The sequence below is a fragment of the Bradyrhizobium sp. CCGUVB14 genome, from assembly GCF_024199935.1.
In the GTDB taxonomy this organism is placed as follows: Bacteria; Pseudomonadota; Alphaproteobacteria; order Rhizobiales; family Xanthobacteraceae; genus Bradyrhizobium.
Genome location: NZ_JANADS010000001.1, coordinates 6,733,797 through 6,789,231 on the forward strand (window position 1 = coordinate 6,733,797; position 55,435 = coordinate 6,789,231).

Annotated in this window: 55 protein-coding genes (2 of these 55 only partly in view); 25 read left to right on the forward strand and 30 right to left on the reverse strand. The window is 64.7% G+C overall.

Features of this window, described 5'->3' with window-relative positions:
- Positions 1-1,219, forward strand: the 3' portion of a protein-coding gene (locus tag NLM32_RS31650) for a caspase family protein (protein ID WP_254132650.1). 590 nt of this gene lie to the left of the window's left edge; only the last 1,219 of its 1,809 coding nucleotides appear in the window; its start codon lies beyond the left edge, outside the window; the stop codon is at positions 1,217-1,219.
- Positions 1,220-1,286: 67 nt separating this feature from the next.
- Here the strand turns inward: NLM32_RS31650 and NLM32_RS31655 are convergent, their stop codons facing one another.
- From NLM32_RS31655 to NLM32_RS31670, 4 genes are all read right to left on the reverse strand, one after another.
- Positions 1,287-2,270 (reverse strand): threonine/serine dehydratase, encoded by a 984-nt coding sequence (locus NLM32_RS31655; protein WP_254132651.1) that lies wholly within the window; start codon positions 2,268-2,270, stop codon positions 1,287-1,289.
- Positions 2,271-2,333: 63 nt separating this feature from the next.
- A complete protein-coding gene (locus NLM32_RS31660; RefSeq protein WP_254132652.1) occupies positions 2,334-3,377 on the reverse strand; it encodes a glycosyltransferase family 1 protein in 1,044 nt (347 codons plus the stop codon).
- Positions 3,377-4,189, reverse strand: a complete 813-nt coding sequence (locus NLM32_RS31665) for a UDP-2,3-diacylglucosamine diphosphatase (RefSeq protein WP_254132653.1) — start codon at positions 4,187-4,189, stop codon at positions 3,377-3,379. The genes NLM32_RS31660 and NLM32_RS31665 overlap by 1 nt, the downstream gene beginning before the upstream one ends.
- Positions 4,190-4,399: 210 nt before the next feature.
- A complete protein-coding gene (locus NLM32_RS31670; RefSeq protein WP_254132654.1) occupies positions 4,400-4,972 on the reverse strand; it encodes a TetR/AcrR family transcriptional regulator in 573 nt (190 codons plus the stop codon).
- Positions 4,973-5,089: 117 nt separating this feature from the next.
- Here NLM32_RS31670 and NLM32_RS31675 point away from each other — a divergent pair, with 117 nt between their 5' ends.
- Entirely contained in the window at positions 5,090-5,470 is a 381-nt protein-coding gene (locus NLM32_RS31675) for a DUF4267 domain-containing protein (protein WP_254135463.1), read from the forward strand.
- A gap of 1 nt (position 5,471) precedes the next feature.
- A complete protein-coding gene (locus NLM32_RS31680) occupies positions 5,472-5,792 on the forward strand; it encodes a DoxX family protein (RefSeq protein WP_254132655.1) in 321 nt (106 codons plus the stop codon).
- A gap of 36 nt (positions 5,793-5,828) precedes the next feature.
- Here NLM32_RS31680 and thiD read toward each other — a convergent pair whose 3' ends face one another.
- The gene (thiD, locus tag NLM32_RS31685) at positions 5,829-6,629 is read right to left on the reverse strand and encodes a bifunctional hydroxymethylpyrimidine kinase/phosphomethylpyrimidine kinase (protein WP_254132656.1); all 801 of its coding nucleotides are present in this window, start codon (positions 6,627-6,629) and stop codon (positions 5,829-5,831) included.
- Between the two features lie 259 nt (positions 6,630-6,888).
- Here thiD and NLM32_RS31690 point away from each other — a divergent pair, with 259 nt between their 5' ends.
- The 5 genes from NLM32_RS31690 to NLM32_RS31710 all read left to right on the forward strand — a co-directional run bounded on the left by NLM32_RS31690 (position 6,889) and on the right by NLM32_RS31710 (position 11,432).
- Positions 6,889-8,868: a PAS domain-containing sensor histidine kinase gene (locus tag NLM32_RS31690; protein WP_254132657.1), complete on the forward strand. Its 1,980-nt coding sequence runs from the start codon at positions 6,889-6,891 to the stop codon at positions 8,866-8,868.
- A gap of 96 nt (positions 8,869-8,964) precedes the next feature.
- A complete protein-coding gene (locus NLM32_RS31695; protein WP_045008738.1) occupies positions 8,965-9,210 on the forward strand; it encodes an Lrp/AsnC ligand binding domain-containing protein in 246 nt (81 codons plus the stop codon).
- Positions 9,211-9,299: 89 nt separating this feature from the next.
- A complete protein-coding gene (locus tag NLM32_RS31700) occupies positions 9,300-9,746 on the forward strand; it encodes a PqqD family protein (RefSeq protein ID WP_254132658.1) in 447 nt (148 codons plus the stop codon).
- Entirely contained in the window at positions 9,747-10,739 is a 993-nt protein-coding gene (locus NLM32_RS31705) for a hypothetical protein (protein WP_254132659.1), read from the forward strand.
- A 12-nt stretch (positions 10,740-10,751) separates the two neighbouring features.
- On the forward strand, positions 10,752-11,432 hold the full coding sequence (locus NLM32_RS31710) for a glycosyltransferase family A protein (RefSeq protein ID WP_254132660.1): 681 nt from the start codon (positions 10,752-10,754) through the stop codon (positions 11,430-11,432).
- Here the strand turns inward: NLM32_RS31710 and NLM32_RS31715 are convergent.
- Entirely contained in the window at positions 11,407-12,996 is a 1,590-nt protein-coding gene (locus NLM32_RS31715; protein ID WP_254132661.1) for a nucleotidyltransferase family protein, read from the reverse strand. The genes NLM32_RS31710 and NLM32_RS31715 overlap by 26 nt on opposite strands.
- Before the next feature lie 180 nt (positions 12,997-13,176).
- The gene (locus NLM32_RS31720; RefSeq protein ID WP_254132662.1) at positions 13,177-14,103 is read right to left on the reverse strand and encodes a cytochrome c; all 927 of its coding nucleotides are present in this window, start codon (positions 14,101-14,103) and stop codon (positions 13,177-13,179) included.
- Between the two features lie 153 nt (positions 14,104-14,256).
- On the opposite strand from NLM32_RS31720, the gene NLM32_RS31725 reads away from it, so the two are divergent.
- Positions 14,257-14,676 carry a CHRD domain-containing protein gene (locus NLM32_RS31725; protein ID WP_254132663.1) on the forward strand — a complete coding sequence of 140 codons (420 nt, stop codon included), beginning with the start codon at positions 14,257-14,259 and terminating at the stop codon, positions 14,674-14,676.
- Positions 14,677-14,750: 74 nt separating this feature from the next.
- Here NLM32_RS31725 and NLM32_RS31730 read toward each other — a convergent pair whose 3' ends face one another.
- A complete protein-coding gene (locus NLM32_RS31730) occupies positions 14,751-15,374 on the reverse strand; it encodes a class I SAM-dependent methyltransferase (RefSeq protein ID WP_254132664.1) in 624 nt (207 codons plus the stop codon).
- Positions 15,375-15,413: 39 nt separating this feature from the next.
- Here NLM32_RS31730 and NLM32_RS31735 point away from each other — a divergent pair, with 39 nt between their 5' ends.
- Positions 15,414-15,854, forward strand: coding sequence for a VF_A0006 family four-cysteine protein (locus tag NLM32_RS31735; RefSeq protein ID WP_254132665.1), 441 nt, complete (start codon positions 15,414-15,416; stop codon positions 15,852-15,854).
- A 7-nt stretch (positions 15,855-15,861) separates the two neighbouring features.
- On the opposite strand, the gene NLM32_RS31740 is transcribed toward NLM32_RS31735, so the two are convergent.
- On the reverse strand, positions 15,862-17,145 hold the full coding sequence (locus NLM32_RS31740) for a cystathionine gamma-synthase family protein (RefSeq protein ID WP_254132666.1): 1,284 nt from the start codon (positions 17,143-17,145) through the stop codon (positions 15,862-15,864).
- A 165-nt stretch (positions 17,146-17,310) separates the two neighbouring features.
- Entirely contained in the window at positions 17,311-17,736 is a 426-nt protein-coding gene (locus NLM32_RS31745; RefSeq protein ID WP_375143585.1) for a DoxX family protein, read from the reverse strand.
- A 317-nt stretch (positions 17,737-18,053) separates the two neighbouring features.
- Here NLM32_RS31745 and NLM32_RS31750 point away from each other — a divergent pair, with 317 nt between their 5' ends.
- The gene (locus NLM32_RS31750; RefSeq protein ID WP_254132668.1) at positions 18,054-18,341 is read left to right on the forward strand and encodes a hypothetical protein; all 288 of its coding nucleotides are present in this window, start codon (positions 18,054-18,056) and stop codon (positions 18,339-18,341) included.
- Between the two features lie 57 nt (positions 18,342-18,398).
- Here the strand turns inward: NLM32_RS31750 and NLM32_RS31755 are convergent, their stop codons facing one another.
- Together NLM32_RS31755 and NLM32_RS31760 are read right to left on the reverse strand one after the other, a co-directional pair.
- The gene (locus NLM32_RS31755; RefSeq protein ID WP_254132669.1) at positions 18,399-18,848 is read right to left on the reverse strand and encodes a cytochrome c; all 450 of its coding nucleotides are present in this window, start codon (positions 18,846-18,848) and stop codon (positions 18,399-18,401) included.
- A 96-nt stretch (positions 18,849-18,944) separates the two neighbouring features.
- Positions 18,945-21,254 carry a xanthine dehydrogenase family protein molybdopterin-binding subunit gene (locus NLM32_RS31760; RefSeq protein WP_254132670.1) on the reverse strand — a complete coding sequence of 770 codons (2,310 nt, stop codon included), beginning with the start codon at positions 21,252-21,254 and terminating at the stop codon, positions 18,945-18,947.
- A 265-nt stretch (positions 21,255-21,519) separates the two neighbouring features.
- Between NLM32_RS31760 and NLM32_RS31765 the strand changes: the two genes are divergently transcribed.
- A complete protein-coding gene (locus NLM32_RS31765; RefSeq protein ID WP_254132671.1) occupies positions 21,520-21,687 on the forward strand; it encodes a DUF2934 domain-containing protein in 168 nt (55 codons plus the stop codon).
- A 92-nt stretch (positions 21,688-21,779) separates the two neighbouring features.
- On the opposite strand, the gene NLM32_RS31770 is transcribed toward NLM32_RS31765, so the two are convergent.
- Entirely contained in the window at positions 21,780-22,178 is a 399-nt protein-coding gene (locus tag NLM32_RS31770) for a DUF1127 domain-containing protein (protein ID WP_254132672.1), read from the reverse strand.
- Between the two features lie 670 nt (positions 22,179-22,848).
- Here NLM32_RS31770 and NLM32_RS31775 point away from each other — a divergent pair.
- A complete protein-coding gene (locus NLM32_RS31775; RefSeq protein ID WP_254132673.1) occupies positions 22,849-23,946 on the forward strand; it encodes an acyltransferase in 1,098 nt (365 codons plus the stop codon).
- 8 nt (positions 23,947-23,954) lie between these two features.
- On the opposite strand, the gene murJ is transcribed toward NLM32_RS31775, so the two are convergent.
- From murJ to NLM32_RS31800, 5 genes are all read right to left on the reverse strand, one after another.
- The gene (gene murJ, locus NLM32_RS31780; RefSeq protein WP_254132674.1) at positions 23,955-25,481 is read right to left on the reverse strand and encodes a murein biosynthesis integral membrane protein MurJ; all 1,527 of its coding nucleotides are present in this window, start codon (positions 25,479-25,481) and stop codon (positions 23,955-23,957) included.
- 47 nt (positions 25,482-25,528) lie between these two features.
- Entirely contained in the window at positions 25,529-26,680 is a 1,152-nt protein-coding gene (locus NLM32_RS31785) for a DegT/DnrJ/EryC1/StrS aminotransferase family protein (protein ID WP_254135464.1), read from the reverse strand.
- A 64-nt stretch (positions 26,681-26,744) separates the two neighbouring features.
- Positions 26,745-27,749: a Gfo/Idh/MocA family protein gene (locus NLM32_RS31790; protein ID WP_254132675.1), complete on the reverse strand. Its 1,005-nt coding sequence runs from the start codon at positions 27,747-27,749 to the stop codon at positions 26,745-26,747.
- Positions 27,750-27,931: 182 nt separating this feature from the next.
- Complete coding sequence (locus NLM32_RS31795) at positions 27,932-29,344, reverse strand: mannose-1-phosphate guanylyltransferase/mannose-6-phosphate isomerase (RefSeq protein WP_254132676.1); 1,413 nt, start codon at positions 29,342-29,344, stop codon at positions 27,932-27,934.
- Positions 29,345-29,351: 7 nt separating this feature from the next.
- Entirely contained in the window at positions 29,352-30,341 is a 990-nt protein-coding gene (locus NLM32_RS31800) for an SDR family NAD(P)-dependent oxidoreductase (protein WP_254132677.1), read from the reverse strand.
- Between the two features lie 190 nt (positions 30,342-30,531).
- Here NLM32_RS31800 and NLM32_RS31805 point away from each other — a divergent pair, with 190 nt between their 5' ends.
- Complete coding sequence (locus NLM32_RS31805; RefSeq protein ID WP_254132678.1) at positions 30,532-31,491, forward strand: lysylphosphatidylglycerol synthase transmembrane domain-containing protein; 960 nt, start codon at positions 30,532-30,534, stop codon at positions 31,489-31,491.
- Between the two features lie 102 nt (positions 31,492-31,593).
- Complete coding sequence (locus NLM32_RS31810) at positions 31,594-32,367, forward strand: glycosyltransferase family 2 protein (protein ID WP_254132679.1); 774 nt, start codon at positions 31,594-31,596, stop codon at positions 32,365-32,367.
- Here NLM32_RS31810 and NLM32_RS31815 read toward each other — a convergent pair.
- The 4 genes from NLM32_RS31815 to rfaD form a co-directional block, all read right to left on the reverse strand.
- A complete protein-coding gene (locus NLM32_RS31815) occupies positions 32,345-34,267 on the reverse strand; it encodes an SDR family NAD(P)-dependent oxidoreductase (RefSeq protein WP_254132680.1) in 1,923 nt (640 codons plus the stop codon). The genes NLM32_RS31810 and NLM32_RS31815 overlap by 23 nt on opposite strands.
- An 83-nt stretch (positions 34,268-34,350) precedes the next feature.
- Positions 34,351-35,640 (reverse strand): O-antigen ligase, encoded by a 1,290-nt coding sequence (locus NLM32_RS31820; RefSeq protein WP_254132681.1) that lies wholly within the window; start codon positions 35,638-35,640, stop codon positions 34,351-34,353.
- Positions 35,637-37,121, reverse strand: coding sequence for a D-glycero-beta-D-manno-heptose-7-phosphate kinase (gene rfaE1 / locus NLM32_RS31825; RefSeq protein ID WP_254135465.1), 1,485 nt, complete (start codon positions 37,119-37,121; stop codon positions 35,637-35,639). The genes NLM32_RS31820 and rfaE1 overlap by 4 nt, the downstream gene beginning before the upstream one ends.
- A 28-nt stretch (positions 37,122-37,149) precedes the next feature.
- Positions 37,150-38,130 carry an ADP-glyceromanno-heptose 6-epimerase gene (gene rfaD, locus NLM32_RS31830; protein ID WP_254132682.1) on the reverse strand — a complete coding sequence of 327 codons (981 nt, stop codon included), beginning with the start codon at positions 38,128-38,130 and terminating at the stop codon, positions 37,150-37,152.
- Positions 38,131-38,303: 173 nt separating this feature from the next.
- Between rfaD and waaF the strand changes: the two genes are divergently transcribed.
- Positions 38,304-39,374: a lipopolysaccharide heptosyltransferase II gene (gene waaF, locus NLM32_RS31835; RefSeq protein WP_254132683.1), complete on the forward strand. Its 1,071-nt coding sequence runs from the start codon at positions 38,304-38,306 to the stop codon at positions 39,372-39,374.
- Complete coding sequence (locus tag NLM32_RS31840) at positions 39,367-39,921, forward strand: HAD-IIIA family hydrolase (protein WP_254132684.1); 555 nt, start codon at positions 39,367-39,369, stop codon at positions 39,919-39,921. The genes waaF and NLM32_RS31840 overlap by 8 nt, the downstream gene beginning before the upstream one ends.
- A gap of 48 nt (positions 39,922-39,969) precedes the next feature.
- Here NLM32_RS31840 and NLM32_RS31845 read toward each other — a convergent pair whose 3' ends face one another.
- The gene (locus NLM32_RS31845; protein WP_254132685.1) at positions 39,970-41,007 is read right to left on the reverse strand and encodes a glycosyltransferase family 4 protein; all 1,038 of its coding nucleotides are present in this window, start codon (positions 41,005-41,007) and stop codon (positions 39,970-39,972) included.
- 125 nt (positions 41,008-41,132) lie between these two features.
- Between NLM32_RS31845 and galE the strand changes: the two genes are divergently transcribed.
- The 3 genes from galE to NLM32_RS31860 all read left to right on the forward strand — a co-directional run bounded on the left by galE (position 41,133) and on the right by NLM32_RS31860 (position 44,806).
- Positions 41,133-42,146, forward strand: coding sequence for a UDP-glucose 4-epimerase GalE (galE, locus tag NLM32_RS31850; protein ID WP_254132686.1), 1,014 nt, complete (start codon positions 41,133-41,135; stop codon positions 42,144-42,146).
- A gap of 119 nt (positions 42,147-42,265) precedes the next feature.
- The gene (locus NLM32_RS31855; RefSeq protein WP_254132687.1) at positions 42,266-44,068 is read left to right on the forward strand and encodes an ABC transporter ATP-binding protein; all 1,803 of its coding nucleotides are present in this window, start codon (positions 42,266-42,268) and stop codon (positions 44,066-44,068) included.
- A 36-nt stretch (positions 44,069-44,104) separates the two neighbouring features.
- On the forward strand, positions 44,105-44,806 hold the full coding sequence (locus NLM32_RS31860; RefSeq protein WP_254132688.1) for a fumarylacetoacetate hydrolase family protein: 702 nt from the start codon (positions 44,105-44,107) through the stop codon (positions 44,804-44,806).
- A 75-nt stretch (positions 44,807-44,881) separates the two neighbouring features.
- On the opposite strand, the gene NLM32_RS31865 is transcribed toward NLM32_RS31860, so the two are convergent.
- Positions 44,882-45,340 (reverse strand): nuclear transport factor 2 family protein, encoded by a 459-nt coding sequence (locus NLM32_RS31865; RefSeq protein WP_254132689.1) that lies wholly within the window; start codon positions 45,338-45,340, stop codon positions 44,882-44,884.
- A gap of 134 nt (positions 45,341-45,474) precedes the next feature.
- Between NLM32_RS31865 and NLM32_RS31870 the strand changes: the two genes are divergently transcribed.
- Positions 45,475-46,287 carry a uridine kinase gene (locus tag NLM32_RS31870; RefSeq protein ID WP_254132690.1) on the forward strand — a complete coding sequence of 271 codons (813 nt, stop codon included), beginning with the start codon at positions 45,475-45,477 and terminating at the stop codon, positions 46,285-46,287.
- Between the two features lie 13 nt (positions 46,288-46,300).
- The gene (locus NLM32_RS31875) at positions 46,301-47,128 is read left to right on the forward strand and encodes a molybdenum storage protein subunit alpha (protein WP_254132691.1); all 828 of its coding nucleotides are present in this window, start codon (positions 46,301-46,303) and stop codon (positions 47,126-47,128) included.
- An 82-nt stretch (positions 47,129-47,210) separates the two neighbouring features.
- Here the strand turns inward: NLM32_RS31875 and NLM32_RS31880 are convergent, their stop codons facing one another.
- From NLM32_RS31880 to NLM32_RS31890, 3 genes are all read right to left on the reverse strand, one after another.
- Complete coding sequence (locus NLM32_RS31880) at positions 47,211-48,140, reverse strand: aspartyl/asparaginyl beta-hydroxylase domain-containing protein (RefSeq protein WP_254132692.1); 930 nt, start codon at positions 48,138-48,140, stop codon at positions 47,211-47,213.
- 144 nt (positions 48,141-48,284) lie between these two features.
- Complete coding sequence (locus NLM32_RS31885) at positions 48,285-48,440, reverse strand: hypothetical protein (RefSeq protein WP_014493894.1); 156 nt, start codon at positions 48,438-48,440, stop codon at positions 48,285-48,287.
- A gap of 147 nt (positions 48,441-48,587) precedes the next feature.
- Positions 48,588-49,511 carry a LysR family transcriptional regulator gene (locus NLM32_RS31890; RefSeq protein WP_254132693.1) on the reverse strand — a complete coding sequence of 308 codons (924 nt, stop codon included), beginning with the start codon at positions 49,509-49,511 and terminating at the stop codon, positions 48,588-48,590.
- 204 nt (positions 49,512-49,715) lie between these two features.
- Here NLM32_RS31890 and NLM32_RS31895 point away from each other — a divergent pair, with 204 nt between their 5' ends.
- Genes NLM32_RS31895 through NLM32_RS31905 form a run of 3 tightly spaced genes read left to right on the forward strand, consistent with a single transcriptional unit; the run spans position 49,716 to position 51,940 of the window.
- Positions 49,716-50,426, forward strand: a complete 711-nt coding sequence (locus NLM32_RS31895) for an SDR family NAD(P)-dependent oxidoreductase (protein ID WP_254132694.1) — start codon at positions 49,716-49,718, stop codon at positions 50,424-50,426.
- A gap of 15 nt (positions 50,427-50,441) precedes the next feature.
- Positions 50,442-50,678 (forward strand): 4-oxalocrotonate tautomerase family protein, encoded by a 237-nt coding sequence (locus NLM32_RS31900; RefSeq protein ID WP_254132695.1) that lies wholly within the window; start codon positions 50,442-50,444, stop codon positions 50,676-50,678.
- A gap of 32 nt (positions 50,679-50,710) precedes the next feature.
- The gene (locus NLM32_RS31905; RefSeq protein ID WP_254132696.1) at positions 50,711-51,940 is read left to right on the forward strand and encodes an MFS transporter; all 1,230 of its coding nucleotides are present in this window, start codon (positions 50,711-50,713) and stop codon (positions 51,938-51,940) included.
- 14 nt (positions 51,941-51,954) lie between these two features.
- Here the strand turns inward: NLM32_RS31905 and NLM32_RS31910 are convergent, their stop codons facing one another.
- From NLM32_RS31910 to metK, 3 genes are all read right to left on the reverse strand, one after another.
- Entirely contained in the window at positions 51,955-53,415 is a 1,461-nt protein-coding gene (locus NLM32_RS31910) for an NAD(P)/FAD-dependent oxidoreductase (protein ID WP_254132697.1), read from the reverse strand.
- A gap of 160 nt (positions 53,416-53,575) precedes the next feature.
- Complete coding sequence (ahcY, locus tag NLM32_RS31915) at positions 53,576-54,997, reverse strand: adenosylhomocysteinase (RefSeq protein WP_254132698.1); 1,422 nt, start codon at positions 54,995-54,997, stop codon at positions 53,576-53,578.
- Between the two features lie 116 nt (positions 54,998-55,113).
- Positions 55,114-55,435 carry the 3' end of a methionine adenosyltransferase gene (gene metK / locus NLM32_RS31920; protein WP_254132699.1) on the reverse strand. 875 nt of this gene lie beyond the right edge of the window, so 322 of the gene's 1,197 nt are visible here — the last part of the coding sequence; its start codon lies beyond the right edge, outside the window; the stop codon is at positions 55,114-55,116.

Below are 55,435 nucleotides of genomic sequence, written 5' to 3' on the forward strand. Positions count from 1 at the left end.
CATCGTCGGTTATTCGACCGCACCGGGTGCCGAGGCGCTCGACGGTAACAACGGCCACAGCCCCTACACGCAGGCCTTCCTGAACGTCGCGCGCGAGCCCAACGTGCCGATCGAGCAGCTGTTCAAGCGCGTGCGTCTCCAGGTGAACCAGACCACCAGCGGCGCGCAGATTCCGTGGGAGAGCTCCTCGCTCACCTCCGACTTCACCTTCTTTGGCGATACCGCCGTTGCCGCCAACCGCGCGCCGATGAATGCACCGGTGGTGCAGATGGCCTCGAACCTGCCGAGCCGTTCGACCCGCCAGGCCTATGACTACGTCGTGTCCGAGGGACGCCCGGAGTACTATCAGGAGTTCATCCAGATGTATCCGCACGACCCGCTGTGCGATCACATCCGCTGGCTGCTGTCGAACCTGCTGCTCTCGCAGGCCTGGCACCAGGCGGTGCTGGCGAACTCGCCGATCGGCTACCAGGCCTTCTACAACAACTACGGCAACAGCCCCTATGCGCAGATGGCGCACAAGCTCGAGGCACAACCGAAGCTGATCCCGCTGATGCAGGCGACGAAGTTTCTGGCTCCGCAGAACATTGCCCCGACGCTCAAGATCGGCAATCTCGGCCAGCCCAAATACATGCCGCTGATCCAGCAGGGCAACGGCGGCTCGCAGATCAACGCCAACCTTCCGGTCGTGCAGAAGCCGGTCGACAGCAACGTCATCGGCAAGCTCGGCAATGGCGGCCAGATCGTCAACCTGCCGGCCGGCAATTCGCAGAACGGCGCGCCGTCGCAGACCCCGGGCAAGATCGTCACCCTGCCCGCGCCGACCAACACGACGACGAACAACAACGGCATCGGCAAGATCACGACACTGCCGGTGACCACCACCAATCAGAACACCGGCAACAACAATGCCGGCACGGCCAACGGCAACCCCGGCAAGGTCGTGAGCATGCCGGTGACGATCGGCAAGGCCGGCTCGACCGTCGATGTGAAGACCACGGACGTGAAGACGACGAATGTTCAGACGCAGAACAACCCGATCCACATCAACAACGGCGTGAAGCTCAACAACAACCCGGTGAACAAGGTGCAAGTCCAGAACAACCACCAGAACAACCGGCCGCAGTTCAATGCGATGGGGAATGGCGGCGGCAACAATGTCCGTCAGTCGATGAACCAGTCAAACGGCGGCAACAACCACCGCAGCTTCATGCACTGATTGCGGCAACCGCACACGACAAAGGGGCAGAGCGGCAACGCTCTGCCCCTTTCGTCATGTCAAAAGCTCAGGCGACCAGCTCGGCAAACAGATCCGCATCGACATTGCCGCCGGAGAGCACGATCACCACGTTCTTGCCGGCGGCGTCGAGACGGCCCGCGAGCAACGCCGCAAGGCCCACCGCGCCGCCGGGCTCGACCACGAGCTTCAGCTCGCGATAGGCAAAGGCGACGGCCGCGCCGACTTCCTTGTCCGACGCGGTCACGCCGCGCGCCAGAAGCTTGCTGTTGATCGCAAAGGTCATCTCGCCGGGGATCAGCGCCATCAGCGCATCGCAGATGGTGCGGCCTGCCGGCGGGTGCGGCTCGCGATGGCCTGCGGTCAGCGACAGGCCGTGATCGTCGAACGCCTCGGGCTCGGCCACCACGATCTGGGCTTGCGGATAGCGCGCCTTCACGGCTGTGGCGACGCCCGCGATCAGGCCGCCGCCGGAGGCCGGCGCCACCACGATGTCGGGCGACAGGCCGAGCGTTGCCATGTCTTCCGCGATCTCGCGACCGGCGGTGCCCTGCCCCGCGATCACGAAGGGATCGTCATAGGGCCTGACCAGCGTCGCGCCGCGCTTCTCGGCAATGCCGCGCGAGATTGCCTCGCGGTCGTCGTTGTAGCGATCATACAATACGACCTCGGCGCCGTAGGATTTGGTGCGCTCGCGCTTCGACAGCGGCGCATCCGCCGGCATCACGATGGTCGCCTGCATGTCGAGGATTTTTGCCGCCGCCGCCACGCCCTGGGCGTGGTTCCCGGAGGAGAACGCGACGACGCCGCCGGCGCGCTTGTTCTGCGGAATCGAGAACACCTTGTTGAAGGCGCCCCGGAACTTGAAGGAGCCGGTGCGCTGGAGCATCTCCGGCTTCAGGAACACCTTTGCGCCGACGCGCTCGTTGAGCACGGGAAACGACAACAGCGGGGTGCGGACGGCGAAGGGCGCGAGCACGCGCGCTGCGGCGTCGATATCGGCGGGGCCGATCGGAAGGGGCTGTTCGGACATTAGGCGATGTTATCGCGGCGGACGCGGCGCGGGCAAGACACCTCCGCGCGAGGATTTTACCCTTTAAGCGACGAAGCGCGGCTGTTCCGCGCCCGCCCGGCCGGGCAGCACCGCACCGACCGCCCGGATGCTGTCCACAAAGGCCCGCGCCGAGGCTTCCCAGGTGTAGTTGGCGGCGAATTCGACGCAGGCCTGCCTGGAAACATCGAGCGCGGCGAAGCAGGCGTTACGCAGATCATGATCGAGCGCCCCGACCGGCGCATCGCCGATGACGTCGCGCGGCCCCTTCACGGGGAAGGCCGCGACCGGCAGGCCGCTCGCCAGCGCCTCGAGCAGGACCAGGCCGAACGTGTCGGTCTTGCTCGGAAACACGAAGACATCGGCCGCCGCATAGATGTCGGCCAGTTCCTCGCCGTGCTTCTCGCCTAAAAAGATCGCATCGGGATAGGCTTCTTCCAGCGCGTTGCGCGCCGGGCCGTCGCCGACGATCACCTTGGTGCCGGGCAGATCGAGGTCAAGGAACGCCTCGAGATTCTTCTCCACCGCAACGCGGCCGACCGACAGAAACACCGGAGCCGGCAGGCAGAGGTCGACGGCGCGCGGATGGAACAAATGGGTGTCGACGCCGCGCGGCCACAGCACGACATTGTCGAAACCGCGCTCGCCGAGCTCCCGGGCCAGCGCCGGCGTTGCCGCCATCACGGCCCGGCTCGGGCCGTGGAATCGGCGCAGCGCCCGCCAGATCAGGGATTCCGGAACCGGCATCCGGGCGCGGACATATTCGGGAAAGCGGGTGTGGAAGCTGGTCGTGAACGGCAACTTGCGCTGCCTGCAATAGCGGCGGACCATCAGGCCGATCGGCCCTTCCGTCGCGATATGGGTACTGTCGGGCCGCGCTTCCTCGATCAGCTTTGCGATGCGCGCCGGACGCGGCATCGCGAGCCGCACGTCGCGATAGCTCGGCATCGCAAAGGTGCGGAACGATTGCGGCGTCAGAAACGTGAACTCGACACCGAGCGTCTTCGCGGCGTCAGCGAGCTTGGTCAGCGTCCGAACCACACCGTTGACTTGCGGGTGCCAGGCGTCGGTCGCGACCAGGATGCGCATCAAGCGGCCCTTGCTGCCACCTGCGGTACGGCGGCAGGCTTCTGCGCGTGATCCGCCCAGGTGATGATCTCGAAACGGCCGTCATCGTGCTCGACCAGCGCCGTGCAGCTCTCGACCCAGTCGCCGCAATTCATGTAGCGGATGCCGTTCTCGTCGCGGATCACGGCGTAATGGATGTGGCCGCAGATCACGCCGTCGGCGTCATGACGCCGCGCTTCGGCAGACAGCGCCTGCTCGAACGCGCCGATATAGTTGACCGCGTTCTTGACCTTCTGCTTGGCCCATTGCGACAGCGACCAATACGGCACCTTGAACATGCGCCGGAAGAAGTTGACGAAGCGATTCATCTGGATCGCGAAGTCGTAGGCCTTGTCGCCGAGATGGGCGAGCCAGCGCGCGTTCTGCACCACGAGATCGAAGATGTCGCCGTGGATGACGAGATAGCGCTTGCCGTCCGCGCCGGTGTGGACGGTGTTCTCGACGACGTCGATGCCGCCGAAATGCGTGCCGTAATAGTTGCGCAGGAACTCGTCGTGATTGCCGGGCACGTAGATGATCTTGGCGCCCTTGCGCGCCTTGCGCAGCAGCTTCTGCACCAGATCGTTATGCGATTGCGGCCAGTGCCAGCTCGATTTCAGCGCCCAGCCGTCGACGATGTCCCCGACGAGATAGATGGTGTCGGCATCGTGGTAGCGCAGGAAGTCCAGCAAAAGGTCGGCTTGCGAGCCGCGGGCTCCGAGATGAACGTCGGAGATGAACAAGGTGCGAAAGCGCCTTTCAGGGCTCTCGTCACTCACATCGTAACTTCCCATGCGACAGCCTGTAACAATGTCCCGTGACAGGGGGATGACCAATTGAACCTTTGAGGCACCTCAGATACGAATCAAACCTCGCCTCGCCCTCCCCGCGAATATCAGTCGCATGCGACAATCAGGCGACATGGGGCGGCATTGGTTACCCGCAAAAGCCCGGACCGGAAGCGCGGCACACGCCAGAGACGACGCGAGCCACGGGCGGGCGCGCTATTTTCCGGAAACGACCATCGCCCGAACAATGAGTGCGATTCGTTCACTACGTGCGCCGAGCCTAATTCGGCCCGAGCGTTCGAGTTCAACGAGCCCGTGCAGGGCCGCCCAAAAACTCTCGGTCGCGATATCCACATCGACGCAGAACGGCGTCACCACGGCCGCGAGGGCCTCGAACCCGGCCCGTAGTTCCGGTCTGGTCCCGGCTTCGGCGAAGCGCAGATCCGTCGGAAGAGTGAACATGGCCTCATAGAGCGCGGGATTTCGGTGGGCAAAGGCGAGGTAGGCCGTCGCGACATTCTTGATGGCGTTTCGCCCGGTCGACCCACCTGCCGCCTCCCGAAGAGCCGCAGCGATGTCGCGGAAACCCTCGAGAGCTACTGCGGCAACGATCGCATCCCTGTTTTCGAAATGGGAATAGAGGACCGGCTGACTGTGTTCGATCTCATCGGCAAGCCGACGGATCGTCACGGCGTTCCATCCCTCGCGCTCTGCGATCACGCGCGCTGCCGCGACGATGCGGCGTTCGCGTTCAGCGCGTTGCCTGTCTTTCCGCTCGGCGATCCCCAACCTTCGATCTCCCAGGCCAAGATGGTCGACACTTATTATCGATGCTTGACGATCTAGCAACGCTAGAATATGTAATCTAGCAATGCTAGATTATCTTGGATCGATATAATGAATCTCATGCACTGGCTCCCACTTGGAACCGCGCTGCTCGTGGCTCTCGGGATTATCGCGATCGGCATCCAATATGTCGTCAGTCCGCGGACGGCGACACGCAGTTTCGGCCTGCCACTCCCTGAAGACGGTGCCAACACCGACTGGTGGCTTCGCCTCAAGGGCGTTCGCGACATCGCGTCGGGATTGACCGTGCTGGCATTCATGGCGTGGGGTGTCCCCCGCGGGGTCGGCATCATCCTGTTTGTCGAAGCCATCATCCCCTTCGGCGACATGCTGGTCGTGCTCGGCGGCCGAGGCTCTGCAAGACGCGCGTTCGGCATTCACGGCCTCACGGCGGCGATCATGATTCTGGCAGCCATCCCCATGATGATGGATGTGCCCTGAGATGACCCATATTGTTTCGGTTTGTCTGCTCGTTGCCGGGCTCTTTGGCGCAGGCCTCCATAACGCGATCGCCGGTTCCGCGACGCAAAGCAGCTTCGTTCGATGGGGTTACCCGCGCTGGTGGGGCAGCCTTACCGGCGGATTGGAGATCATGAGCGCCGTTCTGATTGCGCTCCCTGCAAGTCGCGTCGTTGGCCTGGTGCTGGGCGCAGCAATCATTTTGGCCGCTGTTCTGACCGTGGTGCGCCACCGCGAATTTTCGCACCTTGTACCGCTCGGTGTGTTTGCCACCTTGATGGCTCTCGCAGGAACGTTGTCTTGAGGGCCGAACTTGCCGGCCGGCTAGCCGCAGCCGGCGTCAGTAGAATTTGTGGAAATGATGGACCGGCCCGTGGCCGTGACCGACGCTGAAGTGGTCGGCAGCTTCGATCGCCGCGCTGATCCAGGCTTTGGCGTTGCGCACGGCCGTCTCGAGATCCTCGCCCCTGGCAAGGCCTGCTGCAACCGCCGAGGACAGCGAGCAGCCGGTGCCATGGGTGTTGCGCGTGGCGACGCGCGACGCGGCAAGCGCGATCGTCTTGTCGGCGCCGACGAGATAGTCGATGCTCTCGCGGCCCTCGCCGTGCCCGCCCTTGATCAGGACCGCGCGGCAGCCGAGTTCGAGAAGGCGGCGCCCCTGGCTTTCGATCTCGATCTCGCTTCGCGCGATCGGCTCGTCCAGCAGCGCGGCCGCCTCCGGCAGATTGGGCGTGATCACCGACGCCAGCCGCATCAGCTTCGTGCGCAACGCCTCGACGGCCTCCGCCGCCAGCAGGCGATCGCCGGAGGTCGCGACCATCACGGGATCGAGCACGATATGGCGCGGCTTCCAGCGCACCAGCGCAGAGGCGATCGCGTCGATGCTCTCGGCCTGCGCCACCATGCCGATCTTCACCGCGCCGACATCGAGATCGGAGAACACCGCATCGATCTGCGCCGTGACGAACGCGGCGGGCACCGCATGAATGCCGGTGACGCCTTTGGTGTTCTGCGCGGTCAGCGCCGTGATCGCGGACGCGCCATAGACGCCGAGCGCGGCAAAGGTCTTCAGGTCGGCCTGGATGCCGGCGCCGCCGCTCGAATCCGAGCCGGCGATGGTGAGCGCCACGGGCGTGGTCATCGCAGGATACGCTTGTTTGAGGAAAACTCGGCCATAGCCAGTCCTAGCGCGCCCCCGCAGCCCCAGCAAGCCGGCGAATCAGGCACAGCCGGTGCTGCGCGGCTGTCGCCCCGGAAGCGGGCATAACCTGAGAAAATAAGACCACGGCATCGTCCGGCCTTGGCGCCCATCCCTGCGAATGACACGTTAGCAGGTGGATTCGTCCAGCGACGCCTTGTTGCGGGCCGGCCTCGGCCCGCAATCCTTTCGGGAAGAAATCATGTGGGCCTATTTCGAACGTATCCTCGACTCCTCGATGTTTTCACCGCACGGCATCTGCCTGCTGTGGGAGCCCGAGCTGATCTGGCTCCATGTCGTTTCTGACGCCTGCATCGCAGCGGCCTATTTCTCGATCCCGTTTGCGCTCGCGATCCTCGTCACCAAACGGCGTGACCTCCAATTCGGCTGGGTCTTTTGGGCGTTCGCAGCCTTCATCATGGCCTGCGGCCTGACCCATGTGCTGTCGATCTACACGCTCTGGGTGCCGATCTATGGTATCGAGGGCCTGGTCAAGGCGATGACGGCCATCGCATCGATCTTCACCGCGGCCGCGCTCTGGCCGCTCCTGCCAAAGATCCTGGCGATCCCCTCCCCGTTCGAGCTTCAAAAGGTCCAGGCCGCGCTCCAGGAAGAAGAGATCAAGAGCCGGGACGCGACATTGTTGCTGAGACAGGTGGGAGAGGCCCAGCGCGCGATGCGCGAAAGCGTGACGCGTCTCACCGCCATCGTCGAGACCGCGGTCGACGGCGTCATCCTGTTCGACGCGCAGGCCCGCATTCTCCTGTTCAATCCCGCGTGCGAACGGCTGTTCGGCTATCGCGCCCAGGAGGTGATGAATCTCGACATCGGCATGCTGATGTCGAACGACGAGAGGCGCCCAACCACCGGTCATGCGCGGCGTTTCGCAACCGGAGAAGCCATCGGCCTGTGCAAGGACGGATCGAGCTTTCCGATGAATTTGTCGGTTGGCCAGGCGTGGCAGGACGGCGAGCTGATCTATGTTGGCATCATCCACGATCTGACCGCGCGCAAGCTGACCGAGCAGCAGCTCCAGCAGGCGCAAAAGATGGAGACGGTCGGCCAGCTCTCCGGCGGCATCGCGCATGACTTCAACAATCTCCTGACCGTGATCATCGGCAACGCCGAGCATCTCAGCGAGCAGCTGAAGGCGCGGCCCGATCTGCGGCAATTTGCCGACGATATCTGCGAGTCCGGCGAACGCGGCGCGGAGCTGACGCAGCGACTGCTGGCATTCAGCCGCCGCCAATTGCTGCAGCCAAAGACCATCGATTGCCGCGAGCTGCTGCAATCCATGCTCAAGCTGCTCAAGCGCACCTTGCGCGAAAACATCGAGATCAAGACGGCGTTCGGCCCTGGCACCATCCAGGCCTTTGCGGACCGTGCCCAGCTCGAATCCGCCGTGCTGAACCTGGCGCTCAACGCACAGGATGCGATGCCGTCCGGTGGACATCTGACGCTGAGCACCGAGCTCGCCGCAATCGACGAGGACTATCGCGCCCTGCACCCGGAAGTGACATCCGGCGCCTACGCGCTGATTTCCGTCACCGACGACGGCGAAGGCATGACGCCCGAAGTGATCGAGCACGCCTTCGAGCCGTTCTTCACCACCAAGGAGGTCGGCAAGGGTTCAGGGCTGGGACTGAGCATGGTCTACGGCTTCGCAAAGCAATCCGACGGTCATGTCTCGATCTATAGCGAACAGGGCCTGGGGACGACGGTCCGGATCTACCTGCCGCGCACCGGCGGCGGACAATCGCCGACCGACGTGCTGGACGGCGAGGACACAGCGCCGCGCGGCCACGAGACCATCCTGATTGCCGAGGACGATCCGTTCGTGCGCTCCTCGGTGATCCTCCGGGTGGAGGCGCTCGGCTATCGCGTCGTCGCCGCCGTCAACGGCCAGGAGGCCCTGCAGCGGCTGCGCGCCGATCCCGGCATCGACATGCTGTTCACCGATATCGTCATGCCCGGCGGGATGAGCGGCTGGGAGCTCGCCGATCAGGCCCGGCGGATTCGGCCGGGCCTGCCGGTGCTGTTCACCTCCGGCTATGCACTGGAGACCCTGGTCGAGCAGGGCCGCGCGCAGGCGGAGGCCGTGGTCCTGACCAAGCCCTATCGCAAGACCGAGCTCGCCCAGCGGCTCAGGGACGCCTTCGCCGCAGCGACGGCGGCTTCGTAAGGCATCGGACCGTCATCTGACGCCTGGAAGTCCGCTTGCTAAATCGGGCTGATTTTGGCCTATTAGCCGGCAAGATATGCCTTCGGAGTAACTGCAATGGTTCCCTTTTTCGTCCAGATCAAATGTAAGCTTGGCCAGTCCTATACGGTCGCCAATGCGCTTGCCGAAGCCGAGATCGCCTCCGAGATCTACTCCACGGCCGGCCATTACGATTTGCTGGTGAAGTTCTATGTCGACAACGACACCGACATCGGCCACTTCATCAACGAGAAGGTGCAGGTGCTGCCCGGCATCCAGGACACGCTCACCATCATCACCTTCAAGGCGTTCGGCGCCAGCTAGAAGGCGCAATTGGCGCAAGCGGCGATGTTGCGCAGCCGCGCGCCTGTGCTAGCGTCCGGGCCTTGGAATTGAAGTGAGTACTGCAAGCTATGGCCCTCACCACGACGGTGCCGCTGCTGATCAGCCAGCAATTCGATAGTGAAGTCGTGTTGGCCAACTATCAGAATGGCGTCTACTACAACCTCGACGGCAGCGCTGCGCAGATCTGGCTCGGCCTCAAGGTCAACCGAACGGTTGAGGAGATCGGACGCGCGCTGGCTGCCGCGACTGATGGAGATGTGACGTCAATCACGCAACAGGTGCAAGCCTTCGTCGACAGCATGCTGGCGGAAGGCCTCATCGCGAACGGTGCCGCCGATGCGCGCAGTGAGAGCCCCGTTGAGACGTCCATTAGCGCTTGGACACCCGTGCTGTCGGGCGCATTCGTCGCCCCGGAATTCCAGCGCTTCGACAATCTGCGGGAGCTGCTGTTGATGGATCCCGTGCACGACGCCGGCGAGGAAGGCTGGCCGCTGCGCGAGACCCAAGAGAACTAGATGAAGGCGAGCGACCTCATCCGGCGGGAGATCGCGGGGGTCTTCGCCAGGACAACGTCGGAGCCGATCGAGGCGCATGCGCGCTGCGGGCCGTTCGGCTTGCATCTCGGCTTTGCCTCGCAGGATTTGGCCCGCATGTTCCTGCCGGCCTATGTCCAGCGCGCGGCCGATGGCGTCGATCTCGAGCTTCGCTTCGTCACGGCAACCGACCATGATCTCTCGGCGCTGGTGCCGGAAGCTTCCGAAAAGCCGCGGCTGCTGATCGAGGACGGCATCTATTCGGTCTGGCAGCCGGCCGTCATTCCCGTGCTGTACGCGATCGACCTGGTGACGCGGCGCGGCATCGCGTGGTTGCCGAAGGGCGAGGCGCCGCCCTGGATCCGCAGCCGGCCCGCGATCTCCCTCATCCACGCCCTGATGCAGGAGACACCCTGGTGCGCCGTCCACGCCGCGGCTGTGGGGAATACGACTGGATTCACGCTGCTCGCGGGCGAGGGTCACAGCGGCAAGACCACCGCGGCGCTCGCCTGCGTCAAGGCCGGCTGGCGCTACGCGGGCGACGACTTTGTCGCGGTCAACAGCGTCACCGGCGCGATCGAGCCGCTGTTCTGCTCCGCACGGCTGCGCCCTGCTCTTGCCAACGCGTTTGGCGACCTGATCGGCGACACCACGCCGGTGTCGGATTTCAACGGCGAGCTGCGCCACGAGCTCAGCCTGGCCGGCCTCGGCGAGCGCCTCGGTGGCGGCAAGTTGCGTGCGCTTTTCATTCCGCGCCGGCGCGGCGCGGCCTCACCTGAATTCACACCTGCGAAGCAATCGGATGCGTTTCGCGCGCTGCTGCCGACCACGGCCTACGAGCTGCCGGGCTGGCCGAACCAGATCGCGGAGAAGGTGGCGCGGATCGCAGGTCTCGCGCCAGTGTTCTTTGCCGATACCGGCACCGCGCCTGCCGAGATTCCCGCCGCGTTCGCCGATCAATTGCAACGGCTCTAAGGCCGCGCCGACATGCGAGTCTCCGTCATCATCGCCGCCTACAATGCCGAGACCTACATTGCCGAGGCGGTCGAGAGCGTGCTCGGCCAGACCGTGCCGCCCGATGAGGTGATCGTCATCGACGACGGCTCGACCGACGACACGCGCAATGTGCTCGGCGAATTCGGCGACCGCATCACCGTGCTTGCCCAGAGCAACAACGGCCAGGCCGTCGCCGTCAACAAGGCGCTCGCGACCGCGCAGGGCGAGCTGATCGGCTTCTGCGACGCCGACGACCTCTGGACGCCGCGCAAGCTCGAATTGCAGCTGGCACTGCTGGAGCATCAGGGCGGCGTCGACGCCGTGTTCGGCAAGGTCGAGCAATTCGTCAGTCCCGACGTGCCGGACGCGCAACGCGAGCGCCTCAAGCCCGCGGTCGCGATCATGCCGGGCGAATTGAAGCAGTGCATGCTGATCCGGCGCGCCGCGCTCGACCGGGCCGGGCCGTTCGACGAGAGCCTGCCCGCGACCTTCTTCATCGCCTGGCTTGGCCGCGCCAAGCAGAACGGGTTGAGGAGCGCGCATGTCGACGACATCGTGGTGCGCCGCCGGCTGCATCTCGGCAACGGCGGACGCATCAACACGGACGCCCAGAACCGCGAGACGCTCCTGGCGCTGCGCCAGGCCATCAAGGCCCGGCGCCCGCTGGAGTGAACACCGTCTCGCCGTTCACCGACACGGATTTCACGAACAGCCCGAGCAGACGCGGATCGATCGAATGGCCGATGTCGGTCGGGCGCTGGCAATCGAGCATCCGCAGCGCGACGACGATCTTGCGTTGGCGTGCGCCAATGACTCTCGCCTGCAGCGCGATTCTGAACGGCATCGGATCGGTGCGCCCTGCCGCCATCTGCTGCACCGATCCAATGCCGGCGTAAGCGACAAAGCGGAAATTGTCCGTGCCCGGCGGCAGGAACGGCACGACCACGAGCTCCACCGCGACGGGATCTCGCGTCCGGTCGTCGACGGGCATTTCGAGGACGGCGAATGGACGGTCGGTCCACCGCCCCTCATCCTCCGGAATGGAAAAGCCCTGCCCGAACCAGATGCCGCTCCCGCGCGACGGATACGCCGCGCGCGCGATCTGCTGCCAGATCCGCTTCAGGATCGCATCCCGAAACAAGGGAAACTGCACGATGCCCGCATCGAATGCCGCGATCGCCGCGCCGGGCAGCCGCAGCCAGTCCCAGCCCCGGAACGGCGCCTTGAAACGCGCGCGAAGCGCCGAGAAGAAGGCAGCGCCAAAGTGCTGCCACTGCGTGCGTCGCGCGCGCGGCACGGCGCGGATCGACATCTCGATCGACTTCCCCGGCGGCCCGTAGTCCCATAGCTGCTCGACGAGGCGATCCGGCACGAGGGCCGGCATCTCGCGCGCGACGACGTCGAGCAATTGCGCGGCAAACAGGCTGCCATTGTAGCGCGTCACGATCGCGCGGAAGCGGTCCCAATCGACCCTGTCGCCGGCCTTGCTCTGGAGCACATGGACGATCTCGAGCGCGCGCGAGACCATCTCGTTCTGATCGGCAGGCTCCGGCCGCATCGCCGCGATCGCCAGATGCTCGGCAACGCCGGGGATCAGCACCTCATGGGTCAGCAGCGTCCCGGTCTCGGCGGTCGCGAACAGCTCTTCAGTAAAGCCTTCGTCGTCGAGCCAGAACAACGCGCGCCAGTGCAGATCGATGGCCCGGGCGAAACCGGCCCGCGACATCGCCACCGCATGGATGTCGCGATCGAAATCGGATTCCTGGAACAGCTCGACCCGCATGCCGTGGCTGCGGAAATCGGCCTGCCGCAGCACCTCGATCGCGCGCGGCGCCTCCGCGCGGCGGACCAGGAGATCGTAATCCCCCGTCATGCGCTTCGCCATGTAGCTCTCGTCGCGCGCGAACAGCGCGCCGCCCTTGATCAGCAGCGCGGCGATGCCGGCGGCCTTGAGCGCTGCGGACGCCGCGACGACATCGCGCACCCGCGTCGCATTCGACAGCCAGACATGCTTGACGACGCCGCGCATTTTCCTGGTGTCGGCATCGATGATCCCGGCCATGTCGGCGGTTGCCACAAGCAGCGGCATGGTGCGGTAGACGACCTCGTCGGCCGCATCGAGCGGCTCCGCGGCGCGCCAGGCCAGATAGGCATCGATTGCAGTCCGGCCCTGTCCGAGCGCTGCGCGAAACAGCGTGAGATGACGCGGACCCAGCGCGGCCGGAAGTTTTGGCACGATCTCAACCGAACGGTTGAGCCGCGGGGCGTGTTTCGTGCGACACGGTCAAATCACACGCCGAAACGATCAGCCAGAGCTGCACGAAAAACTCACGCCCCATGTGACGCAATTCCAATTCTCAACCCGCGACCGACGATGGGGGCGCAATCACGGTGTGTCAATTGGAAAGGAACTGCTTCAGCCGCCACTCTCCTTGCGTTTGGGCGGCGTCGGTCCGTCGACCGGCGGCAGCGACTTCAGATAGGCGGCCATCGCGGCGCGATCCTCCGGCGTCAACTGCGCGAGGTTCTTGATCACCGGCCGCATTGCGCCCGATGCGGTGTCGCCCTCGGGCATGTCGCCGGTCTCGAGGAAGTCGGCGATGTCCTTCTCGCTCCAGCCGCCGATCCGCTTCTGCGTGATGTTCGGCACCCAGCCCTCGCCGTCGGGATTGGGACCGCCGGCGAAGCGCTCGCCCCGGTTGATCCCGCCGAGAGCGTTGCGCGGACTGTGGCATTCGGCGCAATGGCCAAAACCGTTCACGAGATAGGCCCCGCGATTCCATTGTGCGGACCGCGCGGCATCCGGCTTGAACGGCCTGACATCCATGAACAGCAATTTCCAGATGCCGACGTTGCGGCGGATGTTGAAGGGAAACGGCAGATCGTGGTCGCGCACCCGCCCCGCGACCTGCGGCAGCGTCTTCAGATAGGCAAAGAGATCGCGAACGTCGTCGACTTTCGCAATGTGATACGACGTGTAGGGAAACGCCGGAAAATAGTGCGTGCCCTCGGGCGAGATGCCGCGCATCACCGCGTTGACGAAATCGGCCTCGCTCCAGCGGCCGATGCCGTCGGTCGGGTCGGGCGAAATGTTTGGCACATAGAACGTGCCGAACGGCGAGCCGAGCGCCAGGCCGCCGCCGAGCCGCAGGCGATCGGGCTGGTTGGGTACGGCGTGGCAGGACGAGCAGCCGCCGGCATTGAACAGCTCCTGCCCATTGGCGAGATCAGGCCCGCGCGTCGGGGCCGGCAACGCCAGGGCGGTCGGCGCGGTCAGCCACCAATAGACGGCAAGGGCTGCGACGGCGGCGATCAGGATGACAGAAATTGTTCGTCGCAGCATGAGGGATCCCATCGGGCTCTGGCGAATTTACGGATCATCCCGCAGCCGCTCCAGCCACGAATAATTTAGATGGTTTGAGCGGAATCCGGGAATAAAGTCGGAACCGCACTGTTTGCAAGTTGACAGCAATCAGGCGTCAACAGGGAGAGACCCATGAACAAAGCGCTTTTTGCCACGCTGGCGCTCGGAGCCGCCGTCGCATTCGCCGGCTCAGCCAGCGCGGAGAAACTGAAGGCGACGCTGGACGGCAAGTCCGAAGTCCCCGCCAATGCCAGCGCCGGCACGGGCACGGCCGATATCGACTATGACGCCGCCACCAAGAAGCTCTCCTGGAAGGTGACCTACTCCGGGCTCTCCGGCCCCGCCACCGCCGCGCATTTCCACGGCCCCGCCGAAGCCGGCAAGAACGCCGGCGTCATGGTGCCGATCCCCGGCATTGCAACGAGCCCCGCCGAAGGCTCGGCGACGCTGACGGACGCGCAGGCCTCCGATCTGCAGGCCGGCAAGCTCTACGTCAACATTCACACCGCGGCCAACCCGGGCGGCGAAATCCGCGGCCAGGTGACCAAGTAGATTTCATAACGACGTCATCGACGAAGGCCGGACGCGAGGAGCGCGTCCGGCCTTTTCGATTCCGGCGGAGCGCGTCAGGCCGGGCGCTTGCGCACGGCGACCTGGTGGCTCCTGAGGATCACCTCGGCATCGTCGTGCCAGGCGAGGAATGTGTCCACGGCGGGCGCGACACGCATCCAGTCGGGACTGTCCGGCTTCCAGGTGTAATCGTCCATCAGCATCACGCCGCCCGCGCGCAACAGGCGCCAGGCGCCGAGGCAATCGATCATGACGTCGTCGCGCTGATGGCTGCCGTCGACATAGATGAAATCGAACATCGCGTTCTCCTCGCGCAACATGCCGAGCGCCTTGATCGAGGTGCCCACGATCTTGCGCAGCCGCGGACCATAGGTGGCGAGGTTGCGGTCGAAGCGAGCGGCATCTTCGCCATCGAAGAGATCCACGCAGGTGAGCTGCGCTCGCGCGAAGAATTCGAGCCAGAACAGCGCAGACCGTCCCTCCTTGGAGCCGATCTCGAGCACGCTTGCGGTCGTCTCGCGTATGTCGCCAAACAGCGCGCTCCAGGCAACCGTCCGCGCGGCGACGTAATCGCGCCGAAATTCCTTGCCCGCAAAGACGTGCGCGTAGGGGTCCTGGGCCCGCGCCAGCGCGATAACCCGCGCGCGAAGCTGCGCCTGTCGGGCGGAGGGATCGCTCACGAGAGCCCGGAATCTGACTGCGCGACGACACCGACCATTGTGTCACCGATCTGGCGCTTTATGATCGCTCCCAGAGCAAAGGTGCGCAACATGACTACTCCCAACGCGAACCATCCCGCCTTCTCTGACAAACTATCGCAGCCAGGGTCCTGCGGGAAGCCTGCCCCCACACCATTGCATCATCTGGCGGGCCTTGTCGTTGCCGCAGCAATCGTTGCCTTCTCCGGACCGGTCGTCGCGCAAACCGACCTGGAAAGGCAGGCTCAATGCGAGCTGTCGGCGATCCGCGATACGAGATCGCCGCTTGCCGTCCAGACCATCCGTTCGGCCTGCAACTGGCTCGTGGTCAATGGCGACTCGCTGCTGAATGCGTCCAGCAAGGGCTATTACATCTGCCTCGTGCGGCAGCTCTCGGGCGCGCAGAGCAACGAGGCCGCCGCGGCCATCATGTCGGCATGCCGCGCGTCCAATCCGCTCTGAGGAGCGCTCAGGCCGCGCTCAGCGCATGCTCGAGATCCGCGATCAGGTCCGACGGATTTTCGATGCCGATCGACAGGCGGATGGTGCAATCGAGCACGCCGATCTTGCGGCGGATGTCGGCTGGCACGCCGGAATGGGTCATCGTCGCCGGCAGGCTCGCCAGCGATTCCGTTCCGCCGAGGCTGACCGCGAGCTTGAAGATCTGCAGGGCGTTGAGGAATTTCTCCGCGGCCGCCTGGCCGCCGACGATGTCGAACGAGAACGTCGAGCCCGCGCCGAGACATTGCCGCGCGAACACGCGCCCCGCCGGCGAGGTCTCCCCGTGATGACCGAGATAGTGGACCTTGGCCACCTTGGCGTGGTCGCGCAGATAGTCGGCCACGAGGCGCGCGTTGCTGTCGGCCTTCTCCATGCGCAGGCTCAGGGTCTCGAGCGAGCGGTTGATCATCCAGCAGGAATGTGGATCGAGCTGGGTGCCGATGGCGCCGCGCAGTGCCTTGACGCTTTTCATCATCGCCTTGGTGCCGAGCGCGGCGCCTGCGATCAGGTCGGAATGACCGCCCACATATTTGGTCAGCGAGTACAGCGAGATATCAGCGCCATGCTCGATCGGCCGCTGAAACACCGGCCCGAGCAGCGTGTTGTCGCAGGCGATGATCGGCGTGTGGCCCTGGGCCTTGCCGATGGTGTCGGCGACGCGGCGCATCAGCGCGACATCAACGAGGCCGTTGGTCGGGTTGGCCGGGGTCTCGATCAGGATCATGGAAACCCGGCCCTTGCGCATCGCCTCCTCGGCGGCCTGATTGACCGCCGCCTCATCGATGCCGTCGGCAAAGCCGACCGCGCCGATCGAGAAACGCGACAGCGTGTTGGTCAGCAGCGTTTCCGTGCCGCCATAGAGCGGTTGCGAATGCAGAATGACGTCGCCCGGCCGGACGAACGCCAAAATCGTCGTCGAGATCGCCGCCATGCCGGACGAGAACAGCGCACAGCTCTCGGTACGCTCGTAGATGGCGAGCCTGTCCTCGACGATCTCGCTGTTGGGATGGTTGAAGCGCGAATAGACGAGCCCGGCGCCCATGCCTTCCGGCGGCTCGCGGCGGCCGGCCACGAAATCGAAGAAGTCCTGCCCGTCCTCGGCCGTCTTGAAAACGAAGGTCGAAGTCAAGAACACCGGTGGCTTGATGGCGCCTTCCGAGAGCTGCGGATCATATCCATAGGTCAGCATCAGCGTTTCCGGATGCAGCATATGGTTGCCGATATGGGTTTTCGACGGAAACGGTTTTGCCATGGCCTGTCTCGCTGTTCCTGATTCACATCCGCCCCGCTTGTGCTCAAGGATAGCTGATGTAGGGCCCGCTGACAGTGACGCTCAGATCAAATTTGCGGCTGGACTCGCCGCAACGCGCACAAAAAACCCGCCGTCACCGGCGGGTTTTTCAGAGTTCTTGCTTGTTCAGCGCGCTGGCACTGCTCCCGGCAGGACGTCCCCGTCGTGCGACAAGCGCGCATCGAGGCTGAGGGCACCGGCGCCAAACGCGACGATCTGAAGCAGGCCGCCTGCCATCATCACGTTCTTGAGGAAATGAATCATCTGGTTCTGGTCGGCGAAGTTGCCGTGGAAGACGACGGCCGTTGCGAGCGAGAACACGGCGAGCGCGAGCGCAACCGAGCGTGCCTGGTAGCCGGCGATCAGCAGCAGACCGCCGCCGAGCTCGACCAGAACTGCGATCGCATAAGCGGCCGGCGGCACCGGAAGTCCGGCTGAGGCGATGTAGGCGGTCGTGGCGCCATAGGACGCAAGCTTGCCAACGCCGGTGAAGACGAACGGCAGACCGATCAGCAGGCGGCCGAGGAGAGAAGCGTAACGCGTGGTATCCATGATCATTACTCCTGTGCTTTGTCAGGCGTGACGGGTGTGATGGGGACTCATCGTTCGCCGCCGCTGCAATTTCGTTTTGCGGGGGATCAGCGGGCGACGAACTGCTTCGTTGCGTCCTGACAATGGCCCGGGATCATTGGATTAAAAATAGAAATGATGGAAAATCACCGTTTCCAATTTCGACCCTTCGACCAACCAGGGTTTGCGCCCCAAGAGTCCGCGCCCAGTTGTGCTGGCGCGCTTCGCCCCGTCCAGATTCAAAGCTAGACTGCGACCTGACGCGCGCTCGCTTGTCGCGCCCGAGCCCGGAGCGGTCGATGATCAAGGTCCTGATGGAACGGGATATGCCGCAAAACTTCGACCCCAGCGACGCGGCGCAGGCGAGCCGTCATGCGCGCATTGCGCTCGACGCGGTGACTGCGACCGCCGGAAAAATGCACTGGCTCTGCACTTACGCAACGGATGACCGCAAGTTGTTCGGCCTCGTTGTCGTCGAGAACGAGGATGTCATCGCCGAATATGTGAAACGCGCTGGCATCGACAGTGGCATCAAGATCCACCGCGTCACCTGCGTTCTCGATCCGGCGCTCGCCGCGCCAAGATAGCTGGCACGCTCGTAGCCCAGATTGAGTACAGCGCCATCCGGCTACGTACCGCAACGGCTACTTCAGCTTCACCCGATACGTCTCGTGGCAGTCGGTGCAGCGGTCGTTCATCGCAGTGTAGGCGGCCTTCAGGCTCGCCAGATCGGTGACCTTGCCCTTGACCTCGGCGATCGCCTTCTGCACCGGCGGAATCTTGGAGTCGAAATCGGCCTTGTTCTGCCAGACCTTTGGCGAGGAACCATAAGTCGCGTTCACAACGTCCTGCTTGGGATTGACCTCGAAGGTCTTTGCGATCTTGGCGACGTCGGCCTCGAGACTGGCGATCGCCTCGTCGACGGCCTTCTGATTGTAGGGGATTTCGCCTTTCGTCATCTTGAGGATCACGCCGTACATGCTCTTGGCCTGCGAGCGCATCAGATTGTCCTGCTGGACGGCAACCTCCTGCTGCGCCATCACGGCGCCCGCACCCAGAAACAGGGCGCCCGCGACAATCAAAATTCGTTTCATCGGATTGTTTCTCCGGCTTGCAAGTCGGTTTGGGGGAGGATCATTCATGGTTAGAACCCGGCGGCGGGCGATTATTCCCGCCGCCGGCGCCACGCCTTACAGGCTGTGGCGGCGGTGATGCTCGTTGATCGCGATCCAAACACGTTCTGGTGTCGCCGGCATGTCAATGTGGTCGATCTTGTATTCGCGCCAGAGCCCGTCGACGATGGCGTTGACGACGGCCGGACAGGAGCCGATCGCGCCGGCTTCGCCCGCGCCCTTCACGCCCATCGGATTGGTCGTGCAGGGAATGTTGTTGGTCTCGAACACGAAGGACGGGCCGTCGGCTGCGCGCGGCAGCGCGTAGTCCATGAAGGTCGCGGTGATGAGCTGGCCGTCGCCCGCGCCGTAGACCACCTGCTCCATCAGCGCCTGGCCGATGCCCTGCATGGCGCCGCCATGCACCTGGCCCGCCAACAGCAGCGGATTGAGCGTCTTGCCGAAATCGTCGACGATCACATAGTTGACGATTTTGATGATGCCGGTCGCCGGATCGATCTCGACTTCCGCGACATGCGTGCCGTTGGGATAGGTGCCGTCGGCGCTGGCAAACGTCGCGCTGGCGTTCAGCTTCGACGGATCGGCACCCGGCCGCTTGGCGAGATCGGCGAACGAGATCGAACGGTCGGTGCCGGCGATGCGTACGATACCGTCGGTGATCTCGAGGTCGCCGGCGCTCGCTTCCAGCGCCTGCGCCGCGATCTCTTTCAGCTTCTGCCCGAGCTCGCGTGTCGCGCGCTCGACGCTGACCCCGCCCGAGGGGATCGAGGCCGAGCCGCCGGTGCCGAGGCCCGTGGCGATCATCGCGGTGTCCCCCTGATGGACGTGCACCCGCTCCGGCGCGACGCCGAACTGTTCGGCGACGATCTGCGCATAGGCGGTCTGGTGGCCCTGCCCGCTCGACTGCGTGCCGATCAGCACGGTGATGTCGCCATTGGGGTCCATCCGCACATTGGCGGTCTCCTCGCCCATGGTGCCGCAGACCTCGACATAGCTCGCAAGCCCGATGCCGCGGATCAAGCCGCTCTTCTTGGCCGCCTTGGCGCGCTTTCCAAACTCCTTCCAGTCACCGATCTCCATCGCGCGCTTCAGATGCGCGGCGAAGTCGCCGGAATCGTAGACCTTGCCGGTCGCGGTCTTGTAGGGGAGCGCCTTGGGCTGGATGAAATTCTTGCGGCGGATCGCATCCGGCGTCATGTCCAGTTTTCGCGCGCAGGCATCGACCAGGCGCTCGATGACATAGGCCGCCTCGGGCCGTCCCGCACCGCGATAGGCATCGACCGGCACGCTGTTGGTGAAGATGGTGCGCACCCGGCAGTGGAAGGCCTGGATGTCGTAAAGGCCCGGCAGCATGCCGGCGCCGCCATGCGGAATGTAGGGCCCGAAGGTCGAGAGATAGGCGCCCATGTCGCCCATCAGGTCGCAATCCATCGCGAGGAATTTGCCGTCCTCGGCCATCGCCATCTTCGCGGTGGTGACGTTGTCGCGACCCTGCGCATCGCCCATGAAGTGCTCGGAGCGATCGGCCGCCCATTTCACCGCCTTCTTCAGCTTGCGCGCCGCGACCGCCACCAGGGCGTATTCACGATAGGGAAACAGCTTCGTGCCGAAGCCGCCGCCGACATCGGGGCAGATCACGCGCATTTTCTCGGTCGGGATATTCAGCACGTTCTGGCAGAGGATGTCGCGGAGGCGGTGGCTGCCCTGGCTGCCGATCGTCAGCGTGAGATGATCGTTCTTGGCGTCGTATTCGCAAACCGCCGCGCGCGTCTCCATGAAGCTCGCGACCACGCGCGGATTGACGATAGAGATCTCGGCGACCGTATGCCCCTTGGCAAACGCGGCTTCGGTGGCGGCCTTGTCGCCGATCGACACATCGAACAGCACATTGCCGGGCTTGTCCGGCCAGACCTGCGGCGCGCCTTTCTTGACGGCGTTGACGAGGCCGGTCACCGACGGCAGCGGCGACCATTTGACGTCGATGGCTTCGATCGCGTCGCGGGCCTGGTCGATGGTCTCGGCGACGACGAAGGCGACGGAATCACCGACATGGCGCACCTCGTCCTTGGCAAGGATCGGGTAAGGCGGGCCGGTGAAGGGATCGGTCTCGAAATTGAACAGGCAGGGCAGATTGCCGAGATCGCCGACTTCGGCGGCGGTCAGGATCAGCGCCACCCCGGGAAGGGTGCGGGCGCGGCTGGCGTCGATCGTGAATTTGGCATGCGCATGCGGCGAGCGCAGCATCAGGCAGCGAAGCGCAGCCTGCGGCGCGTAATCGTCGGTATAGCGGCCCTTGCCGCGGATGAGCGCGTCATCCTCCTTGCGCAGCACGCTTTGGCCAACGCCGAACTTGATGGGAGCCGCCATTTTTTCTTGTCCCGTCCTATGGTTGTTTTGCCGGCATATTGCCGTGGAAAAAGTGGCAAGGCAAACGGCTTTAGGCGGGCCTGGTCCTCAATCCCGGGCATGGCGACTTCCGCCGAACGGCCGCGGCTGGTGAGGCAGGAACAATTCCTCGCTGGAAAAGCTTGTATTTGTGAACACGGCATCCACAGCGGGACAGTCGCCGGCGCGACCATACGGCGCAACGCCCGTGCGGCCGCGTTGACGTCCTCGATGAACGAGTGGACCCATGCCCAACCCGACCGAAGAACAGATTCGAATCCGCGCACATCAATTGTGGGACCTCGCCGGACGGCCCGAGGGGCGCGAGGACGAATTCTGGCACGAAGCCGAACGCGAATTGAGCGACGGCACCACGAACAATCCCGACGAGAAGTCCGAGACGTTTCTGGAGTAACGGACATGGCCGAAAGACACGCCTGAGAACAAGCAACCGCACTCGCTGCCGCTTGCTCTCAGGGCGCCGGTCCACATCTCGCAGTCGATCATTTACATCCCGCCACGGCTCAACAGATACCGCGTGCTGTCTCTCAGCGCATCGATCGATCGCTGAGGCGTGAGGTGGTCGATCTCGCCGCGCGTCAGGCCGATATCCATCAGCTCCCTGTCACTCAGGTCCTGCAACGACAGCCGTGGGCTCTGGCGCCGCTGCTGATACGCAAGCCAATATTGCCTGATCAGGCCGAGGATACTCCGCGTGGAGGCCGCTGCGGTGCCGGCGGCGTCCTTGTCCGGCAAGGCGCTGTCCAGCGCCGCAGCCGACGCCTTGAGGCGTGCGGCCAAAGCCTGGTCGACCGCGCTCTTCGCCGACACGATCGAGAGCCTGAGGCCGCGCCTTGCGGCGTCGCCCTCTATCCCGGGAGAAACGTCCGTTAGTTGTGGTGGCATCGCATGCTCCTGCTGTTGTGCCGGCAGGGAGCGTGGCCAAACAAAAGGCCCCGTCCGATGCCGGCGGGGCCTGGTGGAAAAGATGTCGTCGACGAATTCCTAGCGCGCGACTCCTTCCACGGCCCAGCCGAAGCGGGTCATGTGCGAGAAGTTAACGTTGCGCGACCATTTAATCATGGGCACGCCGATAGCACGGCGATCGCGCAAAATCAAGAGATGTGCGGAGTTTGGCCACACCCTGCAGGCGAGCCTCACTCCGGCGCGACGACGCTGCGACACATCGGACAGCAAGGCCATAACTGAACCAAGTCGCTCGACGAGCCTTTCCCAGGCGATCGGATCGCGCGTTCGCGTCGTGGTCGAGGCCGTCTCAGCTGACGTAGCCCGCTCCGAAATGTGCGGGCGCATGGGCGGGCGGTGGCGGAAGATTCGCTCAAGTTGTATCTTTAATTTAACTCGCGCGATACACCCTCTGGTTTAGTGATATCCCCGTTGGGAATGGGGGAACTCGCATGCTGAGGGATGTTTTTGACGCTGCGGCCGCAGCGCCGGGCGTCAGCCGTCTCCAACGACCAGAGGTCACGGAACGGAACCCGCGAGAGCATCATATCGCTCACACAGATCGTGAATCGCCGGTGCATGCGCCCGGGGCAGCGCCTGGCCGATGATTATGCCGCCGCTCACAAGGGTGAACGCCTCGCCATTTGACCCTCGGCTGGAATCCTTGCGTGGCCTCGCCTGCCTGACGGTATGCGTATTCCATGCGACGCACGTCTTCACGAACAATCCGCAATCGGTTTTCTTTGACACGCTGCTGCTGGCCGCCAATCCGGCCGCGGCCGTGATGTTCTTCTTCGTGCTGAGCGGCTATGTGCTCGGGGCCTCGCTGGAGCGCGACCGTGCAATTGCGCCTTACATGGCGCGGCGGCTGTTCCGGCTGATTCCACCGTTCGCGGCAGCGGTCCTGTTCGCTTTCGCCTGCGAGCGCCTTTGGCGTCTTGATCCGGCCCCGGCCGGGCTCACACCCGGCTTCGAGCACCTGTTCTGGCCGCAACCGACCTGGAACGATCTGTGGGACAATCTGCTGCTCGGCTCCAATCGGGTGAACGGTCCGACCTGGACGCTCTTTCCCGAATTGTTGGGATCCATGATGCTGCCGTTCGCGGTCGCTGCGCACGGCAGGATTGAACCACGATGGCGCTGGGCACTGTTCGCCGCGGTCACGATCCTGCTCGCGAGTGGCCCTTACCGAACGCTGCTGTGGTTCTATTTCGGCTGTTTTCTCGTCAAGGAGTTTGCCACGCTGCTCGCAGGTCGCAGGCAGCTTGCCACGGTTGCGTTCATCGCGGGCCTGGTCGGACTGGAGTTAGCCGGCTCCTACGATGAGTTCTACACGGCGGGCATTGTGCTGGTTTCGGCCACTGCAGCCGCGCTGATGATGGGTGCCGTGGTGTCGTCACGCGACATGCTGCAATGGGCGACGACCGCGCCGCTGCGGTTTCTTGGCCGAATCTCGTTCAGCCTCTACCTCGTGCACTGGCCGATCTTTTATCTCTGCGCCCTCGTCGCGGTCGATCTTGGCTCGATCGCGCCGACGCAGGTCTGGGGCAATTTGTTCGTCATGGTGACGTCGCTCGTCGCGGCGATCGCCATCGCGGCGCTGGCGTATCGGTTCATCGAAGCCCCTTCGATTCGGGCAGGTGCGTTCGCGGCACGTCTCCTGGCGGAGATGTGGCGAAGCCGGGCAGCTGTCCACGGCGCCGGCTGATATGCACTCTAGCCGCGCACCAGCGAGACCAGCCAGCCGCGGCCGAACAAGACCAGGATCGCGAGCGCGTAGACGATCGTGCCGCCGAGGGCCAGCAGGACCAACGTCACTTCGTCATGGAAGCGCATCGCGCCCAACGCAGAACCGCCAAAGCGCGCGATCAGCCAGAAGGCGCCGGCGAGGATCAATCCGGTCAGCAGGAATTTGCCGAGCGACAGCAGCCAGGCGCGGTCCAGCACGAGAAAGCCGCGCCGCACGGCGAAGAACAGCACCAGCAGCAGATTGGTCCAGACGCCGACGGCGGTCGCCAGCGCCAGGCCGATCTGGGCGAACGATCCCATCAAAGCGAGTTTCAGCGCGACGTTGACCGCGATGCCCGACAGCGAGGCGCGGACCGGCGTCGCGGTGTCCTTGCGCGCATAGAAGGTCGCGACCGCGCTGCGGATCAGCACGAAAGGGATCAGGCCGATCGCATAGGCCGCGAGCGTGCTGCCCGCGGCAACCGCATCGGCCTTGGAGAACGCACCGCGGGCGAACAGCGCGCGCATGATCTCGTCGGGCACGGTGAGGAAGGCCGCGACGAACGGCACCGAGAACAGCAGCGTGAAGTCGAAGGCGCGGCGCTGCGCCTTCATCGCGCCGTCATGATCGTTGGCCGTGATCCGCCGCGACATCTCCGGCAGCAGCACCGTGCCGATCGCAATACCGATCACGCCGATCGGCAATTGATTGAGGCGGTCGGCGTAGTACAGCGCCGACAGCGCGCCCGCTGGCAGGAAGGTCGCGATGATGGTGTCGGCGAACAGCGCGACCTGCGTGCCCATCGAGCCCAGCGTCGCAGGACCCAATGCCCTGAAGAAGCTGCGGACGTCTTCATCGAGCTTGAGCGGCGCAAAGCGCGGCAGTCCGCCATGGCGGGCGAGATCGCCGGCGAGCAGGAAATATTGCAGGAAGCCCGAAATTAGCACGCCCCAGGCGGCTGCGTGCCCCGCAGTCGGAAACCAGGCAGCGAGCGCCAGCGTCATCATCATCGCGACGTTGAGGAAGATCGACGCGGCAGCCGCACTGGCAAAGCGCTGCATCACGTTGAGCATGCCGCCATAGAGCGTCACCAGCGTGATCAGCAGCAGATAGGGAAAGGTGATCCGGGTCAGCTCGATCGCGAGCTTGCGCTGCTCGGCATCCTCGGAGAAGCCAGGCGCCAGGATGCTCATGGCCTGCGGCATGAACAGCCAGGCGACGATCAGGAGCACCACCTGCGAGGCCAGCAGCAGCGTGAAGATGCGGTCGGCGAACAGCCGCGCCGCCCCCTCCCCGCGCTCGCCATGGACATGGGCATAGGCCGGCACCCAGGCGGCGTTGAAGGCGCCCTCGGCGAAGATCGCGCGGAAATGGTTGGGCAGCCGCAGCGCCACGAAAAAGGCGTCGGCCACAGGGCCGGCGCCGAGGATCGCCGCGAGCATGATGTCGCGGGCAAATCCCGTCAGCCGCGAGAGCAGCGTGTAACCACCGACCGTGAAGATGCGTCCGAGCATGCGTCCCTTCTAGAGGAAGAGACGGCTCGCTGCAAAATCAGGGCGAATCAGCTCGCCAGCGCGCCGCGCACGGCCGCGATTACCCGCTCCTGGTCGGCTTCGGTCAGATAGGCGTGCATCGGCAGGCTGATGACGTCCTGCGACAAGCTCTCGCAAGCAGGCAGGCCGCCGTCGGCGACCGGATACTGCTTGTAGGCGGTCTGCTGGTGCATCGATTTGCCGTAATAGATCGCGGTCGGCACGCCCTGGGCCTTCAGCGCGGCGGCGAAGCCATCGCGGTCGGTCCCCTCGGGGAGACGGATCGTGTACTGCGCCCAGACCGAGGTATTGCCCGGCGCCAGACGCGGCACGGTCACGACGTTGGACAGGCCCCGCGCATAGCGCTCGGCGACCTTGTTGCGGGCGGCGATCTCGTCGTCGAAAATCTTCAGCTTCTCGATCAGGATCGCGGCCTGCATGGTGTCGAGCCGGCCGGTCAGGCCGAGGCGGACGTTGTCGTATTTGTCGACGCCCTGCCCGTGCACGCGGATGCTGCGCAGCGTCGCCGCCAGCTCGTCGTCATCGGTAAGAATCGCGCCGCCGTCGCCGAAGCAGCCGAGCGGCTTGGCCGGGAAGAAGCTGGTGGTGGTGGCGAGCCCGAAGGTGCCGAGCTTGCGGCCCTTGTAGCTCGCGCCAAAACCTTGCGCGGCGTCATCGATCACGAACAGTCCCTCGGTCTGTGCGATCTCGGCGATGGCATCGTGGTCGGCGGGCTGGCCGAACAGATCGACCGGGATCACCGCGACAGGCTTCAGGCCAGCCTTGCGCGCAGCCGCAATGCCGCGCTTGAGCGACTCCGGGCTCATGTTGAAGGTCGTCTCATCGACATCGACATAGACCGGCGTGGCTCCGGTCCGTGCCGCCGGCGACGCGGTTGCAATGAAGGTGAAGGAAGGGCACAGCACGGCATCGCCGGGCCCGACATTCTTCGCCATCAGCACCATCAGAAGCGCATCGGTGCCGTTCGAACAGGACACCACGTGCTTGGCGCCGCAATAGGCGGCGAGCTGCTTCTCGAGTTCGAAGACCTCGGGTCCGTTGACGAACTGGCAATGGTCCATCACGCGCTTCACGGCAGCATCGAGCGAGGCACCGAGCCGGGCGCGCTGCGAGGCGACGTCGATGAAGGGAATGGGTTCGGGACGCAGATGCTGGTTCATGGCCTGGTTCTTCGCCTGGTTCTTGGCGCCTTGCGGGTTTTGAGCGGTCGACATGGAAAGGGTTTTAGCCGGCGATGCGGCGCGGACCCTTGCGGGCAGGCGACGTGGCTGCGGGCCGCGACGGCGTCTCGAGGCACTGCGTCGCGATCTCGAGGCTGGCGACGCCCTCGTCACCGGTGACTGCCGGCGTCTCGCCGTTGCGCACCGCCTTGAGGAAGGCGATCAGCTCGGCGCGGAGCGGCTCGTCGTGACCGACCGGCAGGTGCCGCATCGAGTAGCTGCCGTCCGGCTTGAAGCCGAAGCATTCGGTGACCTGGCGCGTCAGGAGATCGCCCATCACGTATTTGTCGCGGGTCGCCACCGTGACGCTGCGCGCCTTGAACGGCGTCAGCCAGTTGGTGTTGATGTGCGCGAGCACGCCGTTGGCGGTGCGGAACTGCAACAGCGCGATGTCCTCGCGCTCGGCGACCGCGCTCGACAGCTGCGGCTGCACCTCGACGATGTCGGATTCGGTGAACCAGCGGATCAGATCGATGTCGTGCACGGCCAGATCGATGACCACGCCGACATTGGACATGCGCGGCGGGAACGGACCGACGCGCGTGATCGCGATCGAGAGGATGTCCTCGCCGGCGATCGCCTGCTTGACGGCGGCGACCGCGGGATTGAAGCGCTCGACATGGCCGACCATCAGCGTGACGCCGGCCTTTTGCGCGGCGGCGACGATCTCGCGGCCCTCGGCGACCGTGGACGCGATCGGCTTCTCGACCAGCACGTGGATGTTCTTGGCGATGCAGGCGAGCGCGACCTCGTGATGCAGATGGGTCGGCGCCGCGATGGTGACGGCATCGACGCCTTCGGCCAGGAGCTGGTCCAGCGTCTCGAAGCTCGCGCAATTGGCGAGTTCGGTCGCGCGCGTCCGATGCGCCGGCGAAGGATCGACCACGCCGACCAGGCTGACGCCGGGCAGACCGCTCAGCACGCGCGCATGGTTGCTGCCCATCACGCCCGCGCCAATGACGCCGACGCGCAAGCCGGCCTTTGCCGGTTGTGACCCTTTGGAACTCATCTGATCGAACCCCGATTCAACGCAAATCCCCGGGCCGCTTCTAGCACGGGTGCCACATTTGTGGCGAATGCCGGCCAAACTGCCCGGACACGATTTGATTCAAAAAGTTACACGTTCTCCGGGCCTTAAGCCGCACAAAGCGGGCTTTTCAGGCCCGGATTCCGTGATTCGGAGTTGGCTGGTTACGACCTTTGATAGTCGTCTTCAATCCGGATGATGTCGTCCTCCCCGAGATAGGAGCCGGTCTGGACCTCGATCAGTTCCAGCATGATCTTGCCGGGATTCTCCATCCGGTGGACGGCGCCCATCGGGATGTAGATCGACTCGTTCTCGTGCACCGTCTTCACGGTCTCGTTCACGGTGACGCGGGCCGCACCCCGGACCACGATCCAGTGCTCGGCGCGGTGATGATGCTTCTGCAGCGACAGTCGCCCGCCCGGCTTGACCACGATGCGCTTGACCTGATGGCGCTCGCCATTGTCGACCGACTGGTAGCTGCCCCAGGGGCGATGCACCTTGAGATGCTCCTCGGTGACCTTCGGCGCGACCGCCTTGAGCTTGGTCACGAGACGCTTGAGGCCGTTGGCGTCCTTCTGGCGCGAGACGAGAACCGCATCCGCCGTTGCCACGACGACGAGATCGTCGACGCCTTCGAGCGCGACGAGTGCGTGATCGGTCGTGACGTTGCAGTTGCGCGAATCCTCGAACACCGCGGTGCCGTGCGCCGCATTGCCTTGGCTATCCTTGTCGGACAGTTCCCACACCGCGCGCCAGGAGCCGACGTCGGACCAGCCGCAGGACACCGGCACAACGGCTGCGCGCGAGGTCTTCTCCATCACCGCATAGTCGATCGAGATCGCCTTCGCCGCGCCGAAGGCCTGCGGCTCCAGCGTGACGAAGCCGAGATCACGGCCGGCATTGGCGACCGCATTGGACACCGCCTCCACGCTCGCCGCATCGACCTTGCGATATTCGTCGAGCAGCAGGGAGGCGGGGAACATGAAGTTGCCGCTGTTCCAGAGATAGCCCGAATTGACGTAGTCGGCGGCCTTCACGGCATCCGGCTTCTCGACGAAGCGCGCGACCGCGTGGACTTCGCCGGAGATCACCTCGCCCGGGCTGATATAGCCGTATTCGGTTGCCGGCCGCTCCGGCTTGACGCCGAAGGTGACGATGCGCCCGGTGCTCGCGGCCGTGAGGCCCTCGCGGCACGCCGCGACGAAGGCGGCATTGTCCTGCACCACGTGGTCGGCGGCGAGCGCGAGCACGATCGCTTCGCCGGTGCGGTTCTGCGCGAACGCCGCGCCGGCGGCGATCGCGGGACCGGAGTCGCGCCGCATCGGCTCGAGGATCACATCGGCCTCGATGCCGATCTCGACCAGCTGCTCCAGCACCATGAAGCGATAGGACGCATTGGTGATGACGATGGGGCGATCGAACAGCGAAGCCTCCGAGACGCGCAGCAGCGTGTCCTGGAAGGTCGAGCGCGCGCCGAACAGCGGCAGGAACTGCTTTGGGCGCACCTCGCGCGAAGCCGGCCACAGCCGCGTGCCGGCGCCGCCGCACATGATCAGGGGGATAATGCGTTTGTCCATCGTCATTTCAAACCTTGTAGTGGTCGCGATACCAGGTGACAAAATTGTGGACCCCGTGCTCGATCGGCGTTGACGGTGCAAAGCCGGTGTCGCGCATCAAATCCTCGACATCCGCGAACGTTTCCACCACATCTCCCGGCTGCATCGGCAGCAATTCTTTGACCGCCGTCCGACCCAGCTCCCGCTCCAGAAGTCCGACGACATGCATCAGCTCTTCGGGGCGGTGATTTCCGACATTGTAGACCCGAGACGGCGCATTTGCGGCAGCCGGATTGTCCGCAGGCACAAGATCGATCAGCTTGGACACTACGCGGGTCACGTCGTCAATATAGGTGAAGTCGCGGCGCATCTTGCCATGGTTAAAGAGCCGGATCGGCTGGCCCGCCATGATGGCGTTTACAAACAGAAACATGGCCATATCAGGCCGTCCCCACGGGCCATAGATCGTGAAAAAGCGCAAGCCCGTGACCGGCAGCCGGTAGAGATGACTGTAGGACTGCGCCATCACCTCGTTGGCCTTCTTGGTCGCGGCGTAGAAGCTCACGGGATGATCGGTCCGGTCCTGCACGGAAAACGGCAGTTTAGTGTTGGCGCCGTAAACGGACGATGACGAGGCGTAGACGAGATGGCGACAGCCGCACGTCCGGCAGCCCTCGAGCAGATTGAGAAAACCCTGCAGATTGGAATCGGCGTAGCTCTGCGGATGCTCGATCGAGTGGCGCACGCCGGCCTGGGCGGCGAGATGCACGACCTCCGGAAAGCGATGCCGCGCAAACAGCGCCGCCATCGTCTCGCGATCGGCGAGATCAGCCTGGACAAAAGAGAAACGGGATTCGTTGCCGAGCAGCGAAAGGCGCGCCTGTTTCAACGCGGGATCGTAATAGCTGTTGAGATTGTCGAGCCCGACCACGGGCCGCCCCTCGGCCAGGAGCTGCCGGGCGACGTGAAAGCCGATGAAACCGGCGGCACCCGTCACCAAAATCGCCTGATCCGTCATCCTGTTCCCAAGCGATCCCGAGCAATCCCTGAAGCCAGCCCGTAAAGTTTCTCTGGCCGGTATCAAGGGGGCGCAATAGACCGCCGCCCTTCGTGATAGCTATTGCAAGATCGGCGCCAAAACCATACCAAAGCGGCCGAATTCGGCGCCTCGCGTCGGGTTGCCCCGAAACCCTGTCCAAGCGGGCGAGATGCGCCGAATCCTGTTGTCGACGGCCAAAATCCTGATCTCCGCGGCGCTGCTCTATCTGGCGCTACGCAAGGTCGATCTGACCGAGCTGTTCTCGCGCTTCACCGCGACCAGCCTGTTCTGGATCGGCATGGCGATCGCGGTGACGTTCCTGCAGATCTTCGTCGGCGTGCTGCGCTGGCGCGAGGTCAGCGCCGCATGCGGTGCGCCGCTCGAGCTCGGCCGCGCGATGCGCTACAACGTGATCGGCTCCTTCTTCAACCAGACCCTGCCGTCCGCGATCGGCGGCGATGCGGTCCGGCTGTGGATGGTGGCGCGCACCGGCGCAGGATGGCGCGCCGCGACCTATTCGATCTTCGTCGATCGCGCGATCGGCCTCGTGGCGCTGGCGGTCCTCATCGTCGCGAGCCTGCCCTGGAGCTACACGCTGATCACCGATCCGCACGGCCGCTCGGCGCTGCTGCTCGTCGACTTCGCCGCGCTTGCCGGCGGCATCGGCTTCCTGATCTTCGGCGCGCTGACATGGCCGTGGCTGAAGACCTGGTGGGCCACCCACCACATCCACGCCTGCGCCGTGATCGCCAACCGCGTGATCTTCAACCGCAAGAGCGGCCCGATGATCGCGATCCTGTCGATTTTGGTTCACGTGCTTGCCGTCGTCATCGCCTGGTGCGTGGTGCAGTCGATCGCAGCACCGGTCAGCTTCGCGCAGGTCTTCCTGCTGGTGCCGCCGGTGATGCTGATCACGCTGATGCCGATCTCGATCGCCGGCTGGGGCGTGCGCGAGGCGAGCATGGGGCTCGCCTTCGGCTTCGCCGGGCTGGCGGCCAACGAAGGCGTCAACATCTCGTTGCTGTTCGGCGCGGTCTCCTTCATCGTCGGCGCATTCGGCGGCCTGGTCTGGATCCTCAGCGGGGAGAAAGCCGCGCACAGCGCGGCGCCGATCGCGGCGCGTGAATAAGGGTTCACAGGGCCGGCACGGACGCACCGCGACCGCAGCGATTGCCTATCAACCTTCAAGGTTGTTTCCTATAATCTCCGGCGCGTACATCACGGATCCGGAATGAAGATCAGCGTCATCACGGCCAGCTACAACTCCCAGGCGACGATCGGCGCCACCATCGAATCCTTCCTCGCCCAGACGCATCCCGACAAGGAGATGCTGGTCGTCGACGGCGCCTCAAAGGATGCAACGCTGAAGATCGTGGAGTCGTTCGGCTCCAGCGATATCCGCGTGATCTCCGAGCCCGACAAGGGTGTCTACGACGCCATGAACAAGGGGTTGCATCTGTTCAAGGGCGACGCGATCGGATTCCTCAATTCGGACGACACCTTCCACGACGACAGCGCGCTGGCGGCGATCGCGGCGGCGCTGGAACAGGCCGATGTCGTCTATGGCGACCTCGACATGGTCACCGATCACCAATCCAAGACCCTCGTGCGGGCCTGGCGCGGCGGACAGTACGGCCGCTACTCGTTTCAGCTCGGCTGGGTCCCGCCGCATCCGACGTTCTACATGCGACGCCAGGTCGCCGAGACGGTCGGCGACTACGATCTGAGCTACGTCACGACCGCCGACTACGATTACATGCTGCGTGCGCTGGCGCTGAACGACTACAGGGTCGCCTATCTTTCGCGCGTCATCGCCGATTTCCAGATGGGCGGCATCAGCACGAGCGGCTGGCGCGTGACCTTGCGCGCCAATCTGGACTGCCTGCGCTCGCGCCGGCAGCATCTGCACGCGCCCGTCATCGACGCAGCGTTCTTCCTGCGCTTTGCCCGGCGGATCTTTCAGCTCCGCTCGCCGTCGTCCCTCAGGATGCAGCGCTCGCGTTGACGCCGAACTCCGGAACGGCATCCTTCAGGATGGTCCTGATGGTGGCGCGATCGTCATGCGTGATGGCGATTTCGAGCGCGGACATCCATTTGCGCAGCGTCTGCATCGGCGGCTCGTTCGGCTTCGCCGCCATGACGCCCGCGACCCCGATATCGACGGTCGGCTCCTCCGAGGCGAACAGGATTTCGTTCAATCGCTCGCCCGGCCTCATGCCGCTGAACACGATCTCGATGTCGATTCCGGGCTGCAGGCCCGAGAGCCGGATCATCCGTTCCGCCAGATCGACGATCTTCACCGGCTGGCCCATGTTCAGCACGTAGACCGAAACGTCGAAACGCCTGGCGCCGAGCGCATGGGTGGCCGCCGTGATGACGAGATCGCAGGCTTCGCGGATGGTCATGAAATAGCGGACCATGTCGGGATGCGTCACGGTGACGGGACCGCCGGCCTCGATCTGCGCCTTGAACTTCGGCACGACCGATCCGTTCGACGCCAGCACGTTGCCGAACCGGACCGAGATGAAGCGCATCGCCGGCTTGCCGCCGCCGGCCTGCGCCACGAGGTCGTGGTCGAGCGCCTGGCAATACATCTCGGCGAAACGCTTGGTCAGACCGAGCATCGAGACCGGCTCGATCGCCTTGTCGGTCGAGATCATCACCATGGCCTCGGCGCCGGCGGCGAGCGCCGCATCGGCCACGTTGATCGAACCGAAGATGTTGGTCTTGACGCCCTCGCTCCAGTCGCGTTCCAGGATCGGAACATGCTTGAGCGCGGCGGCGTGGAACACGATGTCCGGCTTGAACTCCGCCATCAGACGCGTGATGCGCTCGCGGTCGCGGATGTCGGCGATCCGGCCTTCGATCTCGGCGCCGGAGCCGCGCGCGGCGAGCGTCTCGGTGACCGCATAGAGGGCCGGCTCCGAATTCTCGACGATCAGCAGGCGCGCCGCGCCGAACGCAACCACGCGCTCGCAGATCTCCGAGCCGATCGAGCCGCCACCGCCGGTGACGATGACGCTCTTGCCGTTGATCAGGGCTTCGAGACGCCCATAGTCGATGGTCTCGCTCGGACGCAGCAGCAGGTCCTCGACCGCAACCGAGGTGAGCCGCGGCACATCCCCCTGCTCGAGCGACGGCAGCCGGCTGACGATCAGGCCAAGCCGGCGCGACCGCATCAGCACGGATTCGGGATGCGAATCCGGCTCGAAGGCGGACGGCGTCATCACCACCCGGGCGATCGATTTGTCGCGCTTGGCGAAGCTGGCGATAACATCCTCGATGTCGTCGGTCGCGCCGACGACCGGCACGTTGCGGATGAGCTGGCCGAGGTCAGCCCGGGACGGCGACAGCACCCCGACCGGCCGCAGATGCTTGATGGCGCCGCTCTCGATACCGCGGAGCACGACCTCGGCATCGGCGGTGCGCCCGATCAGGAGCGTCGGCGCGGCGTTTTCGGTCCTGACGTGATGCATCACACGGGTGTAGCGGAAATAGCGATAGGCCAGCCGCAATGCGCTGAGCGCGGAGATCTCCAGGAACCAGTAGAGGACGATGGTGATCTTGCCGAGAAAGAAGGCGCCGTGCACGTTCGGCGCGACGAAGATGTAGTCGAGCATCAAAAGGGCGACGGTGAGCACCGTGGCGACGCGAATGATGTTCAGCGCATCGGGCAGCGAGATGAAGCGCCACTTCGTGGTCGTCAGGTTGAAGACGTAGAACACGACGACGCTGAAGGCGAGGAAATAGGGCAGGATCTGCAGCAGCAGCGGCAAGCGGGCCGTGAAGCCCGCGCCACCCTCGAAACGCAGATAGAACGCAGCGAACAGGGCCGCGGCCGTCGCCACCAGGTCGTGAAGCGCGATCAGGAAGTTGCGCAAGGTAAGATGCGAAAGACGCGTCATCTGCGGCCGAATATCTCCAGTTCTGCATACAACCTGACCGCGCTGATAGCCCATCTCGCCGGGACTTGCCAGCGCTCCGAAGCTCAGGCGCGGGCTTCTCCCGGGCTCCGGCCGTTCCGGCGCGAATTGAGCACCATGCCGCCGGCTACACCGACACCGAGCACGTACATCCACCCTTCGTGGAAGTCGAAAAGATGGGAATTGAACAGCGAGGTGAACACGTTTTGGACAACGACCAGCAACCCGATCCAGTTGGCGAGATCGTCGCCGCGGAACAACAGGAGATGCGCCGCCCACATCGCATACAGGACGATGATGCCGACGATGCCCCATTGCACGGCGACGTTCAGCGTCTGGTTATGGGGATTGCCGATCACCTCGTTTGAGGCCGCGTAGGGGCCGCCGGTCGCAGCCTGCTCGAACAAGCCGCGCGTCGAGCCGGTTCCATGACCGATGACCGGCGCCTCGGCAAAGAAACCCAGCGATTTGCGCCAGAACTCGAGCCGAAGTCCGATCGATGTCGGGATGCCCCTGTCCCTGTACATCTCGTACTGCACGGAGAAGGTCTCGATCGTCGTGTGCAGTTTCGACGACGTCTGCCATGCCAACGCGGCGAGGGCTGCAAGAACCACGGAGATGATCAGGACGCTACGCCATTTCAGGTGCAGCAGCCCGAACACCGCCAGCATGATCGGCACAGTCACTAGTGCGGTGCGCGAGATGACCACAAAGGCCATGTTGACGAAGAAGCTGAGCGCAATCGCTGCCAGCAGCGCAGCGAGCCAAACCCTCTTCTGCCGCAGCAGCTTCACGATCGGAAACGCGAGCGCGACCGCGCAGAGCGTGAATTCTTGGCTCTGGTCGATATAGTTCTTCACGAAAATGCCGCGCGAATTGGATTCCTCAGGCGGTTTCAGCGAGAGCGTGGGATGGAGAAACACGAGCCAGGACATCACCGACAGCAGCGCGCAGGACACCAGAAAGGCGATGAACACGAGGTGCCCGCGCGACGAGCGTTCGAAATGATAGATCAAGACGGGGAGCACCAACAGCTTCGTCGTCGGGTTCACGGCGTAGAACCGCGCGCCCCAGGACGCCCCCGACCACAGCGTGCCGACGAGCGCGAGCAGGCACAGCGCGATCGGCAGTGCGCAGACCGGGCGCTTCAGCGATTGCAGGAAGTCCCTGACGTCGAGAAACGGCACCATGCAAACCAGCATCGCGACATTGAAGATCGCCGCGAGCGACGTCGACCACGGCAGCGAGGCCGCGGTCAGGATGGCGAACAGGTCGACCGTCTCGGACCATGCCGCCGGACTGCGTAGACGCCGGAGCGTCGCCCCCCACAACGTCTCCCGCGCGAGCGCCGTCACTTCGTCTCTCCGCGCGCGCGATGAACCAGCGCGGTCGTGCTGAAACCCTTCAGGATATCGACCAGCACGACCACCCCGCCGGCGGCTTCGACGACCTCGTGGCCGACCACCTGCTCGCGGGTGTAGTCGCCGCCCTTCACCAGAACGCTCGGCGTGATGCGCGTGATCAGGTCGATCGGCGTGTCCTGCTCGAAGATCACGACGAGGTCGACGGCTTCGAGTGCGGCCAGCACTTCGGCACGCGCGCGCTCGTCCTGGACCGGGCGATCCGCGCCCTTCAGCCGCCGCACCGAGGCGTCGCTGTTGAGGCCGACGATCAGCCGGTCGCAGGCGGCGCGCGCCGCGGTCAGAACCTTGACGTGGCCGGGATGCAGGATGTCGAAGCAGCCATTGGTGAAGCCGACGCGCAGCCCCTCCCCCTTCCATTCGGCGAGCTGGGCCTCGAGCGCGCCGGGCGCGCGCACGACCTTCTCCTCGGCGGCGAGATAGGCATGCGGCAGGATCTTTCGCCGCAGCTCGTCGGCGCTCACGCTGGCGGTGCCCTGCTTGCCGACCGCGACCGCGGCCGCCGCACTCGCCATGCGCAGCGCCGTATCCCAATCCGCCCCCGCCGCGCGCGAGACCGCGAGCGCGGCGGCGACGGTGTCGCCGGCGCCGGAGACATCGCGCACCTTCACCGGGAAAGCCGGAACATGGACGGCCTCGCCCTTGCGCGGCACCAGCGTCATGCCGTGCTCGCCCTGCGTGACCAGGATCGCCTCGCAATCGGCGAGCCGCATCACGTCCTCGCTGGCATCGACGATGCTCTGCGGCGTGTCGGCACGGCTGCGGGTGGCTTCCGAGAATTCCTTGCGGTTGGGCGTGAGCAGCGTGGCGCCGCGATAGATCGCCCAGTTCAGGCTCTTGGGATCGACGATCACGGGCTTGCCGAGCTTTCGCGCGGCGTCGATGGTATGGCGGATCACGCGCGCGGTCAGCACGCCCTTGGCGTAGTCGGACAGCAGCACGATATCGGCGCGCGCGATCTGCGGCACGATCGCCTCGATCAGCTTCGTCTCGACCTCGTCGGAGGCCGCTACCGCCTGCTCCCAATCCGCGCGCAGCATATGCGTGGAGAAATGCTCGGAGACGAAGCGCACCTTTCGCGTGGTCGGCCGCGACGGATCGCACACCAGCGCGCTGTCGATGCCGGCATGGTCCGCCAGCGCGGCCTTGAGTCGCGCTCCCGCATCGTCCTCGCCGACGAGGCCGACGAAGATACAGCGCGCACCGAGCGAAGCGATATTGCGCGCGACGTTGCCGGCACCGCCGATATGGATCTCGCTGCGCTGCGCCGCGATGACCGGCGTCGGCGCTTCCGGCGAAATCCGCGATACCTCGCCGTAGACGAACTCGTCCAGCATGATGTCGCCGATGCAAAGCACCGTGCGGCCGGAGATGGCTTGCGCGAGAGCATCGAAATCGAGAATGGGCGTCGGCATGGTCATTGGGCCTCAGATCCTTGGGGCCTTATCGGAAACGGTCGGGCCGGTCGAGATAGTCCCCGACATAGGCCTTCACTGCGTCTTCGAGCGTCGTGAAGCCGCCGTTATAGCCGGCGCGGTGGAGACGATCGACCTTGCTCTCGGTGAAATATTGATAGCTGCCGCGGATCTGCTCGGGCATGTCAATGTATTCGATGTTGGCCTTCGTACCGAGCGCCGCATAGGTCGCGAGCATCAGATCCTTGAAGCTCCGCGCCTTGCCGGTGCCGACATTGAACAGCCCCGACACCGCAGGCGTCGCCAGCAGCCACAGGATCACGCGCACGACGTCGTCGACATAGATGAAATCGCGACGCTGGTCGCCGTCGGCGATGCCGTCGCGATGCGACTTGAACAGCTGCACGACGCGGCCCGCCTTGACGTCGTCGAAGCGACGCGCCAGCACGCTCATCATCGTGCCCTTGTGGTATTCGTTCGGGCCGAACACGTTGAAGAATTTCAGGCCCGCCCATTGCGGCGGCAGGGAATCGCCGTTCGCGACGCGCCCGGCGACCGCGAGATCGAACAGCTGCTTGCTCCAGCCGTAGAGGTTCATCGGCCGCAGCTTCTTCAGCGCCGGCAGCGAGGCGTCGTCGTCGAAACCTTCCGCGCCGTCGCCATAGGTCGCGGCCGACGAGGCGTAGATCAACGGCACGGCGTTGGCCGTGCACCAGTCGAGCAGGCGCATCGAGAAGCGGAAATTGGTCTCGATCACCAGATCGCCGTCGGTCGCGGTGGTCTCGGAAATCGCTCCGAGATGGATCACGGCGTCGAGCTTGCGCCCCTTCAGCCAGTCGGCAAGCTCGGCCGGTGGAACGATATCCACAAGCTGCCGCTTGGCGAGATTGCGCCATTTGCCGTCGCTGCCCAGGAGATCGCAGATCACAACGTCGCTGCGGCCCGCCTCGTTGAGCGCGGCCACGACATTCGATCCGATAAAACCGGCTCCGCCGGTCACCAGCAACATTCCAACCACCCTGCCCGATCTTCGCGGCCCGATACCTGCCCTAGCGCATCATCTACCAAAGTGTAAGCATTTTGGGCCTGACGCTCGGGGCTCGCACTTCTGCCCGCTTTACCTGCCGGCCGGGAGCGGCTAACCGAACCGCCACATCAGGGCGCCCGCGGCACAATTAACGAATGAACAGCGATTCGCAATTTGGCGGAAATGAGGATCGGAGCGACACAAGCCCGATCCTGATCGTCCCTTATATGTGGATCGGCGATTTCGTCCGGAATCATACCGTCGTGCGTGTGCTGAAGGAGCGCTGGCCGAATCGGCCGGTCGATCTCCTGACCACGTCGCTGTGCGCGCCCCTGGTCGACTACATGCCGGGCGTGCGCGCCGGGCTCGTCTGGGACCTGCCCCGCAGCCGCCTTGCCGTGGGCCGCCAGCTCGGCCTGGCCCGGCTCCTGCGTGAGCGGAACTACGGCACCGCCCTGGTGCTGCCGCGGACCTGGAAGGCGGCCATTGCGCCGGCGCTGGCCGGCATCCCGGAACGGGTCGGCTTCGTCGGCGAGTTCCGGTTCGGCCTGCTCAACCGCTGGCGCTGGGGCGAGAAGAAGCTGCCCCGCTTCATCGACAAGAACGCCGCGCTGGCCCAGCCCGACGGCGCGCCTTTGCCGCCGGAATGGCCGGTTCCGCAATTGCGGGTCCCGGCTGACGAGATCGCCCGCTGGCGCCAGGCCAACGGCCTCAGCGCCGGGGCCGCCGTGGCGCTCGCGCCTGGGTCGGTCGGGGTGTCGAAACGCTGGACCTATTATCCGGAGGCCGCCCGCCTGCTGGTTGAGCGCGGGCTGGAGGTCTGGGTGGTCGGCGGTCCCGCGGAAAAGGGCCTCGCCCAGGAGATCGTCGCGGCCGGCGGCCCGGGCGTCCGCGATCTCACCGGCAACGATCTGCGCAACGGCGTTCTCGCCATGGCCGCAGCCGGCGTCGCGATCTCGAACGATTCGGGCCTGATGCATATCGCGGCCGCGCTCGACACGCCCACCATGGGCATCTTCGGCCCGACCAGCCCCTATCTCTGGGCCCCGCTCAATGGCCTCGCCGCGACCGTGGTCCAGACCAAGAGCGTGCTCGCCTGCCAGCCTTGCCAGAGCACGATCTGCAAAATGAACGACCACCGCTGCATGCGGGATATCGCGGCGTCAGAGGTCGTCGAGATCGCAAGAGACGTGCTGGCAAGGACGCAAGGACGTGCAAATGTCTGACGGCCGCGCGGCGAAGCCCGCCGCATTCCTCGATCGCGACGGCGTCATCAACCTCGACGATGGCTATATCGGCACGCGAGACCGCATCCGTTGGACGGAAAACGTCGCCAGGGCCATTCGCCGCCTCAACGAAGCCCGCTATTGGGTGTTCGTCTTCACCAACCAGTCCGGCGTCGCGCGCGGCCTCTACAGCGAAGCCGATGTGAACGCATTGCACGGCTGGATGCGCGACGAGCTCGCGCGCGACGGCGCCGGGATCGATGACATCCGCTTCTGTCCGTATCATCCGCAGGGAACGGTCGCCGGCTACAGCAAGGAGCACGACTGGCGCAAGCCGGCGCCCGGCATGTTGCGCGATCTCATCCAGCACTGGCCCGTGCAACTCGACGGCAGTTTCGTCATCGGAGATCAGCCGAGGGATCTCGAAGCTGGCAAGGCGCTGGGACTGCCGGGCTTTCTCTTCGAAGGCGGCGACCTCGATGCGTTCGTGGCTGAGGTGATCGCGAAAATCGGACCGAAAACGCGAAAACAACCCCATGCACAGTAGCCCGCTGTAGCGAAATCAACGACTTACCGTCGCACACGGCGCCCTCGCTCAAAGCAGCGGCCGATAGACCTCGCCGATCCGCGCCGCCTCGGCATCGAGGCTGAATTTCGCCAGCACACGTTCGCGACCACGTTCGCCCATCGCAGTCGCAGTAGCCACGTCACGCATCAATGGCTCGAGCGCAGCCGCGAGCGCATCCGCATCGCCCGTCGGGATCAGCATGCCGCTCACGCCGTCCTCGACCACGAGTTCGGCAGCTCCAGCGCGGGCGGCGACGAGCGCGCTGCCGGCCGCCATTGCCTCGATCAGCGTCAGGCCAAAGCCTTCGTTGCGCGAGGTGAAGGCGTAGATCGTCAACCGCTGATACCAGCGCTGCACGTCTTCGATCGGCAGCTCGCCGGTGATGACGATGCGCGACTGCAGGCCGGCTGCTTCGATGCGTTTCTTCAGATCGTTGGCGAAGGGCGTCTGCTCGGCCGTGACTTGTCCGACGATCACGGCCGTGAAATCCGGATAGCGCGGCAGCAATCGGCACATCGCATCGACAAACACATCGGTGCCCTTCTGCGCGCGCACGCGGCCGAAGCAGCCGATGGCGTAACGGCCGGGCAGCGCGGCTTCCGCGAATGCCGCGGCGCGATCGACCGGTGGCGCATAGACGTCGGTATCGACGCCATGCGGGATCACCGTCGCTTTGACTTTGAGGAACGAGGCCGAGATGTCCGATGTCGCGATGATCGCGTCCATCTGCCGGATCAGCCAGCGCGTGATCCAGCTGTGATGCCGCTGCGCCGCCGAGGTGAACACCAGCTTGAGCGGCCAGCCGAGCGCGCGTAGCAAAACGCCCGCGATCATCTCGTTGTTGCGGCGCGCATGCCAGGTCAGGGGCGACTTGCGGCGCCATAGCTTCAGGACATCGGCGACGCCCAGCCGCACAATCCCCTCCGGCGCGTCCGATCCGAACCACGCGGCGCGATAGAGTTTTGCCAGCCGCGGCGCCACCATCCGGTTGGTCGCGGTGACCCCGGAATAGCGCCTGTGCAGATTTGGCACGATCACTTGCAGATCGCCCGGGAAATTCGCCACGTCATGCTCCGTTTCGCAAAGTCCTATACGCAACATTAAGCATAGTGACCAGTTCAGCCGGCCCGAAACCCCCTCTTCACCGCGCAAACGTTAACTTGGTGCCTTGATCGAAGACGGGTGAGATCATGACTGTGCTAGTCACCGGCGGCGCCGGCTATATCGGAAGTCACACGGTCCTGACGCTGGCGGAGGCCGGCGAGGACGTCGTCGTGATCGACGATCTCTCCACCGGTTTTTCCGCATATCTGCCTGAGGGCGTGCCGCTGTTCATCGGCGATGCCGGCGACGAGAACCTGCTCGAGGGCGTGATCGCCCAGCACAACATCGAGAGCATCATCCATTTCGCGGGCTCCGTGGTCGTGCCGGATTCGATGCGCGATCCGCTCGGCTACTACCGCAACAATTTCATGACCGCGCGCAATCTGCTCAACGTCGCGGTGAAGCGCGGCATCAGCCGCTTCATCTTCTCCTCGACCGCCGCCGTCTACGGCAATCCGGACCAGGTGCCGGTGCCCGAGCACGCGCCGACGCGGCCGCTGTCGCCCTACGGCTCGTCCAAGCTGATGACCGAGATCATGCTGCACGACGTCGCCGCCGCCTACGGCATGCAGTACGTGACGCTGCGCTATTTCAACGTCGCGGGTGCGGATCCGCAGGCCCGCATCGGGCTTGCCACCGTCGGTGCCACGCATCTGCTCAAGATCGCGGTGGAAGCCGCGACCGGCCAGCGCGCCAAGATCGACGTGTTCGGCACCGACTACCCGACCCAGGACGGCAGCTGCATCCGCGACTTCATCCACGTGACGGATCTGTCGCAGGCGCATCGCTCGGCGCTCGCCTATCTGCGCAACGGCGGCGCCTCGACGACGCTGAACTGCGGCTATGGCCGCGGCTATTCGGTGCTCGAAACCATCGATGCCGTGCGGCGGGTGTCGGGCCGCAGCTTCGCCGTGCAATACGCCCCGCGCCGGCCCGGCGACATCATGACCATGGTCGCCGACACCAGCCGCATCCGCGGCCTGCTCGACTGGAAGCCGCAATACGAGGACCTCGAGACCATCGCGGCGCACGCGCTGGCCTGGGAGGACAAGCTGTTCCGCGAGCGCCATGGCGAGCTCCGCCACGCCGTCTCGGCCTAGAATCCATCCGGGCGCAAGCCCTTAATTGGGCTTGAAAACCGTAGCTTTAGCGGGCACAGAGGCCATTCGATCCCTGACGCGCGGGCAGGCTTTTCGCCTTGGCCGTCAATGGACTACGGATGGCCCAGTTTCCAAAGAAAATCACCGACGATCCCTATGAGGCAATGGTCCTCATTCGCCGCCTCGTGGCGGAACAGGGGATCATCTACTGGCGGCGCTACCTCGTTGCCTTTGCACTGATGGCGGCGGCCGCCGGCTCGACCGCAGGCGCGACCTACGTGCTCGGCCAGGTCATCAACCAGGCCTATGTCGACAAGAACATCCCGGGCATCGCGATGTTCTCGGGCATCACGGTGATCCTGCTGTTCATCAAAGGCGTGGCGACCTACGGCCACATGGTGATCCTGACCAAGATCAGCAACGCCATCCTCGCCACCAACCAGCGCCAGCTGTTCGCCAAGCTGATGCGCGAGAGCGTCGGCTTCTTCTCGGAGCGGCATTCATCCGAATTTCTGGCGCGGCTGACGGCCGGCGCCAAATCGATCACCGACGTGCTCAACATGCTGGTCAACGCCATCGGGCGCGACCTGCTGATGCTGCTCGCCATGATCGGTGTGATGGTGTGGCAGGATCCGCTGATGTCGCTGATCGGCCTCGTCGCTGTGCCGCCGGCGATGCTGGTGCTGCGCAAGCTGGTCAAGCGCATCAAGGGCCTCGCCTACAACCAGTTCACCGGCACCGCCGACATCCTGGAGACGATGCAGGAATCGCTGCAGGGCATCCGCACCGTGAAGGCGTTCACGCTCGAAGACACCATGCAGAGCCGCATCGACGAGAACATCACGATCGTCGAGCGCAACGCCAACAAGATGGCCCGCGTCGCCAACCGCTCCAACCCGCTGATGGAAATGCTCGGCGGCTTCGCGGTCGCCGGCTGCCTGCTCTATGGCGGCTACAGCGTGGTCGCGCTCAACGCCACGCCCGGCGCGTTCTTCTCGTTCATGACCGCCTTCCTGATGGCGACCGAGCCCGCCAAGCGGCTGGCGCGGCTCAACATCGACCTCAACAGCCAGCTCGTCGGCGCGCGCATGCTGCTCGAAGTCGTCGACAGCCCGGCCAGCGAGCATTCCGACGACGACAAGCCGGCGCTGAAGCTCTCCGAAGCAAAGATCGAGATGCGCGACGTCAGCTTCTGCTACCGCGCCAACGAGACCGTGCTCAACCGCATGAGCTTCATCGCCGAACCCGGCAAGGTCACCGCGCTGGTCGGCCCCTCCGGTGGCGGCAAATCGACCGTGCTGGCGCTGCTGCTCCGCTTCTACGAGGTGACGCAAGGCGACATCGTGATCGACGGCCAGTCGATCGGCGCGGTGTCGCGCAAATCGCTGCGGGCACAGACCGCCTATGTCGGTCAGGACGTCTATCTGTTCCGCGACACCATCCGCAACAACATCGCCTTCGGCAAGCCGGGCGCGAGCGAGAACGAGATCATCGAGGCGGCGAAGGCGGCCTGCGCGCACGATTTCATCATGGGTTTCCCGCTCGGCTACGACACGCCGGTCGGCGAGCACGGCACGCAGCTGTCCGGCGGGCAGCGCCAGCGCATCGCGGTTGCCCGCGCGCTGATCAAGAACGCGCCGATCATCCTGCTGGACGAAGCCACCGCCGCGCTCGATTCCGAGTCCGAACGGCAGGTTCAGGAGGCGATCGAGCATCTCTGCCAGAACCGCACCACCATCGTGATCGCGCATCGTCTGCACACCATCATGCACGCCGACGCGATCCTGGTGGTCGAGGGTGGCGAGATCGTCGAGCAGGGCCGGCATGAAGAGTTGCTGCGCCGTGGCGGCCGCTACGCCTCGTTCTTCCGCCTGCAGCATTACGACACCGGCGCGCTGGCGCCGATCAGCGCAACCGCATAGAGTTCCCTATCAACCCAAGAGCAGCGAGACCGCTTCATGAACGCCGCCTCCTATGTCATCCCGCTTCCGCCCCAGGCTTCGCTCCCCGTCGTCGGCGAGGCCGGCCGTTATCCGGTGCGCCGCATCTGGTGCGTCGGCCGCAATTATCTCGAGCACATCCGCGAGATGGGCAATGACGAGCGCGCGCCGCCGTTCTTCTTCGCCAAGCACGCCGACATGCTGGTGCCCGATGGCGCCACCATTCCCTATCCGCCTCTGACCAAGGATCTGCATCACGAGGTCGAGCTGATCGTCGCGCTGAAGAGCGGCGGCCTCAACATCCCCGCCGAGAAGGCGCTCGACCACGTCTACGGCTACGCCGTCGGCATCGACCTCACCCGCCGCGACCTCCAGATCGCCTCGCGCAAGAAGGAGCGTCCGTGGGAGATCGGCAAGTCGTTCGACGGCTCGGCGCCCGCCTCCGCGGTGCAACCGGCCTCGAAGATCGGGCATCCCACCAAGGGCAAGATCTGGCTCACGGTCAACGGCAAGGAAGCCCAGACGGGCGACCTCGAGCAGATGATCTGGAACGTGCCCGAGACGATCTGGCAGCTGTCCCAGCAGGTGAAGCTCGCTGCCGGCGACATCATCATGACGGGCACGCCGGCCGGCGTGTCGCAGCTCCAGCCCGGCGACAAGCTCGAATGCGGCGTCGACGGCGTCGGCACGCTGAAGGTCAGCATCGGCCAGCCGGAATAAGCTGCCCGGCATCTGGAAATCGAAAGGCCCCGGACAGGTCCGGGGCCTTTTGCATGTCGAGCATGTGATCGCGATCTACCAGGCCTTCACTGGCCGATCGGCGTGGCTCGTCTGCGGCACGCCGCGATTGAGCGACATGTGCGAATGCACGCACAGCCAGCGATCGCCATCTCTCGAAAAGATCATGGTCGCACGGCCGGGGCGCGGAAACGCGCTGCCGTCGGGATGATAGCCCGTGCTCGTCCACGGTGCGATCACGGTCGCCGTCGTGCCGTCTGGTGAGGCCAGAACCGAGATCTGCTCGAGCACGAAGCGGAAGTCGGTCGTCTTCGGCCAGACATTATTCCATTGCGTCGTGACCCACTGGTCGAGGCCGGGGATGACGTCGTTATGCGTCCCGAACGCCAGCACATCCGGATGGAACAGCGGTCGCGCCGAGGCATAGTCGACCTCGCGGACAAACCCTGAGAAGGTCTCCAGCCACGCGCGGAAGAATTGCACGGTCTCGGTGTTCGCAAGTGGCAATTGGGCCATTGCCTGCTCCATGTTTGGCCGGTAAATCGCGACGAACCTTGTTGCCATGGACCGGCCAGTGCAGCAAGATTCGCGTGTCGGGACCGGAGGGTCCCACCGCAGAGACCGCATCAGAAAACGAGAGGATGTCTCGGATGTCGAACACGATCACGGAGCTTGAGGGGCTGCTGATGCAGCGCCCGCTCACCGACCCACAGCTTGTCGCCGCGGCGGAGAAAGCTTCGGACTTCCGCATCCTGCCGGATGCAACGGTCATCAAGATCGGCGGGCAGAGCATGATCGATCGCGGTCGCGCCGCGGTCTATCCGATCGTCGAGGAGATCGTTGCGGCCCGTAAAGCCCACAAGCTCCTGATCGGCACCGGCGCCGGCACCCGCGCGCGGCATCTCTATTCGATCGCCGCCGGGCTTCGCCTGCCGGCCGGCGTGCTGTCGCAGCTCGGCGCCTCCGTGGCCGACCAGAACGCGGCGATGCTCGGACAGCTCTTGGCCAAGCACGGCATCTCCGCCGTCAGCAGCGCCGGGCTCTCGTCCGTGCCGCTGTTTCTCGCCGAGGTCAACGCCGTCATCTTCGCAGGCATGCCGCCCTATAGCCTCTGGATGCGGCCCGCGGCGGAAGGCGTGATCCCGCCCTACCGCACCGATGCCGGATGCTTCCTCGTCGCCGAGCAATTCGGCTGCAAGGCGATGATCTACGTGAAGGACGAGAACGGCCTCTACACCGCGAACCCGAAAACGTCGAAGAACGCGACCTTCATTCCAAAAATCTCGGTGGCCGAAATGAAGGCCAAGGGTCTACAGGATTCCATCCTGGAATTCCCGGTGCTCGATCTCCTCACCGCAGCGCGCCACGTCCGCCAGGTGCAGGTCGTGAACGGCCTCGTTCCCGGCAATCTCACCCGCGCGCTCGCGGGCGAGCATGTCGGCACCATCATCACCGCGAGCTGAAGAGAGCACCGTCATGGCTGACACCAACCAGATCAAGCACGTCGCCTCGCCGCTCGCGCGCCAGACCCTTCTGGACAGCGATCTCACCCGCCCCGTCGCCGGCAATCGCCCGATCAAGCTGCTGCCCTGGCTGCAGGTCATCAAGATCGGCGGTCGCATCATGGATCGTGGCGCTGAGGCCATCCTGCCGCTCGTCGACGAGCTGCGCGCCCTGCTGCCCGAGCATCGCCTGCTGATCCTGACCGGCGCCGGCATCCGTGCCCGCCATCTCTACAGCGTCGGTCTCGACCTCGGCTTGCCGGCCGGCTCGCTCGCGCCGCTCGCCGCCAGCGAGGCGGGTCAGAACGGCCACATCCTGGCGAGCCTGCTCGCGCCCGAGGGCGTCTCCTATGTCGAGCACGGCACCATCGCGAGCCAGCTCGCGATTCATCTTCAAGCGGCGCGCGCGGTCGTCGGCAGCGCGTTCCCGCCCTACCACCATCACGAGTTCCCGACCGCGCGCATCCCGCTGCATCGCGCTGATACCGGCGCCTTCCTGCTCGCCGACGCGCTCGGGGCCGCGGGTTTGACGATCGTCGAGGACGTCGATGGCGTCTACACCACCGATCCCAATGGCGCAGACGGCAAGAAGGCCGAGCTCTTGAAAGAAACGAGCTTCGCCGAACTTGCGAAGCTCAAGGGCACGCTGCCGTTCGATCCCGCGCTGCTCGAGGTGATGGCGAATGCACGCCACATCGCGCGCGTGCAGGTGGTGAACGGCCTCGTGCCGGGCCGGATCGGCGCGGCCCTGCGCGGACAGCATGTAGGGTCGATCATTCAGACGGGTGCGAAGCCGGTGTGACCGCGGCTGCGGCATCTCCACAAACAAAAAAGCCCCGGAGATTGCTCCGGGGCTTTTTGATTCAGGCAATGCGATGCGCCGATCAGGTCAATGCCGAATACACGATGAGGCCAAGAACCAGAGCGGTCAGCGAATATTTCAGCGTGTAGTAGACGTTGCGGTTCCACTCCTTGACCTTGCGGCTGCCGAGATGGATCTCGTAGAGCTTGCCGAACACCTTGTTGAGCACGCCGACGCTCTCGCCTTCGACGTTCTGGGTCGCCGACGCCTTGACGATGTGATGGCTGACCCAGCGGTTGATCGCGGTCATGAAGCCGAACTTCATCGGACGCTCGACATCGCAGAACAGGATGATGCGATTGACGTCAGTCTGGTTCTCGGCGCTGTGGATGAAGGTCTCGTCGAACATGAAGGCCTCGCCGTCGCGCCAGACGCATTCGACGCCGTCAACGAGGATGCGGCACTTGTTCGAGTTCGGCGTGACGAGGCCGAGGTGATAGCGCAGCGATCCGGCAAAGGGATCGCGATGAGCGCCGAGCTTGCCGCCCGGAGGCAGCATCGCGAACATGGCGCCGTGCACGCTCGGGATCGACTTGAGCAGCTCCACCGTCTTCGGGCACAGCGTGTTCGCCGAGGGCAGGAAGTCGTCGTACCATTTCAGGTAAAAGCGTTTCCAGCCGCTCTTGAAGAATGAGTAGAAACCCCAGTCGTTGTTCTTCGCTGCCGCGCGGATAAAGCCTTCGTCGAACAGGCGGACGGCCTCGTCGCGGATGGTCTCCCAGTTCTCGCTGAGCGGCTTCAACTCGGGAAACTGCTCGACCGAGATGACAGGCTTGTTCGGCACGGCCGAGCCCGCATACATCAGCACGTTATAAGGTGCGAGATAGGTCGAGTGATCGCCGAGCTGGCGCGCGAAGCGCAACCGCTGCTTGCCCCGAAAGTGAACGTAAATCGTCGATGCCGCCAGCACATACAAAATGACAAGCTGCGGCGCAAAAAGCTGTTTCAGCATTTCCCCAAATCCCGAGTAACCCAGCCGGGGACGTGATCTACCGCGGCCGGCCCCCACCGGCAAGATATTCACCGGGGGGTTGCGGTCACGCTGGGGAGAGCTCGGGGACGGAACCCGGGCTAAAATGAACCGAAATCGGCCGAATCACGCCCGGGACAGCGCCTGGAGGCCCTTGAAGGTCAGGCGCTTGGGGTCGGTGACGCCGGCGAGGTAGAGCCGGCGGATAAACGCGATGACGGCGTCGCGGTCGCAATCGGTCAGCGCGACGACGGCGTCGACCGCGATCTTCTGGGCTTCCATTGGGCTCACCTCGGCCTTGCGAGTAACCCCGGCCGAGACAGGCTAGGACTCATCCGTTAATCCGGCGTTAACCGTTCGGAACCATCGCCGATTCAGCCCGGCGGCCGTATACGCAAAACAACGCATTGGCAGAAGCGGCGCGACACCTCAGCGAGCGCCAATGCTCTTCCTGAACTGTGCAAAGTGCTTCTTCAGACGGGGCACGGCAAAATCGGCGAAGGCACGCACCTTCGGCACCGAGAGCCGGCCCTGCGGCGAGATCAGGTTCGCCGGCATCTCCGGATCCTCGTCGCTCGCAAGCAGGACCTCGAGTTCGCCGCGCGCGACCTGCTCGGCAACTTGATAGGAATACATCCGCGCGATGCCGCGCCCGGCCACCGCGGAGGCGACCGCCGCATAGGTGCTGTTGACCATCAGGCGCGGCGTGAACTGAACCGTCCGCGGCACCGTTGAATTCCTCGACGGCGCGAAGGTCCATGAATTCGGCAGATGCGCCATCGCCACGATCTGGTGTTTGGCGAGGTCGCCTGGCTCCGCGATGCGCGGATGCTGTTTCAGATAGCGCGGCGCGGCCACCACGACCCGCCGGACCTCACCGAGAGGCAACGCCACCATCGCTGAATCCGCAAGCGGACCGATGCGAAGCGCGATATCGAACCCCTCCTCGATCAGGTTGACCGCACGATCGAACAGCAGCAGCTTTGCCGAAACGGTCGGATAAGCGTCCAGAAACGCATCCAGGATCGGGCGCAACACCATCTCGCCTGACACCACTGGCGCCGTGATCGTCAGCAGGCCACGTGGCGCCGCGCGCGGGCCGGCCGCAATGGCGTCGGCCTCTTCGAGTTCGGTCAGCACGCGCCGGCAGATGGCGACATAGCGCTCGCCCTCCTCGCTCAGCTTGATCGACCGCGTGGTCCGGTGCAGCAGCTCGGCGCCGACCTGCCCCTCCAGGAAGGCGATGGCGCGGCTCACCGCCGCCGGCGAGCGACCGAGCTTGCGGCCTGCGGCGGCCAGGCTGCCCTCGTCCACCGCGAGGACGAACACCTTCATCGCATCCAGACGATCCATGCCTTCCCGCCGCCCCGTGAAATTCCAATGACAAATTAAGCCCTTGTCCCAATCGCGACAACTGCCGCCGGACGCCGGTCCGGCATTCATACGCGCCGCGAAAGAGTGTCTGCCGGCCAGCGTGTATTCGCGAGCAGGCCACCGCGGCGTACCTCAACGCCCAGGCCAGCCGGTGCTGGCACGGATCAACAACAGGAGCCCGTCATGGGTATCGAGCAAAAGGTTGCCATCATTACCGGTGCATCGCAGGGCATCGGCGCTGCCCTCGTCCAGGGTTTTCGCGATCGCAATTATCGCGTCGTTGCGACGGCGCGCTCCGTCAAGCCGTCCGGCGATGACGATGTCCTTGCCATTCCCGGCGACATCGCCGACCGGAAGACCGCGGAACGCGTGGTTGCGCAGGCCGTCGCCCGCTTCGGCCGCGTCGACACGCTGGTCAACAATGCCGGCATCTTCGTCGCAAAGCCGTTCACGCAGTACACGGCCGAGGACTATGCGGCGGTGATGGGCACCAACGTCGCCGGCTTCTTCAACATCACGCAGCTCGCCATCGCGGAGATGGAGAAGCAGGGTTCTGGTCATGTCGTCCAGATCACGACCACCCTGGTCGATCAAGCCAACTCGAACGTACCCTCGGTGCTGGCCTCGCTGAGCAAGGGTGGGCTGAACGCCGCGACCAGGTCGCTTGCGATCGAATACGCCAAGCGCGGCATTCGCGTGAACGCGGTTGCGCCCGGCATCATCAAGTCGCCGATGCACCCGGTCGCGACGCACGCCCAACTCGGCGCGATGCACCCGGTCGGTCACATGGGCGAGATGTCCGACATCGTCGATGCCGTGCTTTACCTGGAGCAAGCGAGTTTCGTGACCGGCGAGATCCTGCATGTCGACGGCGGCCAGATCGCCGGCCACTGACCGCGGAGCAGCACCATGCCCATCGTCACCATTCAAGTGACCCGAGAAGGGACGACGTCGGGAACGGCGTCGCTCACGGCGGAGGAGAAAGCCGCGTTGATCAAGGGCTCGAGCGAGCTGTTGCGCGACGTTCTCGGCAAGCCGCTCGATTCCACCTTCGTCGTGATCGAGGAAGTCGACACCGACAATTGGGGCTGGGGCGGCCTGCCCGTGCCGGAATTCCGGCGGCGTCGCGCGAGCCAGACAGGATGATCCGCGCGCGCCATCGTGCGCAGGAGGATGCCATGACCAACGCAAACACGAAGCAACACATCGAGACCCGGCTGCACCCGCAGCCGGGATCAGAATCACAACGAACCTGGCGCTATGCGGTGGCAGGACTGTCCGCATCGCTGGTCGGGCTTGGCCTCGCCCGCTTCTCCTACACGCCGCTGATCCCGGCGCTGATTGCCGCGAAGTGGTTCAGCGCGTCCGACGTCGTCTATCTCGGCGCGGCGAACCTCGCCGGCTATCTCGCGGGCGCGCTCGCCGCGCGATCTGTCGCGGCGCGCGTTGGCGCAGTTCGCGCGCTGCGGGCGATGATGGTGCTGGCGACCCTCTCGTTCTTTGCGAGCTCCGCGCCTGTGTCCTTCACCTGGTTCTTCGCCTGGCGATTCCTCTCCGGGCTCACCGGCGGAATCATCATGGTGCTGGCGGCGTCCGTCATTCTGCCGCACACCTCGCCCGCCCGGCGCGGCATCGTCGGCGGCGTGATCTTTGCGGGCGTCGGTCTCGGTGTCGCGGCATCGGGCACGCTGGTGCCCCTGCTGCTGCAACAAGGCCTGCAGCAGAGCTGGGTTGGCCTTGGCGTCCTCTCGGCCGTGCTGACGCTCGCGAGCTGGTGGAATTGGCCTGCGGACACTACGACTGGCGCTTCGCCCGCGCATCAAGCAAAGCACCATCGCACGCCGACTGCGGCCCGTGCGCTGCTGATCCAGTACGGGCTCAACGCGGTGGCGCTGGTGCCGCACATGGTTTTCATCGTGGATTTCGTGGCGCGCGGTCTCGGCCAGGGCATTGCGGCCGGATCGCGCTATTGGGTGCTCTACGGCCTCGGCGCCATCGTCGGCCCGCTCGTCACCGGTCATCTCGGTGATCGATCCGGCTTCGGCCCGGCGTTGCGCGCGGCCTTTTTGATCGAGGCGGCCGCCGTGTTGCTCCCGACCGTCAGCACCGCGCCGGCGTCACTGATCGTGTCGAGCATCGTGGTCGGCGGTTTCACGCCGGGCATCGTGCCACTGGTGCTCGGACGCATCCATGAGCTTGTCCCGCACTCGAGCGAGCAGCAGCGCGCGACATGGAGCCACGCCACCACCAGCTTTGCGCTATTCCAGGCTGCCGCGGCTTACGGCTTCTCCTGGATCTATGCGAACACCGGCGGCGACTATCTGGTTCTGTTCGCGCTCGGCGGCGGTGCCGCGGTGCTGGCGCTCGCGATCGACCTTGGCCTCGCGCTCACCACGCGCAAGGCATAAAAGCGGCGGCGTGATCAGGAATATCGCATCACGCCGTCGTCGATGCGGCCGAAGCGCAACGAGACGATGTCCAGCGCATAGTTCTGGTACAACCGCCATGGCTGCTTCGAGCCTTGTTTCGGCATCTTGGCGACCGAACGCCGCACATAGCCCGAGGTGAAGTCGAGCGAAGGCTGCGCGGTGATCTCGGGGTCGTCATTGTGCGGCATGGCCTGGCGGAAATTATGCCGGTCCATGTAGTTGATGAGACGGCAGACATATTCGCAGGTGAGATCGCATTTCAGCGTCCAGGACGCGTTGGTGTAGCCGAAGGCCGACGCCATGTTCGGCACGTCGGCATACATCATGCCCTTGTAGGTCAGCGTGTTGGCGAAATCGACGGCACGACCATCGACGCTGACATCCAGGCCGCCGACGACCTGGAGCACCAGCCCCGTCGCCGTCACGATGATGTCGGCCGCAAGCTCGCTGCCGTCCTTCAGCCTGATGCCGTCGTGGGTAAAGCTGTCGATCTCGTTGGTGACCACGGCGGCGCGCTTTTCGCGGATCGCCTTGAACAGATCGCCGTCGGGCACGAGGCAGAGCCGCTGGTCCCAGGGGTTGTAGCGCGGCGTGAAATGGGTTGCGATGTCGTAGTCGGGGCCGAGCGCCATCCGTACGCCACCGAGGATCAGGTTCTTCACCTTGTCCGGCCGCCGCCGGCTGAGCTGGAAGAAGAACATTCCCCACATCACATTGCGCCAGCGGATCAAATGATAGGCCAGCCGCGCCGGCAGATTGCGGCGCAACTTGTTGGCGACGGGATCTTGGGCGGGACGCGACACCACATAGGTCGGCGAGCGCTGCAGCATAGTGACCTGCGCCGCTTTCTTGGCGAGCTCCGGCACCAGTGTTACCGCGGTCGCGCCCGAGCCGATCACGACGACGCGCTTGCCCGCATAGTCGATGTCCTCGGTCCATTTCTGCGGATGCACGATGCGGCCGGCAAAATCGGCGACGCCCTTGAACTCCGGCGTATAGCCCGCCTCGTATTTGTAATAGCCGGAGCACATGAACAGGAAATTGCAGGTGAAGCGCACCAGCTCGGTCGCCCCCTCGCCCGTGATACGTTCGGCCTCGACGGTCCAGCGCGCCTCCGGCGTCGACCAGGCCGCGCGCTTGACGCGATGGCGGAAGCGGATGTGCTTCTCGATACCGTTTTCGGTCGCGGTCTCGCGCACGTAATTCAGGATCTGCGGCCCGTCGGCGATCGCCTTCGGATCGGTCCACGGCTTGAAGGAATAACCGAGCGTGAACATGTCGCTGTCGGAGCGGATGCCGGGATAGCGAAACAGGTCCCAGGTACCGCCAATGCAGTCGCGCCCCTCGAGAATGACGTAGCTCTTACCCGGGCACTTGGTCTGCAGATGATAGCCCGCGCCAATGCCGGACAGGCCGGCACCGACGATCAGCACGTCGAAATGTTCTTGTTGCATGGTTTCCTCCGCAGGGGAGGATTGTCCGCCCGCCAATCGTGGCCGTCAATTGGCAATCAGCTGTGCAGCAACTGGAAAGCGAGTTGAATTCCATGCGCCGAAACAACAAAGCCCCGGATCGCTCCGGGGCTTTGCGTCGTTGATCTCTGTAATCAGCGAATCAGTAGCGGTAGTGGTCGCTCTTGTACGGACCTTCCTGCTTCACGCCGATATAGTCGGCCTGGTCCTTGCGGAGCTCGGTGAGCTTGACGCCGATCTTGGCGAGGTGGAGGCGCGCGACCTTCTCGTCGAGCGACTTCGGCAGCACGTAGACTTCCTTCTTGTACTTGCCATCCTTGTTGTTGGCGTACAGCTCGATCTGCGCCAGCGTCTGGTTGGTGAAGGACGCCGACATCACGAAGGACGGGTGGCCCATTGCGTTGCCGAGGTTCACGAGGCGACCCTCCGACAGCATGATGATGCGGTGCTTGTCGGGGAATTCGATCTCGTCGACCTGTGGCTTGATGTTGGTCCACTTCAGGTTACGCAGACCCGCAATCTGGATCTCGTTGTCGAAGTGGCCGATGTTGCAGACGATGGCGCGATCCTTCATCGCACGCATGTGCTCGATGGTGATGATGTCCTTGTTGCCGGTCGCGGTGACGAAGATGTCGGCGCGGGGCGCGGCGTCTTCCATGGTCACGACCTCATAGCCTTCCATCGCCGCCTGCAGCGCGCAGATCGGATCGACTTCGGACACCATCACGCGGCAGCCGGCCTGGCGCAGCGAGGCGGCCGAACCCTTGCCGACGTCGCCGAAGCCCGCGACCATCGCGACCTTGCCCGACATCATGACGTCGGTGCCGCGGCGGATGCCGTCGACCAGCGATTCACGGCAGCCATAGAGGTTGTCGAACTTCGACTTGGTGACGCTGTCGTTGACGTTGATCGCCGGCCACAGCAGCGTGCCCGCCTTCTGCATGTCGTAGAGACGATGCACGCCCGTGGTGGTCTCTTCCGAAACGCCCTTGATGCTCTCGGCGATCGCGGCGAAGTAGCCCTTCGGCTTTTCCTTGAGCTGCTTCTTCAGAAGCGCGAAGAAGACTTCCTCTTCTTCCGAACCGGGCTTGTCGAGGAACGCCGTGTCGCCCTTCTCGGCACGCAGACCGAGATGGACGTACATGGTGGCGTCGCCGCCGTCATCGAGGATCATGTTCGGGTGACCGCCGCCGTGCCAGTCGAACAGTTTTGCGGTGTAATCCCAGTAATCCTTCAGCGTCTCGCCCTTGACCGCGAACACCGGAATGCCGGCGGCCGCGATCGCCGCCGCAGCGTGATCCTGCGTCGAATAGATGTTGCAGGAGACCCAGCGAATGTCGGCGCCGAGCGCTGCCAGCGTCTCGATCAGCACGCCGGTCTGGATGGTCATGTGCAGGGAGCCGGCGATACGCGCGCCCTTCAGCGGCTGCTTCGGGCCGTACTCTTCGCGGGTGGCCATCAGGCCGGGCATCTCGGTCTCGGCGAGCGAGAGTTCCTTGCGGCCGAAATCGGCGAGCGAGATGTCCTTGACGATGTAATCGGTGAAGCCGGGCTTCGCGTTCATTGCGAGTGTCCTGTTGTTGAACGGGCATTCCGGGACGCCTCCAAGAGGAGCCCCGGAATCGCGACGTGAGGATTAAGGATTCCGGATTCGTGCGAACCCGGAATGACGTACAAAAATTAGACCGCGCGCTTGAGCGCTTCGACGAGATCGGTCTTCTCCCAGGAGAAGCCGCCCTCGTTGTCGGGCGTGCGGCCGAAATGGCCGTAAGCCGAGGTGCGCGCGTAGATCGGACGGTTGAGATCGAGATGGCTGCGGATGCCGCGCGGGGTGAGGTCCATCGCCTTGGCGGCGGCCTTCTCGAGCTGGTCCTCCGACACCTTACCGGTGCCGTGGGTGTCGATGTAGATCGACAGCGGACGCGCGACGCCGATGGCGTAGGCGAGCTGCAGCGTGCAGCGATCGGCAAGACCGGCGGCGACGATGTTCTTGGCGACGTAG

What these genes read in the sequence shown, in the direction of transcription:
- NLM32_RS31800 (WP_254132677.1), bottom strand. Translation starts at nt 30,341, where the DNA reads ATGACGGATCAGGCGATTTTGGTGACGGGTGCCGCCGGTTTCATCGGC.
- NLM32_RS31675 (WP_254135463.1), top strand. Translation starts at nt 5,090, where the DNA reads ATGCACTGGCTCCCACTTGGAACCGCGCTGCTCGTGGCTCTCGGGATT.
- NLM32_RS31885 (WP_014493894.1), bottom strand. Translation starts at nt 48,440, where the DNA reads ATGGAAGCCCAGAAGATCGCGGTCGACGCCGTCGTCGCGCTGACCGAT.
- NLM32_RS31680 (WP_254132655.1), top strand. Translation starts at nt 5,472, where the DNA reads ATGACCCATATTGTTTCGGTTTGTCTGCTCGTTGCCGGGCTCTTTGGC.
- NLM32_RS31890 (WP_254132693.1), bottom strand. Translation starts at nt 49,511, where the DNA reads ATGGATCGTCTGGATGCGATGAAGGTGTTCGTCCTCGCGGTGGACGAG.
- NLM32_RS31895 (WP_254132694.1), top strand. Translation starts at nt 49,716, where the DNA reads ATGGGTATCGAGCAAAAGGTTGCCATCATTACCGGTGCATCGCAGGGC.
- NLM32_RS31840 (WP_254132684.1), top strand. Translation starts at nt 39,367, where the DNA reads ATGTCTGACGGCCGCGCGGCGAAGCCCGCCGCATTCCTCGATCGCGAC.
- NLM32_RS31745 (WP_375143585.1), bottom strand. Translation starts at nt 17,736, where the DNA reads ATGGATACCACGCGTTACGCTTCTCTCCTCGGCCGCCTGCTGATCGGT.
- NLM32_RS31815 (WP_254132680.1), bottom strand. Translation starts at nt 34,267, where the DNA reads ATGACGCGTCTTTCGCATCTTACCTTGCGCAACTTCCTGATCGCGCTT.
- NLM32_RS31770 (WP_254132672.1), bottom strand. Translation starts at nt 22,178, where the DNA reads ATGCCACCACAACTAACGGACGTTTCTCCCGGGATAGAGGGCGACGCC.
- NLM32_RS31875 (WP_254132691.1), top strand. Translation starts at nt 46,301, where the DNA reads ATGGCTGACACCAACCAGATCAAGCACGTCGCCTCGCCGCTCGCGCGC.
- NLM32_RS31795 (WP_254132676.1), bottom strand. Translation starts at nt 29,344, where the DNA reads ATGGACAAACGCATTATCCCCCTGATCATGTGCGGCGGCGCCGGCACG.
- rfaD (WP_254132682.1), bottom strand. Translation starts at nt 38,130, where the DNA reads ATGTTGCTGGTGACCGGCGGAGCCGGTTTTATCGGATCGAATGTCGTG.
- thiD (WP_254132656.1), bottom strand. Translation starts at nt 6,629, where the DNA reads ATGACCACGCCCGTGGCGCTCACCATCGCCGGCTCGGATTCGAGCGGC.
- NLM32_RS31740 (WP_254132666.1), bottom strand. Translation starts at nt 17,145, where the DNA reads ATGGCAAAACCGTTTCCGTCGAAAACCCATATCGGCAACCATATGCTG.
- ahcY (WP_254132698.1), bottom strand. Translation starts at nt 54,997, where the DNA reads ATGAACGCGAAGCCCGGCTTCACCGATTACATCGTCAAGGACATCTCG.
- NLM32_RS31695 (WP_045008738.1), top strand. Translation starts at nt 8,965, where the DNA reads ATGGTTCCCTTTTTCGTCCAGATCAAATGTAAGCTTGGCCAGTCCTAT.
- NLM32_RS31725 (WP_254132663.1), top strand. Translation starts at nt 14,257, where the DNA reads ATGAACAAAGCGCTTTTTGCCACGCTGGCGCTCGGAGCCGCCGTCGCA.
- NLM32_RS31655 (WP_254132651.1), bottom strand. Translation starts at nt 2,270, where the DNA reads ATGTCCGAACAGCCCCTTCCGATCGGCCCCGCCGATATCGACGCCGCA.
- NLM32_RS31755 (WP_254132669.1), bottom strand. Translation starts at nt 18,848, where the DNA reads ATGAAACGAATTTTGATTGTCGCGGGCGCCCTGTTTCTGGGTGCGGGC.
- galE (WP_254132686.1), top strand. Translation starts at nt 41,133, where the DNA reads ATGACTGTGCTAGTCACCGGCGGCGCCGGCTATATCGGAAGTCACACG.
- NLM32_RS31665 (WP_254132653.1), bottom strand. Translation starts at nt 4,189, where the DNA reads ATGGGAAGTTACGATGTGAGTGACGAGAGCCCTGAAAGGCGCTTTCGC.
- NLM32_RS31720 (WP_254132662.1), bottom strand. Translation starts at nt 14,103, where the DNA reads ATGCTGCGACGAACAATTTCTGTCATCCTGATCGCCGCCGTCGCAGCC.
- NLM32_RS31855 (WP_254132687.1), top strand. Translation starts at nt 42,266, where the DNA reads ATGGCCCAGTTTCCAAAGAAAATCACCGACGATCCCTATGAGGCAATG.
- NLM32_RS31775 (WP_254132673.1), top strand. Translation starts at nt 22,849, where the DNA reads ATGCCGCCGCTCACAAGGGTGAACGCCTCGCCATTTGACCCTCGGCTG.
- NLM32_RS31880 (WP_254132692.1), bottom strand. Translation starts at nt 48,140, where the DNA reads ATGCTGAAACAGCTTTTTGCGCCGCAGCTTGTCATTTTGTATGTGCTG.
- NLM32_RS31870 (WP_254132690.1), top strand. Translation starts at nt 45,475, where the DNA reads ATGTCGAACACGATCACGGAGCTTGAGGGGCTGCTGATGCAGCGCCCG.
- NLM32_RS31865 (WP_254132689.1), bottom strand. Translation starts at nt 45,340, where the DNA reads ATGGCCCAATTGCCACTTGCGAACACCGAGACCGTGCAATTCTTCCGC.
- waaF (WP_254132683.1), top strand. Translation starts at nt 38,304, where the DNA reads ATGAACAGCGATTCGCAATTTGGCGGAAATGAGGATCGGAGCGACACA.
- NLM32_RS31750 (WP_254132668.1), top strand. Translation starts at nt 18,054, where the DNA reads ATGATCAAGGTCCTGATGGAACGGGATATGCCGCAAAACTTCGACCCC.
- NLM32_RS31765 (WP_254132671.1), top strand. Translation starts at nt 21,520, where the DNA reads ATGCCCAACCCGACCGAAGAACAGATTCGAATCCGCGCACATCAATTG.
- NLM32_RS31905 (WP_254132696.1), top strand. Translation starts at nt 50,711, where the DNA reads ATGACCAACGCAAACACGAAGCAACACATCGAGACCCGGCTGCACCCG.
- NLM32_RS31700 (WP_254132658.1), top strand. Translation starts at nt 9,300, where the DNA reads ATGGCCCTCACCACGACGGTGCCGCTGCTGATCAGCCAGCAATTCGAT.
- NLM32_RS31860 (WP_254132688.1), top strand. Translation starts at nt 44,105, where the DNA reads ATGAACGCCGCCTCCTATGTCATCCCGCTTCCGCCCCAGGCTTCGCTC.
- NLM32_RS31900 (WP_254132695.1), top strand. Translation starts at nt 50,442, where the DNA reads ATGCCCATCGTCACCATTCAAGTGACCCGAGAAGGGACGACGTCGGGA.
- NLM32_RS31810 (WP_254132679.1), top strand. Translation starts at nt 31,594, where the DNA reads ATGAAGATCAGCGTCATCACGGCCAGCTACAACTCCCAGGCGACGATC.
- NLM32_RS31660 (WP_254132652.1), bottom strand. Translation starts at nt 3,377, where the DNA reads ATGCGCATCCTGGTCGCGACCGACGCCTGGCACCCGCAAGTCAACGGT.
- rfaE1 (WP_254135465.1), bottom strand. Translation starts at nt 37,121, where the DNA reads ATGCCGACGCCCATTCTCGATTTCGATGCTCTCGCGCAAGCCATCTCC.
- NLM32_RS31790 (WP_254132675.1), bottom strand. Translation starts at nt 27,749, where the DNA reads ATGAGTTCCAAAGGGTCACAACCGGCAAAGGCCGGCTTGCGCGTCGGC.
- NLM32_RS31705 (WP_254132659.1), top strand. Translation starts at nt 9,747, where the DNA reads ATGAAGGCGAGCGACCTCATCCGGCGGGAGATCGCGGGGGTCTTCGCC.
- murJ (WP_254132674.1), bottom strand. Translation starts at nt 25,481, where the DNA reads ATGCTCGGACGCATCTTCACGGTCGGTGGTTACACGCTGCTCTCGCGG.
- NLM32_RS31805 (WP_254132678.1), top strand. Translation starts at nt 30,532, where the DNA reads ATGCGCCGAATCCTGTTGTCGACGGCCAAAATCCTGATCTCCGCGGCG.
- NLM32_RS31710 (WP_254132660.1), top strand. Translation starts at nt 10,752, where the DNA reads ATGCGAGTCTCCGTCATCATCGCCGCCTACAATGCCGAGACCTACATT.
- NLM32_RS31910 (WP_254132697.1), bottom strand. Translation starts at nt 53,415, where the DNA reads ATGCAACAAGAACATTTCGACGTGCTGATCGTCGGTGCCGGCCTGTCC.
- NLM32_RS31760 (WP_254132670.1), bottom strand. Translation starts at nt 21,254, where the DNA reads ATGGCGGCTCCCATCAAGTTCGGCGTTGGCCAAAGCGTGCTGCGCAAG.
- NLM32_RS31785 (WP_254135464.1), bottom strand. Translation starts at nt 26,680, where the DNA reads ATGAACCAGCATCTGCGTCCCGAACCCATTCCCTTCATCGACGTCGCC.
- NLM32_RS31690 (WP_254132657.1), top strand. Translation starts at nt 6,889, where the DNA reads ATGTGGGCCTATTTCGAACGTATCCTCGACTCCTCGATGTTTTCACCG.